Source organism: Streptomyces sp. NPDC005808 (assembly GCF_042871385.1).
Taxonomy (GTDB): domain Bacteria; phylum Actinomycetota; class Actinomycetes; order Streptomycetales; family Streptomycetaceae; genus Streptomyces.
Genome location: NZ_JBIAIK010000005.1, coordinates 283584 through 338250 on the forward strand (window position 1 = coordinate 283584; position 54667 = coordinate 338250).

The following is a 54667-nucleotide window of genomic DNA, read 5'->3' on the forward strand; positions in this document are numbered from 1 at the left end:
GCAGTGCGAGCAGGTTCACTCCCGCGCCGCCCGTCACCGCATCCGCATCCGTCTCCGCATCCGTATCGGTATTCCGGCCACCCCGTGCGCCCTGCAGTCCCGCGCCCGGTGCCGGTCCCGGTCCCCCATCGTTCCTGTTCACGTACGCCCGTTCCTGTTCACGTACGCCATTGTCCCCCGCGCTTGCACTTTGGCAACAGCGTTGCGAAAGTGGACGTATGACTGGCACAGGTTCTGACCCCGGCACGCTCGCCGCCCCGGCCGCCCCCGGCACCCCGGGCGGCCCCCTCCGCGTGGCCCTCGTCGGCTACGGTCTGGCGGGCTCCGTCTTCCACGCCCCCCTGATCGCGGCGACCGAGGGCCTGACCCTCGACACCGTCGTCACCTCGAACCCGGAGCGGCAGGAGCAGGCTCGCGCGGAGTTCGGCGACGGGCTCCGTCTCGCCACGACCCCCGACGAGCTGTGGGCCCGCGCCGACGAGCTGGACCTGATCGTCATCGCGTCCCCGAACAAGACCCACGTCCCGATCGCGACCGCCGCTCTCAAGGCGGGCCTCCCGGTCGTCGTCGACAAGCCCCTCGCCGGTACGGCGGCCGAGGCCCGCGAGCTGGCCGCCCTGGCCGACGAGTGTGGCCTCCTGCTCTCCGTCTTCCAGAACCGCCGCTGGGACAACGACTTCCTGACCCTCCGAAAGCTCATCGCCGAGGGCGAGTTGGGCGACGTATGGCGCTTCGAGTCCCGTTTCGAGCGCTGGCGCCCGCAGCCCAAGGGCGGCTGGCGCGAGTCCGGCGACCCGGCAGAGATCGGAGGTCTCCTCTACGACCTCGGCAGCCATGTCGTCGACCAGGCGCTGGTCCTCTTCGGCCCCGCGACCTCGGTGTACGCGGAGTCGGACATCCGCCGCGCGGGCGCCGAGGCGGACGACGACACGTTCATCGCGATCACCCACGAGAGCGGCGTCCGCTCCCACCTCTACGTGTCCGCGACCACCGCCCAACTCGGCCCGCGTTTCCGGGTGCTGGGCTCGCAGGCCGGTTACGTGAAGTACGGGCTCGACCCGCAGGAGGCGGCCCTGCGTGACGGCAGGCGTCCCACGGACACCGACAAGGAGTGGGGCATCGAGCCCGAGTCCCTTTGGGGCCGGGTGGGTGCGGGCGAATCCCCATCTACGGGCGGCGGCCGGCCCGAACCGACGCTGCCGGGCGCGTACCCCGCGTACTACGCGGCCGTCGCCGCCGCCCTCCGCGACGGTGGCCCGAACCCGGTCACCGCGCACGAGGCCGCGGCCGCCCTCGATGTGCTGGAGGCGGCCCGCCGGTCCGCCCGCGAGGGAGTGGTGGTGTCACTGTGAGCACCTCCACGAACCCGCCCACGAACCCGCCCGCCACCCCGCCCGCGACCCCGCCCGCGATTCCCGAACTGGAGGAGCAGGAGCGCCGGTTGACGCTCCCGCGCTTCACACACGACGACGCGTGGGCGCTTGGCACCCTGCTCGTGGAACTGGCCCGGGAGCAGGCCGCCCCCGTCGCCATCGACATCCGCCGCGGCGGCCAGCAGCTCTTCCACGCGGCCCTGCCCGGCTCGACCCCGGACAACGACGCCTGGATCGACCGCAAGCGCCGCGTCGTCGAACGCTACGGCTGCTCCTCCTACCTCGTCGGCTCCCGCTTCCGCGCCAAGGGAACGACGTTCGAGGAGTCCTCGCGCCTCGACCCCGATGCCTACGCCGCCCACGGCGGCGCGTTCCCGATCGCTATCGAGGGCGCGGGAGTTGTCGGCACGGTGGTGGTGTCGGGGCTGCCGCAGGTGGAGGACCACGCGATGGTGGTGGCGGCGCTGGAGCGCTTCATCGCAAGCTAGGCAGACGCACCGGCAGGGGTGCGGGGAGCTGCGCGACCAGCCACGGTCGGCCGTCAGCCGTCAGCCGTCGGCCGACCACAAACGGCTGACGGTCGGCCGCACATGTCGGTCGCATCTGGCCAACGGCCGTAAAACGTCCCGCAGTTCCCCGCCAAACCCAGCGGATCGCCTACGCGTCCTTGAGTTCCTGCCGCTGTCGGCCGAGCCCCTCGATCTCCACCTCCACCACGTCCCCGGCCCGCAGGTAGGGCTTGGGCTCGGGCGCGCCGAGGGCAACTCCCGCCGGCGTACCGGTGTTGATGACATCGCCCGGGTACAGCGTCATGAACTGGCTTACGTAGCGCACCACTTCGGCGACCGAGAAAATCTGCTCGGCCGTCGTCCCGTTCTGCTTGAGCTCGCCGTTGACCCAGAGCTTCAGCGCCAGGTTCTGCGGGTCGGGCACCTCGTCGGCGGTCACCAGCCAGGGCCCCAGCGGGTTGAACGTCTCGCAGTTCTTGCCCTTGTCCCAGGTCCCGCCGCGCTCGAGCTGGAACTCGCGCTCGGAGACGTCGTGCGCCACCGCGTACCCGCCGACGTGCGCGAGCGCCTCCTCGTGGGATCCGAGATAGCGGGCGGTACGGCCGATGACGACCGCGAGTTCGACCTCCCAGTCGGTCTTGACGGACTTGCGCGGCACGAGCACGGTGTCGTTCGGGCCGATCACCGTGTCCGCCGCCTTGAAGAAGACGACCGGCTCGGCGGGCGGTTCGGCACCCGTCTCGCGGGCGTGGTCGTGGTAGTTCAGCCCGATGCACACGACCTTGCCGATACCGGCGAGCGGCGGCCCGACCCGGAGCCCGTCCCCGTCCAGCGCGGGCAGCTCACCGGCCTCCGCGGCGGACCGGATCCGGCCGAGCGCGGCGGCGTCGGCGAGCAGCGCCCCGTCGATGTCCGGGACGACACCGGACAGGTCACGCAGGGTTCCCTCGGCGTCCAGCAGCGCGGGCCGCTCCGACCCCGCCGTACCGACTCGCAGCAGCTTCATGATCACTATCTCCCTAGATCTCGGGCAGTCGTCTGACGGGTGCAGCCATCGGATGACTGGTCGATCGTCCAAGCTCGGCGTCCAGTCCGCAAGTCCCTGATCACGGACTGGACCGACCTCATGTGTTCAGCTGCTCGTCAGGGGCGTGTTCACGGGGTAAAGCAGCGCCCGCTCCACCGCACTCCACGTCGTACTGGTCACCATGTACAGCGCGGCCGCCAACGGCATCACCGCGACGGAGACGAGCGTGACGAAGGACATGAACGGCATGACCTTGGTGATCGTCGCGAGCCCGGGCACCGGCTGGCTGCCGTCGCCGACCGACGCGACGACCATCGAGGCGTTGGCCGCCGTCATCCGCTTCGTACGCCGGTAGTTGAAGGTCGCCACGGCTGCGACGAGGGCGAAGAGGGCGACGTAGACGAGCCCCGGCGCCCCGAGAACCCCGCCGTCACCCAGCGCGTCCGCCCAGCGGTCGCCAAGAGGCGCGGCGAAGAGCTTGTGCGCCAGCAGGCCGTTGGCCTCGCCGCCGATCGTCGAGCTGGAGAACAGGTGGTAGAGCAGGAAGAAGGCCGGCAGCTGGCACAGGCTGGGCAACAGCCCGGACATCGGCGACACCTTCTCCGCCGCGTGCAGTTCCAGCACCGCCTGCTGCAGCTTCTGGGGATTCTTCGCGTGCTTCTTCCGCAGCTCCGCGATCCGCGGCTGGAGCCTGGTCCGCGCCCGCTGCCCACGGGCCGCCGCACGGGACAGGGGATGCACGAGAAGTCGTACGAGCGCGGTGAACAGGATGATCGCGGCGGCCGCCGCGGAGGCATGGAACAACGGCTGGAGCAGCTCGGCCAGCTGCTCGACCAGCCCGCCGAAAGCGGACAGGAATGTGGACAGGGACAGGGACATGGGTGAGCCCTCCGGGGGTCTCGTCGTGCCGGGAGTACGCGGGTACGGCCGTACACAGGGGTACGGGGACACGTACGGGATGTCGGCATGACGACCACGCGCGGGAGTGCACGGATGTGAGCGTGCACGGGTGTGGGGGTGCACGGGCGGTGCACCGTCCATGGGCATGGCCTGATGGACTGATGTGGCTCAGGAGATCCCTACGCGGCGGCCGTCAGGAGGGCACGCCCCGGCGCCCGGGGACGCGAACGCCCCGCAGCGTCGGGATCACGTTGGGGCAGGAACGCCGTACGGTGCTCGCGGTCGCGGATGGCCGTCCGTACGTTCGTACGCGGTACGGCGGGCGCGCAACGCGAGCCGATGAGCGCGCAGACGGCGAGCGCGGAGCCGGCCGCGGCGGTCGCGGTGAACGCGACGGCGACGGCGGCAGCGAGACTGCCGGTGTCGAGCAGGGCGACCTCGACGAGCAGCAGGAGCAGCACGGCGGCGGGACGCATGGCGCCTTGGCTCCAGGCCCGGATCATGGGCTGCTCCTCCCTTCGTGGTGGTTCACGGTCGATCACGGTCGACCACGGCCGATCCCGCTGTACGGATCATATGAGTTATACGGGATTCGTCAGCACCGGCTCAAGCATGTCTCTGGGCCGGCGCAGCGGGGTCCCGTACGAGGCGGTGATGTGACCGTGCGGTGTGAGCCCGCGCGCAGCCGATGAGGGCAATGTGCGGGTGTGTGATCCTCTGCCCCTCTGACGCCTGTGGCCTGCGGATCCCTCTCGTTCGCGGGCCGACGGCAGTACGGTGTCCACCATGCGCCCCGACACGCCTGCCGAGAACGCCGACCACACCGGTGAAGCAGCCCGCCTGGAACGTACCGCCGGCCTCTACCCCGAGGACGCCGAACACCTGCTCGTGCAGGCCGCGGCCCACCTCGAACTGGCCGGCGACCGCCCCGCCGCCACCGCGCTCTACGACCGCCTTCTGGCATCCGCGGCTTCCCTGGAGAACCCCCACCTGGTACGTGCGTTGAAGGCCTCCAACCTCTGGGAGTACGGCCACGAGGCGGAGGCCCGCGCGATCATCGACGGAGTCCGCGCCGCGTCCCCCCGCGACCCGGCCCCCTGGGTGATCGTGGCGGAGTCCCTCGAAGCCCACGACGAACTGGAATCGGCCCAGGAAACGTTCACGCAGGCGGCCACCCTCCTGCTGACCGACGTGGCCGAACCCCCGTACGCCGCCCATCCCGTCCTCTTCGGCCGCCACCGCGTCCGCCGCATGCTGGGCGCGTCCCACGACAACTGGGACACCCTCGCCGACACCCTGCACTCGTCCCCCATCTCCCTGGACGAACTCCACGACCCCAAGCGCGTCTGGTCCCTGGGCTCGGACAACCCGGCCGAACTCCAGGCAGAAATCTCCCGCCTCCGCGCCGAGTTGGGCACCTACCGGGCGGCCCTCTCCCGCCCGTTCCCGGTAGCGGTCCTGCACTGGCCCACAGAGGAACTGACCGAACTCCTCGACGCCTATCCCTCCCTCGAGTCGGAGTACCCGTCCCACGAGGAACACCTCGCGACGATAGAGGCGTCGTTGCGGGAGCTCGCCGCGTCCGGCACCCCGAACCTGGGGATCGTGACGGGGACGGTTCCTTCGTACGAGGCGTTCGCGGCGTCGGAGGCCTCTTCGCCGGCCGATGCGACGCTGCTGCCGCAGTATGCGACGACGCTGGCGGCGAGGGGACTGGCTGTGGCTTGGCCGCCGCAGCGGGGGGATGGGTGCTGGTGTGGGTCGGGGAACTTGTACGGCGAGTGTCACGGGGCGGAGTAACTAGCCCACCCCGACCCTGCGCTCCAAACAGCTGCGACCCCAGCATTACTGGCTGGGGTCAGACTCCCCTTGCCACTTTCTCGCGGTGACAGCGGACGTAGTCCAAGTGCGCCTTGTTCTGCTTATAGGCTCCCGGATCCGTAAGTCCACGTTGCTTGTCAGCGCTCCCTGTTACAACTGGTCATAGCTGCAAGAGCGATCAAGGGGGAACGGCGTGGCGCAACCAGGGGATCTGTCTCAGCCTGTCGCGGGTGTGTACGAGGAGCTCATCACCCAGCGCTTGCAGGCGCAGATGGACCAGCTGAGCACGGCTGGCTGGAAGGCCATTGACGCCGATGTCAGCGAGGAGTCATCGCCTCATGTGATCGCTCGACATCTCAGCCAGGCCATAGGACGAAGACTTAGCCAGCTTCCACACGACAAACGCGTCGCTGTCGCCAACCAGGTGATCGCGACGCTCGCTGCCGATGCTTCCTCCCCTTCCGAACTCAGCACCAGTGATGCCATCGAGTTCATCGCCGAAGGCCCCCGCCAACTCCTGGCTCTGGCCGAGCAGGAAGCACCTGGCGTCTATGCGGTACGGCCGCTCACACCGCTCTCCGAGACTGCTCTGATCACCAACTCGCCAGAGGACCCCAGCCTCGGCAGTGAACTGCGAGCTGAGCTGGCCACTGCAGACCGGATTGACCTGCTGTGCGCTTTCGTGAAGTGGTACGGCCTGCGTGTACTGGAGGACTCACTACGTGCCGCCAAGGAACGCGGCGTTCCCATCCGAGTCATCACCACCACCTACATCGGTGCCACCGATCGACACGCCCTTGACCGCCTGGTCCGCGACTTCGGCGCCGAGGTGAGGGTCAACTACGAGCTTCGGTCGACGCGTCTGCACGCAAAGGCATGGCTGTTCCGACGCAACAGTGGATTCGACACCGCGTATGTCGGTAGCTCAAACCTCTCCAAAGCGGCGCTCCTCGACGGCCTGGAGTGGAATGTACGCCTATCGTCGGTGGCCACTCCCGCGGTACTTAACAAGTTCGAGGCAACCTTCGATGCGTACTGGAATGACAGCGCCTTCGAGACGTACGACCCCGATCACGATGGCGAGCGCCTCGATCAAGCGCTGGCTCAAGCGGGCGGCACCGGCACGAACGCAGACCTCAAGATCAGCCTCTCCGGCCTTGAGGTACGACCGTTTCCTCACCAGCGCGACATGCTCGAACGCCTCCGCGTAGAACGCGACATCCGCGGTATAAACCACAACCTCCTGGTCGCGGCAACGGGCACGGGCAAGACAGTCATGGCGGCCCTCGACTACCGCTCTCTGCACAGGACACTGGGCGGGGAGGCTCCGAGACTGCTGTTCGTCGCCCACCGCAAGGAAATCCTCAAGCAGTCCCTGCGTATGTACCGAGAGGTCCTCGATGACGCGTCCTTCGGAGAACTACTCCACAGCGGCGAAGACCCTCAGCACTGGCAGCATGTGTTCGCCAGCGTCCAATCGTTGAACGTCCAGCGGCTGGAGCGCCTCGCCCCCGATCACTTCGACATCATCGTCATCGACGAGTTCCACCATGCCACGGCGAGCACATACCGGCGGGTCATCAACCACTTCAAGCCGAGGCAACTACTGGGCCTTACCGCCACCCCAGAGCGGATGGACGGCCTCAATGTGCAGGACGAGTTCTTTGACGGACGCATCGCAGCCGAACTGCGACTGTGGGAAGCCCTTGAGAACGACCTGCTGTGCCCCTTCCACTACTTCGGTATCCCAGATGGCACGGATCTCACCAACATCAGCTGGCAGAAGGGCGCGTACACCGATCGGGATCTCGGCAATCTCTACACCGGCAATCATGCGCGCGCACGTATCGTGGTGAAGCAGATCCGAGATAAGGTCTCCAGCCCTGGAGCCATGCGCGCACTCGGGTTCTGCGTGACGAAGGCCCACGCGCACTTCATGGCCAGTTTCTTCCGCGAGGCCGGCTTCCAGGCTGTCGCACTCGACAGCGACTCGCCCGCCGGAGTGCGGGCGCAGGCTCTGTCTGACCTGCGCTACGGGAAGCTCCAAGTGATCTTCTCCGTCGATCTGTTCAACGAGGGTCTCGACATCCCCGACGTGGACACCCTGCTGCTCCTGCGCCCCACCAACAGCGCCACGATCTTTCTCCAGCAGTTGGGCCGCGGCCTCCGCCGCACCGAGACGAAGCCGGTCCTGACCGTCCTCGACTTCATCGGCCAGCACCGAGCTGAGTTCCGCTTCGAGGAGCAGTTCCGAGCTCTGACCAACCTCTCCCGAAACCGGCTCGTCGATCACATCGAACACGACTTCCCGCAGCTTCCCTCCGGTTGCCAGATCATCCTTGAGGGCAAGGCCAAAGACCTCATCCTGGACAACATCCGCACCCAACTGGGCGCCACCGTCAAGACGCTGGTGAAGGAGGTGAAGGACTACGGAACGCCCCGCCTATCGGACTACCTTCACGAAAGCCGCCGAGAGATCAAGGAGCTCTACAAGGGCGACAACTCATGGACGACAATTCTCCGCAAGGCAGGCTTGGTTGACGAACCGGTACCTTCGCGCGAAGCGGAGCTGCTCAAGCGAGTCCACGCTTTTCTCCATGTCGATGACCCAGACCGGGTCCGTGCGTACCTTCGCCTGCTCGCGGACGATGCTCCCGCGTACGAATCGCTGACACCGACCGAGCAGACGTACGCCCACATGCTCTTCTTCAACCTCTGGGACAACGCCGGAGGCTTCACGAGCTTCCAGCAGGGTCTTGAATCGCTGCGTGCCCAGCGGGCATTCCGCGACGAACTGCGGCAGGCCCTGACCTACGTCATCGAGCGGTCCGACCACTTCCCGGTTGCCCTGTCGGGCCCACACAGCCGCATCCCCCTGAAAGTCCACAGTTCATACAACCGCTCAGAGATCCTGGCCGCTCTCGGGGTAGCCCGCTTCGGTGGCCAGATGCCACGGACCTTTGCCCAGGGACTCCAATGGGTCGAGGAGATCAAGACCGATGCCCTTTTGATCACCTTGGAGAAGAACGAGAAGGACTTCTCCCCCACCATCCGCTACAAGGATTACGCCCTGAGCCCGACTCTCTTCCACTGGGAGTCCCAGAACGCGACCGCCTCGAATTCCCGCACAGGAATGCGCTACCAGCACCACGAGCGGGAAGGCAGCCACGTCCTCCTGTTCATGCGCCGCTACAAGTACACCGACATCGGCAAGTCTCAGCCATGGATGCTCCTAGGCCCGGCAACGTACACGGGGCACACCGGCAGCAAGCCGATGGCCATCACATGGCGCCTTGAGCATGAACTCCCAGCCGATGTGTGGACGTACTCGGCCATCACTGGCGGGTGAGGCTCAGTCCTCATCGGCTGCCGGCTCCAGCTCCGCTTCAAAGTGCATCTGGGCGCGGTCCAGCGCCTCGTCGACATCATGACCGTGCGCCTGAAGCCAGTGGAGGAGATCAGCAATGAGGTCGATCGCGGCAACCTCCGCTACGGCGAAGCTCAGCACGCTTGACGTTGCGTTGCAGGGCACTTTCCCCGAGGCATAGTGGCCGTAGACACCGATTAGCATCCCCGCCCTTGCCACATGGGCACCTTCGCTATGACCATCGGGCGAATTAAGGCCGGTGGCCAGCTCGCACCACGTGACCTTGTGGTCCGCACGGAGATCGACGCCCCAGCGGACCGCCGTGGCGTCGACGAGAGCCATGCCTCGGCCCCCTTCCGCGTCAACTCCCGCCTGGACGAGAGTCGGCAGAGCCCGCGTATCGGGGTCGCGGACTTCGATGCGCAGGTGGGTGCCGTTCATGGAGACAGCAAGTGTGGTCGGGGTTCCGGTTCCCACGTGCGTGATGACGTTGGAGACCAGCTCAGTGACGCAGAGTTGGGCCGCCTCACTGACCTTGTGCAGGCCCCAGAGCTCCAGCTGAAGCCGCATCATCCGGCGCAGGCCTGCCACCTCACACGGTTCCGCCAAGAACGGAACATCCCACGGCTTCCTCGGAACGCAACGCATGCAATCCATCCCTCAACCCCTCTCCTCGCGCATCAAGTCGCTTTCTGCAACCCTCAACACACTGAGAGTTGCACCGGAACTCTCAAAATGGAACTCTCATCTCGTCATGCCGAGGGTGATCAGGAGTGCGACCACGAACCGCGCGCCCCGGCGCACGCCGTCTTGCCGTCACCCTCGGGCAGGCAGCACGATCTGAGAGATCAACACGAAGGGCCTCAGCCATGGCAGTTGGACCCACCACTCGCAGGCGTCAGCTTGGCGCCGATCTACGCCGCCTCCGCGAGCGCAAGGGTTTAACCCTGGAGGACGCGGGCGCACGGGTCGGCATCTCAAAAGCGACGCTCAGCCGCTACGAGACCAAGGAGGGAGCGGTCAAGTGGCCCGCTGTTGACGCACTTTGCCGGGAGTACGGAACGTCAGACGAGGAGCGACTCGCCCTCGTCGAGCTCGCGAAGGGCGCCAAGATCCAAGGCTGGTGGCGCTCTCTCGCCGACCCCGTCCCCGAGTCCATGAACCTGATGCTCACGCTTGAAGACGAAGTGGTGCGCGAAGACCACTACGCCTGCATGTACATCCCAGGCCTCCTCCAGACCCGCGCCTACGCCGAGGCCGTCCACCGAGCCTCAGAAATGCAGTGTCTGGAGAGGGAGGTGCAGCACATGGTCGACATCCGCATGAAGCGACAGGAACTCCTTCAGCGTGATGAACCGCCGCATATCTGGTGCGTGATCGACGAAGCAGCGATCCGTCGCTTCGTCGGTGGACGCAAGGTCATGCAGGAGCAGTTGCAGCACCTCTTGACCCTGGCGGAGCTGCCTCATATCACTGTCCAGGTGCTCGGATTCTCAACAGGAGCTCACGCAGCAGCAGTTGGCAGCTTCGCTGTCTTGCGCGGACCCACCCCTGAGCTGGACGTGGTCTACGTAGACATCCTCGGTGGTGGACTCTTCATGGAGAAGCCACCGGAGTTGGAGCGCTACAGGTTGGCGTTCCAGTACCTCAGCGCTCAAGCACTCGACCTCGAATCCTCCGCAGCCCTCATCCACCGCATAAGCAAGGAGTCCTAATGCCCACACCGCTGACGCCTCTCTGGTTCAAGTCTTCACACAGCGGCGGTAGCGGTACGGAATGCGTCGAGTGCGCGCACACGAGCGGCAGCGCTCTTGTGCGCGATTCCAAGGACGCAGGAGGTCCTGTCGTCACCGTCGGGCGCAGCGCCTGGCAGAGCTTCATACGCCACCTCAGCCAACGCCCATGAGGACGCCAACGGTTGGCTACTTTGGGCCACCTCTACGCGCGTGTGGCCAACTCTCCCCGTACCCTTCGATGGCCCGAATCTGCCGATCTGCAACGGCGAACCTCAGGCCCAACTCCACTGTTTTGCCGGCATCCTCCCCGTCAGCGCGGGCTCACCTCGATCAACTCCGCTGCGGCGACAAGCGGTCACGTCACATCGCTCCCTAGCCCCACCTATTGCCACTTGGCCAAACATCCCGCGCGATCGCCGCCAACAGGGTTTGCCGGTCCTCGATGCCCTGGACGCGCCAGCGCGAAAGCGACTCATCCCAAAGAGCTTCAACGCCCGTGTGCGAAGAGACCAGTAGCGCGGAGCCTGCATACCAGGAAGCCTTTTCCGGGTACGACAAGTTAGACAAGGCCTGATTCCTCTTACCTGCCAGAAGCGTCAAGTTACCCAACCTACTCACCCACGAGTCGTGATCCTCAATTCGCAATTCATCCTTGGGCTTCTGCGGATAAATATTCTCTACGTGCACCTTGCCGTCACCCAGCATCACTTCCTCGTGAACGTCTCCACGGATGCGCAAGGCGTGCTCGATCTTACCCAACAGATATCGAGCCTGGGATGGCTTGGGAATAGAAGCTTCGCGGAAGTCGGAAACAAAGGTCTCGTCATCGGGAATCCATCCCACAATTTTCCGAACTGCGGCGTCAGGCGAGGCACCTCCGGAGATCTCCTTGGCCAGGCCGAAGATGTTTTCTTCGAGTAAGGTAGATTCCCGCCTACCAACCACAGTCCAGCGGACATAATAACTAATAGCGGCATCCACAAGGGTTTGTAGATTCACGTAACCAGAGTTCTCGGAAGCTGAAAGAAGTAGGGGATAGAGGGCGTCAGCCCCCATGGTTTTTATCTCACCGAGCGCAGTATCAAACTCAAGATTTCCAGTACTACCCGTAATGATCTCAGCATACCTTCCGGCGGCAGCTTCAAGTTCTGCAGAAAAGGCCCCAACTCCGTACACTTGGGGGCGTCTATCGAAATGACCACTCAGATCCTTGCGAATAGTGGTGTACAGGCTGTGAGACTTCACATCCCCGTGCTTCGAGACCCAAAAGTGACGGAGGAACTTCTCAATTTCCTCTCGCCTCTCAAATCCGTCAAGAAGAGATCGCCATGCGTCGTTTACGCGGACCTTCTCGTAATCGCTCGTACTCTTCTCCATCAGGAAATTTCGAACAAGGTCCACGGTAGATAGATCTTTCCCTCGAGAGTTAATCGTCTCAAATACCTCGTTGGCATCACTCGATGTTGGGGTTTGAATTTCCACAAAAACTAGACCATTAATAAGGCATTCCCGTAGAGAATCGAGCCAATCGAGCCTAGATTCATCATCGGAGTACTTCTGAATTCCAGCCGTGATCTTCGAATGGAAGTTTGCGTAGGCATCCTGAATCAACTTATGCGAAGGGCGGTTCGCCCCTTCCACCCTGGGGCACTCACCAGTAATTTCACTCCAGTCCTGAATGTGGTCACGGAAAAAGTCCCGATCGAAGAGCGAAAGTACCAAAAAATATTCCATAGGTTCCTTACGGCCTGACTTGCGCGCAATATAGTCCCTTTGAATGTTGTTTGCTGTCGACATCCCCTCTGGGGACTTCATCTGCCAAAGAATGTCACGGATTACAGCGATGAGGATCGTAGAGGTGGTCAGTCGCTGCTGTCCGTCCAGCAGAGACCGGCCCTGGATCGAATCAGCAGTTATGGTGACGACAGGGCCGATAAAATACTCCGCGGAAGACTCCTTGCCACTATCACGACCTGTCTTAAACTTCTGAATATCCGCCCAGTAGACATCCACTTCCTTCTTGGTCCACGAGTATTGCCGCTGACTATCGTCGGGAACAGTCACTATAGGGTTGTTCGCGCCAATAAGCTGACCGAGGGTCTGCCGCGCTGCCTGCTTAATGATTGCCATGTCAAGTCTCCAGTCAACCGACGATGAATTCGTAGACTAGCGCGCATCCGCGCCGCCAGGCCAGACAACAGGAACATCAGCAGGGGAAAATTTCTCCTTTGGGCTGTTATTCCGATTCGTCAACATGCCCCCCCTTAGTGCAAGTGGTAGATTCGCCTGCACGCACACCTCGAACATCAGCACCGTAGCCAGGGGGACGGATGAGCTTCTCGAACGAGAACACCGCAGCGCACCATCTGCACACAATTCTCCGTCAGGTTCGTGATTCCGGAGGGAACACCTATTCAGCGGGGTGGGCTCATGCACTTGCCGCGGAGTGGAGTAGTCCAGAATTCGCACGACGACACACTGAAGTGGTCACTCTTCTTCAGCTGACGCTTCGGCATTTGAATGCACTTCCTGAACGCTCTCGCCTGAGATCCGAACGCTACATCAATGACTGGTGGGTTGCAGTTATGCAGCCTGTCGCCAACTGGTCTGACACCAACCGTCCCTCCCAAAGCATCATAAGTCAAGAAATTCTTGACCATCTGGAATCAACGGCAGAACTCATCTCCGGAAATCTTGTAGGCTCCGACGCGGCACCACGCAGCGGAGATCTAGACGAGATTGCGAACCAATGTAAGGAGTGGGTCGAACTCTTGCGTTCAATGAGCGAGACAGAGATTAGTGGCCCTGTGAGGGATGCGTTGATCTCACAAATTGAACACCTGATTTGGCTCATCGATCATGTCGAGTTGTTCGGTGGCGCCAGAGTAGCGGGAGAGGCCAGTAGTGTCATTGGATCACTCACGCAGGCATCAGCTACCCTCACGAGCGTTCAGCCCGAGACGGCAAGCCGTTGGAGGGCGGGTGTTCTCGCGCTACTGGCCGCCTGCGTCTTCTTTAACCAGGCAGCACCCATCATTCAAGAATCTATAGACACGGGAACCGACGTAATCAAGGGAATATCCGCCGTTGTGGACAACGCTCGGGGCAATGAATAGAGCAGTGCTAGATTCACTTCCCAATATCACTTTGAGTGGTATCCGGAAAAGGACTGGTGGCGCGTTCAGGGCGATGAATTGGACGATGTGCGGCAGCCAACAGTCGGGCCCGCTTCCCGATCCCCTACTGGTAGACGGCCTGTCGTTCCTACGGAGTCCGGCCCCGGCCTTGAACGCTGCGGACTCGAACCTGTCTCACTGGGCCCCGATACGCTGCCCATATGATTCGCGCAGTCGTGTTCGACGTCGGTGAGTGTCTGGTGGACGAGACCCGTGAGTACGGGGCCTGGGCTGACTGGCTGGGCGTGCCACGGCATACGTTTCATGCGATGTTCGGGGCCGTGATCGCCCAGGGCCGCGACTACCGCGAGACGTTCCAGGTGTTCCGGCCAGGCTTCGATCTCTATGAGGAGCGGGAGAAGCGGGCCACCGCCGGGCAGCCTGAGACCTTCGGGGAGAGTGACCTGTACGAGGACGTACGGCCGGCTCTCGCTCAACTTCGCGCCGATGGACTGTGGCTCGGCATCGCGGGCAACCAGACCGTCCGGGCTGGTCGCATTCTCCGCTCACTGTTCTCCGACGACGTCGATCTGATCGGGACGTCGGACGACTGGGGTGCCAGCAAGCCCGATCCGGAGTTCTTCAAACGCGTGGCCGCTGTGGTGCCCTTCGACAGCGACGAGATCCTCTACGTCGGGGATCGGTGCGACAACGACATCCGCCCCGCTGTTGAGGCGGGGATGCGCACAGCGCTCGTACGGCGTGGTCCCTGGGCCACGATCCAGTGGAACAGTTCCGAGGCTCGGGAGCTGCCGACATTTCGGGTCGGCAGTCTCCTCGAACTGTCCGGTCTCATCCTCAACTTCAACGGCTCAGCGCGCTGACCGTCGTCGACCATCCGTAGAGCCGGTCGTCGAGGTCTCGGACACAACGCTCGTGCTGGTGCGGCGCGAGTGCCCGCCGCACCTCGCGTACGCGATCCATGCCTGTGGCGTACCAGGTCAGCGCCAGTTGATCGAGGGCTTGTCCTGCGTAGGCACACGCCTGCTCCGGATTCCCCGAAGCAGCCTCGACAGCGGCCAGGTCTCCGAACACGACGCTTCGCTGCTTGTCCTCGCTCGTCGGCATTTCATCGAGGACACCGAGCAAGGTGTCGCGTGCTTGAGGAAGGTGTCCGGCGATCAGCTGCGTGTTGCCCTTGAACGCTGCCAGCCGGGCCGGAGAGAACCAGTCCATCCATTCCGGCGAGGGGTGCTCGTTCCCTGCGGCAAGGACATCCTCGGCATGCCCGATCAGGTGCAAGGCAGTGCGAGTGTCGCCACACCGCGTCTCGCACTCCGCTTCCACCGCGTCGAGCCAGGCCAGAAACTCCGCGGAAGCGAGCCCACGACGAGCGTATGTACGTGCCGCGATCATTCGCTCCAGCGCCGCGTCGCGGTCGCCCGCCCAGCCCGGAATGAAGGCCATGTGCGCGATGATCGCCGAGCCGAGCAGCGGATCATCCGCTTCGCCTGCGGCTTGGAGAGCCAGCAGGAGTGCGTCGCTGGCACTGCCGGGTTCCCGGCGGTCGAAGAAGTCGATCCGGCCTGCGAGGAGATACGACTCGGCGAGCGCTGTCGCGACCGTATGACGGGTGGAACCGGATGTCTCCGGAAGCAACGCGCAGCCGAGTGCCGCGTGGGCAAGGACGGCCGGGTGCAGTTTGGCTGGGGCGACCGACCAGTAGAGCCGACGATGCGAACGCGTCACAGCCGCGAAGTCCGAGCCGACAGTGGCTGGTTGTGTCGTGGTGGAAGCTGCCAGCCCGGGGACGGCCGCGAGGCCGACAGCAGTCACGCCACCTGTTACGAGGGCGCGCCGCGTGTGGTCGGGCTGAGCGCCGTCGGGCTCCCACGGCGGGGTGAACCCGAGTGACTCCATGCTCTGGCCCAGCAAGTGCACCAACACCCTCTGGCAATCCGGCTGAGGCCAGGGGGGACTGTCCGACTCCCAGCGCCGGACCTGGCGTACGCCAATCGACAGACCGCGAATGCCGATCTGCTTGGCGGCTCGGGACAAGGCATCGGCCAAGTCCTGTTGCGAGTTGAAGCCGGCGGCCACACGAGCGGCCTTCAGACGGATGTTGCCAGTGGGACGGGGCATGAGCACCTCCTCATGGAGATTGCGCTGTCCGTCTCAGAGTAAGTCCCTTGTACGACGTCATGTCACTCTCGTGCCCCAACTAGGTCCCATGGGAGTCCCCTTGAGGTCCTCCTGAAGTCCTAGAGTTGAACGTCTACTGCGTTCAGGCTAGCTCCAAGTCCTACGAGTCGAGTACTGATGACGAGGGGTGGCCGTAATGAACGATGCGCAGCAGGCAACGGAGCGAGCGATTGCCGAGTGGCTCACCTGGGAGCACCCCGTGCCAGCGCAGGTGTGGACAGAATGGACAACGCATGGAGTTGCGTTGCTGCCTCTCGGAAAGCCGTTCGCCGCGGTGCGGATGCCCATGGACATCGTCCATGCCGCCCTCGGTACCGAACAATCAGCTCAAGTAGCCTCGCTTCTTGCGCAGTTACTCTGTGGCCCCGTCGTCTATGACCGCCGAGTCGTGGGCGTGACGTACTACGCCTTGATCCAGTGGAATGCCGATCTCGTGTGGGCACACGACGAGGTCGCGCCCTGCCTTGGACAGGGCATCTACCTGGGAGTGCCGCGCATCGACCGCCGTAGGCCTCCAGGAACGTATTGGGTGGTGGCACCGAAGTACGCGGGGAATCTGTGTGCTCCACAGAGCGTGGCCTCCTTGATTGAGACCGGCCGGCAGCGGCTCATCCAGTCAGCCGAGTTGTCGCTGAGCGAGGCACCTGCGGCTCCGTAGGCACGGCGATCCTGGTCCTCAGCATTGGCGAGATAGACGACAACGCGATTCAGCCGATGCCGTCGGGAAGCGGCGGCGGGAAACTCCGGGCCCTGGCGCCTGTCCGGCCGGTCTGCCGGACAGGCCCAGGACCCGACGACGGCTCAGCGCTTGAGCGTGAACGTGAAGTCGCCGGTGAGCTTGCCGTTCAGGCGGACTGCCGAGACGAGTTTTCCTTCCGTGATCAGTCTTTCGACCTCGGCCCGCGAAAGAGCGCAGCCTTCAGCGATCAGCCGCACCGGTCGGACTGGGATCCGCGCCGCAAAGCGGACCGATACGTCGATCACCTCGCGGTCCAAGTGATCGGATCCGCTGGTGTCGAGGCGCCAGGCGTTGTCCCAGTCGAGGGCGATGCGATTGCGGCGTTGCACGACCGGATCCTGGAGCAACTCAACTGCCAGGCCAAGGTCGTTGCCGTGCAGCCGGTCCAGCAGCTCAGGCCTTACGGAGCGCACGTTCACCCGCTCCAGGACCGTGAGTTTCGCCGTCTCCCCGCAAGAGGTGCAGAGCGCGAGGAGCCAGGCGTCGAGGAGCTTGTGGTTGGCGTTGATGCGAAATTTGCCGCTTGTCCGGAAGCGCTCTGACGCGCACGCATGGCAACGGCGGCGAACGAGCGGCGGGCAGGTGGGCATGACCACCCAGTTTTCGAGCACAGAAGTACACCGGTTTCAGTGAGAAGTCCGCAGCAAAAAGGAGCGCGGCGCATATGCGCGACGCGCGACAGATCAGCTCTCGGGAGGTCTCACAGGGTGTACAACGGCGCGTCCTTGACTGGGCGACATGGTTCGGCAGCACGGTAACGGCGCACGGCGGGGCTGTTCTACCGGTTTTCGAGTGCCTCACCGGCAGGTTCTGTCCGGCGGCCCATGGGCGCCACCGGCCATGCCTTGGTGGTCGCCGCCTCGGCGAAGTGCCTCAGCAGCGGCGCCGGGACCGAGGGGATACAGCTGTTCCAGGCCACGTGCGACGGCTCCGCGGCTCAGCAATGGCAGGTCGGATCGGATGGGAGCCTCCGGTCATCGGGGAAATGCATGACAGCGGCCGGAGGCGCGACCGATGACCGGACCGAGATCCAGCTGACCAGCTGCACCGGGGGCGCCAGTCAGCAATTCCGTCTCTCCGGTACGAAACTGCTGGGCGACCAGTCACAGAAATGTGTCGACATTTTCGGGGGCGAGAGCGGAACAAGGGCGGTCCTCTGGGAATGCAACGGCAGGGACAACCAGACCTGGACGATCGGATGACCCGACAGGCTGCGCGGCCGGGTCGGCGGGAGCGCAAGGCGATCGAGTTCCGTTGAGATACGGCTTCCGAGTACTGCGCGAAGGTGTCGTCCGGAGCGTCGGCTCCAACTGCGGCGCCGGCAACGACTCCTTGACCGGAGGCACCGAGCCCACCGACAACCACATGTACGGCGACGACGGTAACGATGTCATCCACGGCCCGAAGGCTCGGTCTGTCCAAAGCGGACTTCATCTACGGCGGCCGCGGCAACGACGCCCTCTATGGCGAGGCGGGCAACGACACGATCTACGGCAACAGCGGCAACGCACACTGCTCGGCGGCCAGGGCATGGACACGCTCTCGGGTGGCCCCTGCACCAGCAAGGCCTACCAGGGCTGAGAGGCCCGCCCGGGCGGGCACCGGGTCTCTCGCGCAGCCCTGCCGGGACACGCCGCCCTGCCGCGACACGAGGCAGGGCCTCCTGAACAGCTCGGGTCACGACCGAACCGAGCTGCCGGAAGCCCTGCTGGCGCCGTTGTCGATCAGCCGGCGCCGTTCGCTTCCACGACGTGCCGTCCTGCAGTCTCCACGACGTGCCGTCCTTCAGTCAGGTCGCATCGAGGGCGAATCCCGCTCCGCCGCCTCCGCGACGCGCTTGATGTTCGCCAGCCGCGTGTCCCAGTCGGCCGCCAGCCCGGCCATCCACCGCGCTGTCGCGTTGAGCGCGTCCGGCCGCACCGCGTACCGCACTTCGCGTCCGACCCGGCCGCCGGAAACCAGCCCGGCGGCGTCCAGGACGGCGAGGTGCTTGACCACCGCCTGCCGCGAGACGGGAAGCCGTTCGGCGAGCGTCGTCGCGGTGGCCTCGCCGCCCTGTGCGGCGAGCACGTCAAGCAGTTGACGCCGTGTCGGGTCGGCCAGTGCGCCGAGGACGCTGTCGACGGCCTCGGCGGGGCCGGGACGTTCTTCCGTCACGTGGAGGGCTGTTCGGCGCGCGTCTTGAGTGCGTCGAGCTCCAGGGGCCAGCCTTCGCTGTGGTCCTTGTGGTTCTGACTGCGCAGTTCCTCGGACCCGGCCAGCGCCGCGAACCCGCTCTCGACGACGTGGAGCCGCGTCTGGTCGCCCTCCTGGGTCAACGTGAACTCCACGAGGGTGCTGTTGCTCTCGCTCAGCTCCTCGCCGGGGAACGCGCTGGTCCAGCGGTACGACAGGTACGTCGGCGGCTCGACCTTCTCCACGCGCACCGGGAAGTCGCCGTGCTCGGCGTTCTTCGCCACCATCGACTCGCCCTCCTTGGCCACGGTGCCGGGCAGGCTCGCCTTGTCGGCCACCCAGAAACCGGGCTGGGCCACCAGCGACCAGACCCGCTCCAGGGGTGCCGCGATCAGGGTTTCGCGTTCGATCCGGTCCTCGCTCATGAGGGGCTCCTTCATCGTCGGCAATGAGTGCAACTCCAGGGTTGCACATTGGTCAGGCCAGGCGCAACCCGAGAGTTGCACTTCTTCCGCAGGGCCTACGCCCGACCCCTGCTCGCCGGACAACACAACCGCTCACCTGCCACCCAGCCGCTGGTCAACCGCTGCTCAGCTGCCGCTCAGTGTGGAAGCTCCACCTCCACGTGAGGGCTCAGCGCCCGCAGGAAGTCCGCCGCGTCGAACATCGCGCCGGCCGAGGCCACGCCCGTCGTCCGCGTCTCCCCGTTCAGGATCCGCTCCACCGCCTCCACCACCAGCGGCGCGGTGACCGCGTAGATGTCCTGCCCGCGAGCCGTGGCCCGGCGCTCGACACCGCCCGCGCTGACGACGACATCAACGACGAACGTCTGGTCGGACCGCCCCAGTTCGTCGATCGCCTCCGGCGCCGGCGTCTCCGCCCCGGCCAGGTCCCGCGCGGCCTCGACGGCCATGTAGGTGGTGACCGCAGGCACATTCAGGTGGCTGGGAATGGTCACGACATCGGCCATCGTGAACTCCGCGATCACCGCGCGCGAGCCCAGCGGCTCCGGGAAGTCCCAGTCACTCTCCACCACCTCGTCGTGGTGGTACTGAAGCTCGCCGTCCACGAAGCGCACCCGGCGGCCCGCGCGCCGCTCATGGGACACCCGTCCGGCGGCCCTGGTGCCCGCCGTGGGACGCCAACTGCTCAGCCCGTACGCGACGTGCGCCTCGTCCGCCGCGGTCCACTCGCCCATCGCCGCGGTCACCAGCAGGTCGCCGAGTCCGCCATAAAAGGCCATGGCCGGAACCACGACGGTTTCGGTCTTTCCGGCTTCCTCCACATAGTCAGCGAACATCGCCGCGTTCGCCTCGATTTCCGCCGCGACATCGACGTACGGAATCCCCACGCGCAAGGCCGCCTCGACGAGCGGGCCGCCGGTGATCGCGAACGGCCCGGCGCAGTTGATGACGGCCGCCGCCCCGGAGAGAGCCCGGTCAAGAGCAGCCGGGTCGTCCACGGTGGCCGGCCGCACGACAAGATCCGGCCACTCGGCGGCCAGCGCCTCCAGCTGCGCCGCGTTACGGCCGGAGATGACGGTGGTGAAGCCGCGCTTTCTCAGCTCGGCGACGATGAAGCGGCCGGTGTGACCGGTCGCCCCGTAAACAACCACAACAGCTGTCGCGCCCATGATTCCCCCATCTCGATGTCCCCGATGAGGGCAACTCTCCCTGCGATCAGGGGCCGACCGTGATGGTCCGGAACGACAATATGCGTACACTTTCGGACGTGCCTACTGTCGCGCTGCTCGCCGCCGGACATCTGCTGCACTTCGAACTGGGGGTGGCCTACGAGGTCTTCGGCAATCCTCCGAGTGAAGCCACCAAGGGCTGGTACGACGTACTGCTCTGCGGGCCGGGACCGGTGCGGGTCGGCCCGTTCACGGTCGAGCCCGACCACGGCCTGGACCGGGCGGTCGGCGCCGACACCGTGATCGTGCCCGCGTGCGCCGACATCGACGAACCGCTGCCGCCGGAGCTGGTCGAAGCCGTACACGCGGCCCACGCGACGGGCGCCCGGGTCGCCTCCCTCTGCACCGGGGCGTTCGTGCTCGGCGCGGCGGGCCTGCTGGACGGCCGGCGGGCCACCACCCACTGGGCGCACACCGACGAGCTGAGAGCACGTCATCCGCTGGCCGAGGTCGACCCGGACGTGCTCTACACGGACAACGGCAGTGTGCTCACGGCCGCGGGCAAGGCCGCCGCCGTGGACCTGTGCCTCCACCTGATCCACCTGGACCACGGCGCCGCCATCGCCAACTCCGTCGCCCGACGGCTCGTCATGCCACCCCACCGGCCGGGCGGCCAGGCCCAGTTCGTGTCCACCCCGATCCAGGCCACCGGCGACCACAAGCTCGCTCAGCTGTTCGCCTGGGTCCAGCAGCGCCTTGACCAGCCGCTGACGGTGACCGACCTGGCCCGGCGGGCGAACACGAGCCCTCGCAACCTCGGACGGCAGTTCCAATCGGTGATCGGCCAGTCCCCGATCCAGTGGCTGCTGGCCCAACGGGTGCGCCGTGCCCAGGAGTTGCTGGAGGCCACGGACGAGAGTATCGAGGCGGTCGCCCTTGCCACCGGGATGGGCACCGCGACGACACTCCGGCGCCAGTTCAAGCGGACCGTGGGGGTACCGCCGGACAGCTACCGGCGGGCGTTCCGCAGCGCGCGGCCCGCCTGACGGGCCTCGCCGGCCAGGCCGCCCGCAGGCCCGAAAGCGCGAGATCCGTTCCAAGGGTGCCGCGCGGCGGCCCCAGATGACCAGGAGCGAGGTCACCCACGGTCGGGAGGGAGGGATCGGCTCGCGGATTCTTCGCGCAGCCACTCGCCGAGCGCGGCGTAATCGGCGTCGGTGAGACCCTGACTCGGGTGGACCCGGTGGAGCAGGGCTTTGCCTCGGTGGTGCGCCGCCACCCAGGTCCGGTCGGTGTCGGTGATCTCGTCGTCGACCCAGATGAACGGGCGACCGGCTGCCCAGTTGACGAGGGGGCGGGTTTTCCAGTGCAGTCCGTTGCGCTCGTCCTGCTCGTCCTGCTCGTCGGTGTCCGATGGCTCCGGCCAGATCACTACGCGCAGCTCGGGCAGGCCGAGCCGGGGTGCGATGGATTCGTTCGCGTCGGTCATCCATGTCGTGGCCCAGACCAGTTCGCACGGTAATGCCGCCAAGCAGGGGCCGTGCTCGGGATTGACCCTGGTCAGGAGTGGATTCGAGTCGGCCCGGTGTGACTCGGGCCCCCGCTGACAGGTCGGGTGCCCATGGGGGTACTGCGGAGGCGGCGCCCCGAAGGGGATGAGCGGTCCGTCGACATCGAGGAAGAGCAACGGGCGCTGTTCGGAACCGGTCACCGCTGGACGACAGCGCACGCTCGGGGCCCCGTCGAGCCCGACGCCGACACCGATGCCGGCACGGAGGCCGAACCCGCCCCCGAGGCATCCCCCTGAAACGCCCGCCGATACGCGTACGGGCTCGTCCCCACCACCCTCTTGAACCGCTCCCGGAAGGCCGTCGGGGAGCCGAATCCCGCCTGGGACGCGATGCGTTCGACCGGGTAGGTGGTCGTCTCCAGGAGGTACTGGGCGCGCCGTACCCGGGCCCGGTGCAGCCACTGCAGAGGCGTGGTTCCTGTCTGTTCGCGGAAGCGGCGGTTGAGCGTACGGGTGCTCGTGCCGGCGCGGGCGGCGATGTCCTCCAGGGTCAGTTCGCGCTCGGCGTTCTCCTCCAGCCAGTCGAGGAGAGGCTCCAGGGTTGCGCCGGCCGGTACCGGTGGCTGGGTGTGGATGATGAACTGGGCCTGGCCGCCCTCCCGTTCGAGGGGGACGACGGACATCCGGGCCGCGTGTGCGGCGACGGCCGAACCGTGGTCCTTGCGGATCATGTGCAGGCACATGTCGATCGCGGCGGCGGCGCCGGCTGAGGTGAGGAACTGGCCGTTGTCGACGTAGAGGACGTTCGGGTCGACGGTCACGGCGGGGTACATCTCCGCCAGGTCCCGGGCCGCGATCCAGTGCGTCGTCGCGCGCAGCCCGTCCAGCAGGCCGGTGGCGGCGAAGACGAAGGCGCCCACGCAGATCGAGGCGATCCGGGTGCCGTTCGCAGCTGCCGCGCGTACCGCCTCCGCGACGCCCGGCGGGAGCGGGACGGTCGGGTCGGCGACCCCCGGCAGGATGATCGTGTCCGCCTCGGCCAGCGCATCGAGGCCGTACGGGGCACGCACCGCGAACGGACCCGCGCTCACCTCCTCCGTCACCGAGCAGACCCGGATCCGGTACGCCTCCCGCCCGTCGGGCAGCCGCGCCCAGCCGAAGGTGTCGATCGGGGCGGAGAGGTCGAACGGGATGACCTGGTCGAGCGCGAGTACGGCAACGGTGTGCATGGCAAGAGAGTAGGGGTGCAACGAGTTCTGGTCAGGCGACGGGGTCTGGTCAGCAGCGGTGCGAGTCACACGCATCCGGCAGCACTGGGAACCACGAGCTCATGCGCACACGGCATCCCTCCGAACGGCTCTGAATCCCTCCGAACGGCTGAATCCTCCGAACGGCTGAATCCCTCCGAACGACGCTGGCGAGAATCCGTTGGGTACTGGCAGAACCGCCACTTCTGAAGATCCCCGCGGCCCCCTACCGTCACCCCGTGACCAAGTTTCTCCTCGCCGTCCACGTCATCGCCGCGATCGTCGCCATCGGGCCCGTGACGGTCGCCGCCAGCATGTTCCCGCCGACCGCGCGCAAGGCGCTCGCCGAGCCGGGGGACGCGCAGACCCTCGCGACCACGCGCCTGCTGCATCGCATCTGCCGGGTGTACGCCACCGTCGGCGTCGCCGTTCCCGTCTTCGGGTTCGCCACGGCGAGCAACATGGGCGTCCTCGGCGACACCTGGCTGATCGTCTCGATCGTGCTGACGGCCCTCGCCGCGGTCGTCCTCGCCGCGCTGGTGCTGCCGAGGCAGGCGTCGATCATGGAGGGCATCTGGGATGCCGGCGGCCGTGCGGTCACGGTGACCCCGCGGGCGACCGCACGGCTCGCCATGTTCACCGGGATCTTCAACCTGCTGTGGGCCACCGTCACGGTCCTGATGATCATTCGGCCGGGATCCACGACGGGGGCTTAGACCAGGCCTGGAGGCCTGGATGCCTGGGTGCCTGGGTGCCTGGACACTCCGTCGTTACGCCCCCCGGTGCCCCAGCACGTTCACGACCCGCCCGTTCGGGTCCCGTACGAAGAAGCGCCGTACGCCCCACTCCTCGTCCCGCAACTCCCGTACGATCTCCGCGCCCGAGGCGACCACCTGCGCGTACACCGCGTCGACGCCCTCGACCTCCATGCTCAGGTCGGGGACGACGGGGGCGGTCCGCTCCTCGGTGCAGAAGGTGATCTGGGCGGTGGGGGTGGAAGGGGAGGCGAGTGTCATGGCCCAGCCCAGGTGCATGACCTGCTCCAAACCGAGCAGGCCGTAGAAGTCACTGCTGGCCCTCATCGCCTCCTCGGAGTCGACCTGGAAGTCGGGCACGATTCTGCGGACGGTCATCGGAGCGATTCCTCACGTGAGGTGGGCGTACAGCAGTCCGTCCGTCGAGTCTTCCTCGACCGGCCGGAACCGGCGAGCCACCGCCGCCGCGACGAGTACCGCGGCACCGATCAGGAACGTGCAGAACCCCCATGTCAGGGGCCACGAGTGCGCCAGGCCGTCCGGCCGGCCCGGGTTCGTACGCAGCGAGATGTGCATCAGCGCCACGGGGGGCGCCGCCACCAGCAGCAGGGGCCAGCCCAGGTAGTCCCGGTGGCCGAAGTAGGCCGCCAGCGCCAGTAGGACCAGGGCCAGGGCGACGATCCCGATGACCCCGATGACCCCGCCGACCGTCACCGGGGTCGTCTCGTCGACGGAACCGGGCGCCTGGGCGCGGTTGTTCAGGTCCCACGGGACACAGACGAGGTACGCCGCGCCGGAGAGGGCGGCGCCGAGCACGCGGGTCAGCCAGCGTTCCGGCCAAGGGCGCGTTCGCAGAGGGCTCAACAGCTTCTCGGTCATGCGTACGAGGTTTGCGCGGCGTGCGGGGGCCCGACAGAGTACGGGTACTCAGTCGGGCAGCCCACCTACTCAAACGGGGCGCCCCCTCACGTCGCCGGTGCCGACGACGGCGACCCCCCATCCTTCTCCACCACCGACAGCGGCGTGGCGATGTCCTCCAGCGAACGGCCCTCCGCCTTCACCGCGAAGAACACCGCGACCAGACCCGCCGCGCACATCAGACCCGCACCGATCTGGAAGGCGAGCACCGTGTCGTCGACGACGCCGGACTCCGTGAGGTCGGCGAAGACCAGCGGGCCGCTGATACCGCCGGCGGCCGTGCCGAGCGCGTAGAAGAAGGCGATGGCCATGGCACGGGTCTCCATCGGGAAGACCTCGGAGACCGTCAGATAGGCGCTGGAGGCGCCCGCCGACGCGAAGAACAGCACGACGCACCAGCAGGCCGTCATCGTCACGGCGCTCAGCGATCCCCGGTCGAAGAGCCAGGCCGTACCGAACAGCAGGATGCCGGAGAGGAGATACGTCGTGGAGATCATGACGCGCCGCCCGACCGTGTCGAACAGCTTGCCCAGCAGCAGCGGGCCCAGGAAGTTGCCGGCCGCGATGACGGCGAAGTAGTAACCGGTGCTGCCGGTCGGCACGTCGAAGAACGTGGTGAGGATGGCGCCGAAGCCGAAGGTGATCGCGTTGTAGAGGAACGCCTGCCCGATGAAGAGCGCGAGGCCGAGCGTTGCCCGCTTCGGGTAGCGGCCGAAGACGGTCTTGGCGATCAGGCCGAAGCCGATGCTCTTGCGCTGCTGGATGGTGATCTCACGGTCGGGCTGCGGCAGCGGTTCGCCCTTCTCCTGCTCGATCTCGCGTTCCACGGAGGAGACCAGGGCCTCGGCCTCCTCGCCGCGGCCGTGGATGAACTGCCAGCGCGGACTCTCCGGCACATGCCGTCTGACCAGCAGGATCACCAGGCCCAGTACGACGCCGAGCGCGAAGGTCAGCCGCCAGCCGACGTCCTTGGGGAAGATGGACGTGTTCAGCATCAGGACGGACAGCAGCGCTCCGCCGACCGCGCCCAGCCAGTAGCTGCCGTTGATGATCAGGTCGACCCGGCCGCGGTACTTGGACGGGATCAGCTCGTCGATCGCCGAGTTGATGGCGGCGTACTCGCCGCCGATGCCGAAGCCGGTGAAGAAGCGGAAGACGAAGAACCACCAGGGCGAGAAGGAAAGCGCGGTGAGAGCCGTCGCCGCGAGATAGACCGCCAGGGTGATCATGAAGAGTTTCTTGCGGCCGTAGCGGTCGGTCAGCCAGCCGAAGAACAGCGCCCCCGCACAGGCACCCGCCACATAGAGCGCCGCCGCGATACCGGTGACCTGTGCGGAGGAGATCGCCAGCCCGCTGCCCTCCTCGGAGAGGCGGCCGGCGATGTTACCGACAGTGGTGACCTCCAGGCCGTCCAGGATCCATACGGTTCCCAGGCCGATCACGATCATCCAGTGCCAGCGGGACCACGGCAGCCGGTCCAGACGCGCGGGTACCGCCGTGGTGACCGTTCCCGTGGAGGCGGGCACAGCGCCCGGCGTCGCTGATGCTGTCATGGCTCCCTCTCCGTCGAGTGACCCTGGGTGATCACTCGACAATCAGCGAGTGATCCATGGGTGGCCCAACCAGAGTGCCCTCATCTGCGCGTCTCACGCCCGTCGAACAGAGCGGCGCGCAACCCCCCGAGCGGCCGGGCGCACCACCACCCGAGGCCGAACCTCACGCCCCCAACGCCCGCGAAACCGTATAGATCAGCAGCCCCGCCAGCGACCCCACCACCGTGCCGTTGATCCGGATGAACTGCAGGTCGCGCCCGATGTTGGCCTCGATCTTCCTGGTCGTGTGCTCGGCGTCCCAGCTTGCGACCGTGTCGGTGATCAGGGAGGTGATCTCGCGCCGGTACGTCGTCACGACGTACACCGCCGCGCCCTCGACCCAGCCGTCGACCTTGGCCTGCACCTTGGGCTCCACCGCCATCCGGGCACCCAGCGACAGCAACGACGCCCTCACCCGCAGCCGCAGTTCGCTCCGCTCGTCCTCCGCGGCGGACACGATCATGGACCGTACGGCCGTCCAGGCGGACGCGATCAGGTCCTGGACCTCACCGCGGCCGAGGACCTCGCCCTTGAGGCGTTCCACGCGCGCCCGGGTGTCGGTGTCGGACTGGAGGTCGGAGGCGAAGTCGGTGAGGAAACGGTCCAGGGCGCCGCGGGCCGGGTGCGAGGGGGCGTCGCGCATCTCGGTGACGAACCGGAGCAACTCCTTGTAGACGCGCTCGCCGACCCTCTTGTCGACGAAACGCGGGGTCCAGCCGGGGGCGCCGCCCTGCACCGCGTCCATGACCTGGGCGTCGTGCAGGACGAGCCAGTCGTGAGCGCGCGCGACGACCAGATCCACGACGCGCTTGTGGCCGCCGTCCGCGACGATCTTCTCCAGCATTTTCCCTACGCCGGGCGCGATCTCGGCGGAGTCGGCGCGCCGCGTGATCGCCTCGCCGACCACCGCCTGCACGTCGGAGTCGCGCAGCACGGTCAGCGCCCCCCGGAGCGCGGCGGCCAGCTCCGCCGTCACCCGGTCGGCGTGCTCCGGTTCGGCGAGCCAGGCACCGAGACGGCTGCCGATGCCGACGGCGCGCAGCCGGCCCCGTACGACCTCCTCCGAGAGGAAGTTCTCGCCGACGAACTCGCCGAGCGAGACGCCGAGCTGGTCCTTCTTGGTGGGGATGATCGCCGTGTGCGGGATGGGCAGGCCCAGCGGGTGGCGGAAGAGAGCCGTCACCGCGAACCAGTCGGCGAGCGCGCCGACCATGCCCGCCTCGGCAGCCGCGGCGACGTATCCGGCCCACGGGCCCGCTCCCTCGTTCGACGCCCACTTGGCGAGGACGTACACGACCGCCACGAAGAGCAGCAGGCCGACCGCCGTCGCCTTCATCCGGCGTACGCCTCGCTGTTTCTCCTCGTCGGCAGGGCTGAAAGAGGTCATCGCACGGCGCGCGTCGTCAGCCTTGGGCGCCTCCTCCCGGTTCGTCGCGTCCGTCTCGGGCGCCCCCTCCCGGTTCGTCGCGTCCGTCTCGGCCGCCCCCTCCCGGTTCGTCGCGGGGACCGGCAGGGCATGCTGCCCATCGGCATCCGCGCCCGCTTCTTCCGGATTCGTACGTTCCATTCACTCCACCCGTTCGCGTCCCCCGCACACATTGTCCCTTCCTGACCGACTCCCGGAACAGAACAAGAGTTCCCGGCGCCTGTCCGAGGGACAAAGTTGCGGCTGAAGTTTCACGAGTGCGACGGTTGGGCCCCACCCATGACGCATCATTGGGTGATCACACCGGAGCCTCGGGCTCCCGTCGCCCGAGGGGAAACGCACCGCATGACCAAGCCACGCGGTTATGCCCTGTTGGCCGGAATCATCGCTGTGGTCCTGGTCGTCTCCGCCGCGATATTCGTCGGCGTCGCCGGCGACGAGGGCGGCGGACAGAGCAACCTCGCCGGTGCTCGGTCCCCGCGGGGCACCGCCGCCCCCGTCTCCACCGACACCTGGGTCGGCGCCTGGGCGGCCTCCCCCGCCGGAGCCGAGCCGGGCACCGACGTCAACGGCATGGCCGGCCGTTCGGTCCGCAACGTCGTCCACACGAGTACGGGCGGCAGAAGTGCCCGGATCACACTCTCCAACCTCTACGGACGACAGCCTCTCGCCATCACGCACGCCACGATCGCCGTGGCGGAGACCGCGAACAGCGCCGCCGCCGAACCGGGCACCATGGCCCGCCTCACCTTCGGCGGCAACACCTCGGTGGTCATCCCGCCGGGGCAGCAGGTACTCAGCGACGCGGTGAACGTGCGGGTCCCTGGCGACTCGGACCTACTCGTCACCACGTTCTCGCCGACGCGGTCGGGCCCGGTCACCTTCCACCCGCACGCGCGCCAGATCTCCTACGTCGCCGCCGGCGACCTCTCGGACGAGGTGAGCGGAGTCTCCTACACCGAGGAGACGCGGTACTGGCGTTATCTGACCGCCGTCGACGTCCTCAGTGGCGAGTCCGTGGGCACCATCGTCGCCCTCGGCGACTCCCTCACCGACGGCGGCACCGCCACCGTGGGCGCCAACCACCGCTACCCCGACTACCTTTCGGACCGGCTCCGCGCCGCCGCCGGCACCGACGGAGCGCCCCGCTACAGCGTCGTCAACGAGGGCATGGGCGGCAACCAGCTCCTCACCTCCCGGCCCGGCAGCCCTGCCGAGAACCCGAGCGCCCTGTCCCGCTTCGGCCGCGACGTACTCGGCCGTCCGAACGTCAAGGCCGTCGTCATCGACCTCGGCATCAACGACCTCCTGCGCAACCCGAGCAGGGTCCAGGCAAAGACGATCACCGACGGACTGCGCACGCTGGTCCGGCAGGCGCACGCCCACGGGATCATCGTCATCGGGGCGACACTGATGCCGTTCAAGGGGGCCGGCGGCTACACCGACCAGCGTGAGGCCGTACGTCAGGCCATCAACGCGGAGATCCGGACGGGAAAGGTGTTCGACGCGGTGGTCGACTTCGATGAGGCGCTGCAGGATCCGTACGATCCACGCAGGCTGCGCCCCGACTACGACTCCGGCGATCATCTGCATCCCAGTGACCAGGGGAACGAGCGGATGGCGGAGGTCTTCGACCTGGGAGCGCTGTCGCAGTCGGTGACGGCCACGATGTAGGGGCCGGCCGCCTGTCGCGCGAGCCGGTGACACGGAGCGGCGGAGCACCCGAGCGGGAGCCGAACCCGGAGCGGGTACAGGTACAGAAGCCGAAGCCGAAGCTGTACGTCAATGCCCCCCGTGCCGACGCCGATGGCGCTCATCCCGGCGCGCCTGATGCCGCTCCCGGCGCTCCTCCTGCCGCTCCCGGCGCTCCTCGTTCCGTTCGCGGATCAGGTCGCGGGCCTCGTCCAGCGCGTCCAGCGCGTCGAACGCGTCGCCGAGACCGTCGCGGTCGTCGCGGTCGTCGCGGTCACCGCGGTCGCCGCCTGAACCCTGGAGCTCCTTGCGGGCCTCGCGCCGCTCCAGCTTCTCCTGGCGGCGCGCCTCCTTCAGCCGCTGGCGCTCTGCGCGGGTCAGCTTCCGCTCCACGCCCACACCGCCCCAGAAGGCGAAGCCCGTGACGATCACCCGCGGGGCGCCGGGCTCCCCCGGGACACCCTCCTCACGGTGGTCGAAGCCGCCCATGATGCCGATACCGCGCACGACGACCTCGACACCGGGCGGTACGACGATATTCATACCGCCCATGATCGCGACACAGTTGACGACCACCTCGCGGTCCGCGAAGTACGCCTCACGCAGGTCGATCTCACCGCCGCCCCAGAACGCGAAGGAGTTGAAGCGCCTGGGCATCGTCCAGCGCCCCTTGCGCTGGAAGCCCGCCATGATCGCGACACCCCACGAGGACGAACCCTCGCCGCCGACGATCCGGTCCGCCCAGGCCCCCGACCCACTCCCGGCGGGCTGCTTGACCATGTTCACCACAGGCGGCGTCACGCCCGGGTCCGGCAGATCACGGGTGATCGGCGCCAGCTCCCCGTACGTTCGCGCCTTGTACGTGGCCTCCAGCCGCTCCTCGAACTCCTCCATGTCGAGGCGGCCCTCCGCGAGGGCGTCCCTCAGCACGTCGGTGACTCTCTCCCGGTCGGCGTCCGAAGCCCGCAGTTCGGGACTGGGAAGTCCCGGGTCCCGCGGCGCCGGCCGCCCGTCGTCGCGTCCCTCGGAAGGCACAGGCTCGCTCATGCAACGAAGCCTACGAGACCGCCTTCTCCGCGTACATGCGGCCGATGACCGCCTCGATGTCCGGCTCCCGCACCGAGAGGTCCACCAGCGGGTACTCCGCCGCGATCCGCGCCACGAGCGGAGCCGCCGACTGAGCAGCGGGGAACGCGAGCCACTGCCGCGGCCCCTCCACCCTCACCACCCGCGCCGAGGCGACCTCGATCGGCGGAAGCTCCCGCTCCAGGTCCACCACCAGCGTCCGCTCGCTCTCCCCCACCTCGTGCAGCCCGGACAACGCACCGTCGTACATCAGCCGCCCGTGGTCGATGACCATCACCCGCTTGCACAACTGCTCGATGTCGGTGAGGTCATGGGTGGTGAGCAGGACGGTCGTACCGCGCTCGGCGTTCAGATCCCGCAGGAACTCCCGCACCCGCGCCTTGCTGATCACGTCGAGCCCGATCGTCGGCTCGTCGAGATACAGCACCTCCGGATCGTGCAGCAGGGCCGCCGCGATGTCACCGCGCATCCGCTGCCCCAGGGAGAGTTGCCGCACCGGCACGTCCAACAGGGCGCCCAGCTCCAGGAGTTCGACACACCGGTCGAGGTTCGCGCGGTAACGGACGTCCGGGATCCGGTACATGCGGTGCATCAGCCGGTAGGAGTCGATCAGCGGGAGGTCCCACCACAGGGTCGTACGCTGCCCGAAGACGACGCCGATGCGCTGCGCGAGCCGGGTCCGCTCACGCGACGGGTCGATGCCCGCGACCCGCAGCCGGCCGCCGCTCGGGGTGAGGATGCCGGTCAGCATCTTGATGGTGGTCGACTTGCCGGCGCCGTTCGGGCCGATGTAGCCGACCATCTGCCCGCGCGGCACGGTGAAGGAGATCGAGTCGACCGCCCGCACCTGCCGCCGCTCACTGCGCAGGAACCCGGTCTTCTTGCGCACGTCGAAGACCTTCTCGACCCCTTCGAGCTCAATGAAGTCACTGTCCACGTCGGCTAGCTCCCCGTGCTCCGGTACGAACGAAGTCCCGCCCGCCAGGCAAGTCCCGCCAGCGCACAGCAGACCGCGGCCACCAGCGGCGAGACGAAGGCGACCCACGTCGGCAGGTCGAGCGGATAGGGCCGCCCCAGCACATACAGCCCGGGCAGCCAGTTGACGAAGGCCAGCGGGAACACGAAGGTCACCCCGCGCACCAGGTCCTTGGCGAAGACGGTCGGCGGGTACTGCAGGAGCGTACTGCCGCCGTACGTAAAGGAGTTCTGCGCCTGGGACGCGTCCTGCGCCACGAACTGGAAGGCCGCGCCCGCCACGAACACGGCTCCGAAGATCGCGCCGCCGCTGAGCAGTGTCAGCGGGATCAGGAGCACCTTGAGCGGCGTCCAGGAGATGTCGAGTGCGACGAGGGCGTACCCGAGGACCAGCAGGCCCTGGGTGACCCGGCCGATCCGGCGCACCGCGAAACGGTCGGCGGCGACCTGGGCGAGGACGGGCACGGGCCGCACGAGGAGCGTGTCGAGCGTGCCGTCGCGCACCCGCTGTCCCAGCCGGTCCATCGTGCCGAACCCCAGGTCCGCCAGCCCGAAGGCGGTGCCACCGAGCCCGTACAGCAGGGCGACCTCGGCAAGCGAGTAACCGCCGAGCCGGTCGACCTGCGAGAACATCAGCAGGATGGTCAGGAAGTCGAGGCCGGTCATCACGAAGTTGCCGAACAAGGTCATCGCGAACGAGGCGCGGTAGGCCATCGTGGAGCGGATCCACATCGCGGCGATCATGCGGTAGGCGCGCAACCCGTCCCGCACACGGGCATACGCCCCCTGCCTGGGCGTGGGCCACGAGGTGTCCGCCACCCGCTCGTCGACCTGGCTAGCCACCCTGCACCACCACCCTCCGCGTCGCCGCCGACTGCACGAGCCGCCCGGCCGCGAGCAGCACGGCGGCCCAACCGATCTGGAATGCGTACGTACCCAGCGGATCGGCCGTACCGAGCAGCACGTCCGCGGGCGCCTGGATCAGGGACGACCAGGGCAGGGCGCGTACGACCTCGCCGAGCGCGCCCGGGAAGACGTTCAGCGGCAGCACCATGCCCGAGCAGAAGATCGCCAGGATCCAGGCCATCTGCGCCACGCCCGCCCCGTCCATGAGCCAGAACGCCGACAGCGCCACCAGATAGCGGATCGCGAAGCTGACAAGCACCCCGAGGGCGACCGCGACCATGAACGCGATCCACGTCAACAGGTCCCCGGGCAGCGCGAGTTCGAAGAACAGCGCGCCGAACACCAGCGGGACCGCGCCGCGCACCGGCAGATGGAACAGCGCCCGGCCCATGTCCTGCGCCAGCCACCACAGTTGCAGGTCGACAGGCCGGTACAGGTCGATCGCGATGTCCCCCGTACGGATGCGCTCGATCAGCTCGTCCTCGAAACCGCCGCCCATCACCGACACCACCGTGAGCAGCCCCTGCCCCAGCCACACATAGGTGAGCGCCTGCGCCTGGTCGTAGCCACCGAGGTGCGGTTTCTCGTCCCAGAGCGCGATGAAGGTGTACGCGAGGATCAGCCCGAAGACGGTGTTGGTGAACAGGCCCGCCGCGGTGGCCACCCGATAGGTGGCGTACCGACGGAAACCGCCGACCGCGACGGCGACGTACAGCCGCGCTGTGCCCACAAAGAGGCCCTCCCTCAACGCGTCAAGGCCGAAGCGCACGACCCTAGCCGCCGGGTGACACGCCCCGCCAGGCATTTTCCGGGCGCGACGCGTGCCGGGGTGAGGGAACGGAACGCATGGTGCGACAGTCTTCAAGAGGGGGCGCAACAGGCGTACGAGGGCGTACGGGAACGTACGACGCGAAACGGGAGTCCGGCGAACAGATGAGCGACGAGCCACAGCCGCAGCAGAACAGCCAGGGCTGGGCGCCCAGGGAACCGCACCCGGGGCCGGACCGACGACAGGAACCTGGTCGGGGTCCGGGCTCTGACCCCGTGCCGGAGCCGACGCCCGACGGGACGCAGAAGAAGCAGAAGAAGCAGAAGCGCAAGCGCACCGGCTGGCGCCGGATCATCCCGACCTGGCGCATGGTGCTCGGCACCTTCCTCACCGTGGTCCTGCTTCTGATCGGCCTCTTCGCGCTCGGCTACTACCTGGTCAAGATCCCGCCCGCGAACGCCGCCGCGACCAAGCAGAGCAACGTCTACCTCTACGCCGACGGCAGCCAGCTCGCCCGCGACGGCGAGGTCAACCGCGAGAACGTGACGATCGCGCAGATCTCCCGGGACGCCCAGCACGCGGTGCTCGCTGCCGAGGACCGGGACTTCTACTCGGAGTCGGCCGTCGACCCCAAGGCGATGATCCGCGCCGCCTGGAACACGGCCACCGGCAAGGGCAAGCAGTCCGGCTCGACGATCACCCAGCAGTACGTGAAGAACTACTACCTGGGCCAGGAGCAGACGGTCACCCGGAAGGTGAAGGAGTTCTTCATCTCCATCAAGCTCGACCGCGAGAAGAGCAAGGACGACATCCTCGAGGGCTACCTCAACACCAGCTACTTCGGCCGCAACGCATACGGCATCCAGGCCGCCGCCCAGGCGTACTACGGCGTCGACGCCATCGACCTGACGGTGGGTCAAGGCGCTTACCTGGCAGCGCTGTTGAACGCGCCGAGCGAGTACGACGTGATCGCGCACCCCGAGAACAAGTCGGCGGCCGTGGCCCGCTGGAACTACGTACTCGACGGCATGGTCAAGAAGAACTGGCTCAGCGCCTCGGACCGCGCCGCGGTCAAGTTCCCCACCCCCAAGGAGGCCAAGGGCTCGGCGGGCATGTCCGGCCAGCGCGGCTATCTCGTCCAGGCCGTCAGGGACTACCTCGTCACCAACAAGATCATCGACGAGGACACCCTCTCCACCGGCGGCTACCGCATCACCACCACCATCCAGAAGCCGAAGCAGGACGCCTTCGTCGAGGCCGTCAACGACCAGGTGATGGACAAGCTCGACAAGGAGAACCGCAAGGTCGACACCTATGTCCGCGCGGGCGGCGTCGCCATCGACCCCTCCACCGGCAAGGTCGTCGCGATGTACGGCGGCATCGACTACACCAAGCAGTACGTCAACAACGCCACCCGCCGCGACTACCAGGTCGGCTCCACCTTCAAGCCCTTCGTCTTCACCTCGGCCGTCCAGAACGACTCACAGACCCAGGACGGCCAGACCATCACCCCCAACACGGTCTACGACGGCACCGACCGGCGCCCGGTGGAGGGCTGGGACGGCGGCACGTACGCGCCCGAGAACGAGGACGGCGTCTCCTACGGCGACATCACCGTCCGCACCGCCACCGACAAGTCGGTGAACGCGGTGTACGCGCAGATGGCGGTGGACGTCGGCCCCGCCGAGGTCAAACAGACGGCGATCGACCTCGGACTCCCCGCCAACACCCCCGACCTGACCGCCACCCCCTCCATCGCGCTCGGCCCGGCCACCGCCAGCGTCCTCGACATGACCGAGGCGTACGCCACCCTCGCCAACCACGGCAAGCACGGCACGTACACCCTGGTCGACAAGATCACCAAGGACGGCGCGCAGGACGTACAGCTGCCGAAGCAGGACCCCCAGCAGGTGGTGACCCGCGAGGCCGCCGACACGACCACGTCCATGCTCCAGAGCGTCGTCGACGGCGGCACCGGCACAGCGGCCCAGGGCGCCGACCGGCCCGCCGCCGGCAAGACCGGCACCGCCGAGGAGGACCAGGCCGCCTGGTTCGCCGGCTACACCCCCGACCTCGCCACCGTCGTCTCCGTCATGGGCCAGGACCCCGACACCGGCGCCCACAAATCCCTGTACGGCGCCCTCGGCCAAGCCCGCATCAACGGAGGCGGCCCCCCGGCGCAGATCTGGGCCCAGTTCACGAAGGCCGCACTGGACGGCACCGAGCCGACCGACTTCGACCTCGAACTCCAGCCGGGCGCCGAGGAACCGCAGCCCCCGACCGACGAGCCCTCCGTCGAGCCCCCCGTCATCGGCGGCCAGGACAACGGCGGCACGACGGGCGGCACGCAGTCCCCGCCGGTCCAGCCCCCGGGCCAGACGAACGGCCCGACCCAGGGCCAGACGGACGGCGGCACCACCACGACGGGCGGCACCACGACCGACGGCGGCACCACGACTGACGGCGGGACCACCACCACCGGCACCACCACGGACGGCGGCACCACCACCACCGGCACCACCACGGACGGCGGCACCACCACCGAGGGCGCAACGACCGACGGAGGGACGGACACCGGCGGGACGGACGTGGGAACGATCGCGGGGGCGGGACCGCCGAACCAGCCCTCGACCCGAAAACCCTGACCGGCCTCAGTGACCGGACCTCAGCGACCGGAGGTCACCTTCAGCTCCACCCCGGCACCTTGGGGCACCCTGTGGCCTGCAAAATCACCACCCGTCCAACTCCGTTGCCACCATTGGGATTTACTTGATCCGAGCCCCGGAGAACACGACGTGCACAGACATCCACAGGAGTGCCCATGACTGATGAACCAGAGAACTCCGAGAACTCCGAGAGCCCCGAGAGCCCCGAGAGCCCCGAGAACTCCGAGAACTCGGGTCAGGGGGCGCTGTCCAAGATCGACACCTCCGTACCGCAGTCGGCCCGGATCTGGAACTACTGGCTGGGAGGGAAGGACAACTACGAGGTCGACCGCATAGCCGGCGACGCGTTCCGCGAGATCTTCCCGGGAATCGAGACCGGAGCCCGCGCCGCCCGCTACTTCCTCGCCCGCGCCGTCCGCCATCTGGCCGGAGAGGAGGGGATCCGACAGTTCCTGGACATAGGCACCGGGCTGCCCAACGTGGACAACACACACCAGATCGCCCAGCGAGTGGCCCCCGAATGCCGGATCGTCTACGTCGACAACGACCCGCTGGTGCTGGCACACGCCCGTGCGCTGCTCGTCAGCACCCCCGAAGGCGTCACCAACTACGTCGACGCCGATCTGCGCGACCCGGCCACCATCGTGCGAGAAGCCGCGAAGACGCTGGACTTCGACCAGCCCGTCGCCCTCATGCTGATGGGCATCCTGGGCCACATCGAGGACCATGACGAGGCCCGCTCGATCGTGCGGGAACTGGTGGACGCCCTGCCCTCCGGCAGCTACCTCGTGCAGTACGACAGCACCGACACCAGCGACGCCTACGTCAACGCGATCCAGCAGTACAACGAGGGCGGCTCGATCCCGTACATCCTCCGCAGCCCCGAGCAGCTCGCACGCTACTTCGACGGTCTGGAACTGCTCGAACCCGGCGTGGCATCGTGCTCACGATGGCGCCCCGACACCGAAGCCCTGGGCCTCCCGGCGGAGGTGCATCAGTACGGCGGCGTCGCCCTCAAGCGCTGAGACCCGCCGACTGCCGACACGTCCCCCGCCGGCCCGCTCGGCGTCCGCCGTTGATGCGGCGGACGCCGAGCGCGTGCCATGTTCCGGGCGTCCTGACCGGCTCCGGTCAGATCTCCTGGAGGATGCGACGCAGGATCGTTCGCGTCGCGTCCGGCGATTCAGCCTCGACCACCACGCGGTTCATGACATCCCAGTAGTACTCGATCTCAGCCGGCTTGTCGGGATAGAGGGCACTCGCGAGCTGTTCGAGATAGACCATGTCGGGCAACTGGTCTCCCGGCAGGCGCACGATGGTCACCGGACCACGGACCGCGGCATGGCCACCGGCGAGGAACGACATGATCTGGACGGTGACCCGCGGGAGTTGGCAGATCTCCATCAGATGCAGGAGCTGGGCGCGCATGGTGGCGATGCCGCCCACCGGGCGACGGAGCGCCGCCTCATCGATCACAGCCCACAGCTGGGGCCCCCGCTGCCGGTGCAGGACCTGCTGGCGCTTCATCCGTAGCGTGACCCGCCGCTCGATCTCCTCAACGGAAGCGCTCGGGTGGGTGAGCCGGACGGCGGCGCGAGCATAGTCGGACGTCTGCAGGAGACCCGGAACCACTTGGGGCTCGAAGCAGCGTATGAGGCTCGCTGCCTGTTCAGCCCCCAGGTAGGCCTGCATCCAGGCGGGCACCACGTCGCTGTACGGCTGCCACCAGCCCGCCGTGTTGGACTGTTCGGCCAGAGCCAGCAGAGTGGCACGTTCGGCCTCGCCCGTGACTCCGTAGAGAGTGAGCAGATCGGCCACGTCCCGCATCTTGAACCCGTGACGACCCCACTCCAGCCGGCTGATCTTCGACTGGGACGCGCGGATCGCCTCGCCCGCGGTCTCACGGGAGATGTTCCGCTCCTCCCGCAACCGGCGCAGCCGTGCGCCCAGCACCATGCGCGGCACCGTGGGCCCCGCCGACCGGGCGTCCAGGACGCCGCTGACGGGCGGGGTACGCACGACCTCTGTGGCGCCCATGGGCCTTCTCCCTGGCGGTGAAATCAGCTCTGAACGCATCCGAACACTGCGGCTCGTCATACTAGTTGACTGAGTACACCAGAGCGGACGCTGATATTCCACGAGGCGAACCACCCTTCCCCATCCCCGGCGAGGGAGAAGGGGGTCTCCCCGAAGCGCCACGCTCCGCGAGACATCCGGCCGCCCGCTCGCCCGTCCAACGGCTCGCCCGTCCACGACGCCCGCACCGTGATCACCGGCTCGACACCCGCGTCGTAGCCCAGCCGCGTGGAACCGTGACGGCCGCCCGGCAGAGGTGGTAATCCGACGGCGTACGCCCTACAAGTACAAGCCGGTCGAGTCCTCGGAACCCTCGAAACGGTCCGCGGCCACCGCATGCAGATCCCGCTCGCGCATCAGCACGTACGCGGTCCCGCGCACCTCGACCTCGGCGCGGTCCTCGGGGTCGTACAGGACACGATCGCCCGGCTCCACCGTCCGTACGTTCTGCCCGACCGCGACGACATCCGCCCACGCCAGGCGCCGGCCGACGGCCGCCGTCGCGGGGATCAGGATGCCGCCGCCGGAACGCCGCTCGCCCTCGGCGGCGTCCTGCCGCACCAGCACACGGTCGTGCAGCATGCGGATGGGCAACTTGTCGTCAGGGTGGGTGCTCTTGTCCCGGTTGGCGCTCACTCCCCGAACCTACCTGCCCTCGACCCGTCCGTACGCCGCCGGGTCAGCGCTTGCGCCGACGCGAGCCGACGGCGATCAGCCCGACGATCCCGACCACGACAAGGGCCACCGGCACGATGCGTTCGAGCCTCGGCGCGCCCTCCTCGCTGACGAACTGCCCCTTCACATCACTGACGACCCGGTTGACGCCGACGTACGCGCGCCCCAGCGTGTGATCGATATTGGAGGCGACCTTCGCCTTCGCGTCCCCGACGATGGTCTTCGGGTGCACGCGCACACCGATCTCGTCGAGCGTCTCCGCGAGGGTTTCGCGGCGGCGCTCGATGTCCGCCTCGATCTGCGCCGGAGTCCTGGTATCCGACGTGTCCGACGTGTCCGGCACCGCGCTGCCTCCCGTGGTGGTGTTCTGGCCCTTTGCTCCCGACAGTCTGTCAGCTCGGGCGGCGCCGCACCCCTCGGCACCCCCATTACGCTCGTTCTGTAGTCCGTCACCCATATCCACCCACCCCCCGGCCACGTGAGGTACCCGATGAGCGAGCGACTCCAGCCCGGCGACACCGCCCCCGCCTTCACCCTGCCCGACGCCGACGGCAACGAGGTCTCCCTCGCCGACCACAAGGGCCGCAAGGTCATCGTCTACTTCTACCCGGCCGCCCTGACCCCCGGCTGCACCAAGCAGGCCTGTGACTTCACCGACAACCTCGACGTCCTGGCAACCGCCGGCTACGACGTCATCGGCGTCTCCCCCGACAAGCCCGAAAAGCTCGCCAAGTTCCGCGAGAAGGAGAACCTGAAGGTGACCCTCGTCGGCGACCCGGACACCAAGGTCATCGAGTCGTACGGCGCCTACGGCGAGAAGAAGAACTACGGCAAGACCTACGTCGGCGTCATCCGCTCCACGGTCGTCGTAGACGAGGAGGGCAAGATCGAACACGCCTTCTACAACGTCAAGGCCACGGGCCACGTAGCGAAGATCATCAAGGACCTGGGGATCTGAGGTCACTGTCGCTTCAGGAACGGCCCGTACCGGAGCGATCCGATTACGGGCCGTTTTACGTTTCGGGCGTGACTGTCCGATAAACGGTTCGTTACTCCGTACGAGGTCACGAACGTGTGGCCGGAACGGAGGGGAATCATGCCGGTCAGCCCGTACACCAGGGAGCGCCTGGAGGAGGCGGCGAGCTCGTCGCGGACGTTGTCGGAGGCGTTGGGGAAGTTGGGGGTGGATCCGAAGAGCTGGAAGCGGCGGTACATCTCCGATCGGATGAAGAAGCTGGGGGTCAACGTCTCGCACTTCGAGCGCGAGGGCGCCAAGTGGACGAGGGAGATCCTTGAGCCGGTGGTCGCAGCGTCGACCAGCGTCAACGAGGTTCTACGGCGGCTCGGGCTCGACGTCGTCGGCGGACACCATACGAACATCTCCCGCCGCATCAAGGCCTACTGCATCGACACTTCGCACTTCACACCAGTGGTCCGCACGGAGCGGCAGCGGTGTAACCAGCGGCGCCGAACTGCCGAAGAGATCCTCACCGAGGACACGTCGGCCCACGCCAGGCGGGTCCCAAGCAGCCGTCTGAAGCGGGCGATTGGCGAACTGGGCGTAGAGGAGCGCTGCGCTCTGTGCGGGATCGAAGGGGTGTGGCTCGGGGAGCCGCTCCCCTTGGAGGTCGACCACGTCGACGGCAACTGGCGGAACAATCGCGTCGAAAACCTGAGGCTCCTTTGCCCCAACTGCCACTCGACGACAGACAGCTACCGAGGGCGCGGCAAGGGGCGCGCCTCGTGACCAGTGGCGTGCAGTACACACGCGAGCGCCTGACCGAGGCAGCAGCTCGGTGTTCCGACCTCGACGAGGTCATTGCCTTCTTCGGCACCCGGCCATACGGCTACCTCCGCAAGTACCTCGCCCAGCGATTCGCCCACTTCGGCATCGACATCTCGCACTTCGGCCCTTGTGGCAGGTCCACACGACCCACACACGACGAGCTACGGGCTGCCGTCGCCGAGTCCGCCTCCTTTGCCGAGGTACTGCGCAACCTGGGCCGCACGGACAACGCTGCGCAGCGACAGAAGCTGCGCAAGTGGATCGCCGACGATCACCTCACGACGGCACACTTCCTGGGACAGGCACACCAACGAGGAAGGCGGGCCCCTAACGCCAAGCGCCCCGAGGATGTTCTGGTGCAGCACAGCGGCAAGCACCGGACGACGACAATGCGCCTCCGTCGAGCGCTCAACGAGGTCGGCGTAGTCGAAGAGTGCACCATGTGCGGCACTGGCCCGAAATGGCTCGGCAAGTCCATGACCCTCGAGGTCGACCACATCAACGGCGATTGGAGCGACGACCGGCGCGAGAACCTGCGGTTGCTGTGCCCCAACTGTCACGCGATCACCAGTACCTGGTGCAGGGGAGGTAGTCGGAGCCGGGAAACGGCGTGACACAAACCCCCGCGCACCTGCAGCCGCCTGCCCGGTACCATGACGAACGGCTAGCGGCGGTGGTGCAACTGGCGACACAGCAGACTTAGGATCTGTGGCCCGTGAAACGGCTTGAGGGTTCGAATCCCTTCCGCCGCACTGGAAACGGCCTGCGAATCGAAGGATTCGCAGGCCGTTCCCGTGTCCGCCCTCAGCCCAGCAACTCCCGAACCACCGGCACCAACCCCCGGAACGCCTTCCCCCGATGGCTGATCGCGTTCTTCTCCTCGGCCGAGAGTTCCGCGCAGGTCCGCGTCTCTCCCTCCGGCTGCAGGATCGGGTCGTAGCCGAAGCCGTTCGCGCCGGCGGGAGCGTGCCGCAGCACCCCCCGCAGCTGCCCCTCGACCACCCGTTCCGTGCCGTCCGGCAGGGCGAGCGCCGCCGCGCACGCGAAGTGGGCACCCCGGTGTTCGTCCGGGATGTCGCCGAGCTGGGCCAGGAGCAGGGCCAGGTTCGCGGCGTCGTCGCCGTGCCGGCCCGCCCAGCGGGCGGAGAAGATGCCGGGGGCGCCGCCGAGGACGTCGACGCAGAGGCCGGAGTCGTCGGCGACGGCGGGGAGGCCGGTGGCCTGGGCGAGGGCGTGGGCCTTCAGCAGGGCGTTCTCGGCGAAGGTGACGCCGGTTTCCTTGACGTCGGGGATGTCGGGGTAGGCGTCCGCGCCGACGAGGTCGTGGGTGAGACCTGCGTCGGCGAGGATCGCCTTCAGCTCGGTGACTTTTCCGGCGTTGCGGGTGGCGAGGATCAGGCGGGTCATGGCGTCCAGTATCCCGGGTCTCCCGGGCGTTCAGAGATCGCTGGGATCCCGGGACTCCCCCGCGCCCCCCGATATCCCGGCCGACCCCGCCACCCCTCCCCTACGGAGTTACGACGTGCAGACCTTCGTCAGTTCGCCGGCCGCGTCCGTGACGGGGCTGACGTCCGGGGTCTCGTCGCCGTTCTGGACGGCCGTGCGGACGTTGTCCACGGCCGTGTTCAGGTCGTCGACCGCCTTGTTGACGTCGGCGTTGTCGGTCTTGTCGCTGATCTCGTCGAGGTTCTTGTCGATCGCGTCGAGGGATTCCTCGGTCTGCGTGGGGTCGTTCGCCGCGTTCTCGACGGCTTGTTGGAGGTCGGTGACGCTGTCGGCGATGGCGTCGGCGGTCTGGACGCAGTCCAGTGCCTTGTTGACGGCGTCGCAGCCGGTGGTGAGTCCGGCGGTCAGCGCCACCGCTGCCACGGTGGCGGCGATGGCGGTGGTACGGCTCCCGCGTCGGCGTCGTCGGCTCGCGGCCATGGTTGTGTTCCTCCCCTGGGCAGGCCGTGGTGGCCCCCCGTTGCTGTGCCGGTCGTACCGCGGTGGCCGGGCGTACCGCGGTGTGCCGTACGCCCGTACCCCTTGTGACGCGAGGTCGGGTGGCGCGGTTGCCCGGTCCGACCGCACCTGTTGGTGCGCCCTTTACTTTTCCAGGACCGTATCAAGTGCCTTGCGTTGGAAGGCGGCCAGCTCGGTGCAGCCGGAAACGGCCAGGTCTAGAAGGGAGTTGAGCTCGTCGCGGTCGAAGGGCTCGGCCTCGGCGGTGCCTTGGACCTCGACGAAGCGGCCGTCGCCGGTGCAGACGACGTTCATGTCGGTGTCGGCCCGCACGTCTTCCTCGTAGCAGAGGTCGAGGAGCGGGATGCCGCCGACGATGCCGACGGAGACCGCGGACACGGTGCCGGTGAGGGGCTGGCGGCCGGCCTTGATGAGCTTCTTGCCCTGGGCCCAGGTGACGGCGTCGGCGAGGGCGACGTATGCGCCGGTGATGGCGGCGGTGCGGGTGCCTCCGTCGGCCTGGAGGACGTCGCAGTCGAGGACGATGGTGTTCTCGCCGAGGGCCTTGTAGTCGATGACGGCGCGCAGGGAGCGGCCGATGAGGCGGGAGATCTCGTGGGTGCGGCCGCCGATCCTGCCGCGGACGGACTCGCGGTCGCCGCGGGTGTTGGTGGCCCGCGGGAGCATCGAGTACTCGGCGGTGACCCAGCCTTCTCCGCTGCCCTTGCGCCAGCGTGGGACGCCTTCGGTGACGGAGGCGGTGCAGAAGACCTTGGTGTCGCCGAAGGAGACGAGGACGGAGCCCTCGGCGTGCTTGCTCCAGCCACGCTGGATGGTGATGGGGCGCAGCTGTTCGGGGGTGCGGCCGTCGATACGAGACATGGCGATGAGCCTAGCCGTATACGGGTGAGGGGCTGCCGCCGGTTACGGAAGCAGCCCCTCAGGTGTGAGCCGCGCGGGCTCAGTAAGCGTGGTGGTTCACATCATGTCTTCGATGTCCGCCGCGATCGGGTCGGCGTCGGTGCCGATGACGACCTGGATGGCGGTGCCCATCTTGACGACGCCGTGGGCGCCGGCGGCCTTCAGGGCGGCTTCGTCGACCTTGCTCGGGTCGATGACCTCGGTGCGGAGGCGGGTGATGCAGCCTTCGACCTCTTCGATGTTCTCGATGCCGCCGAGCCCGGCGACGATCTTCTCAGCCTTGGTGGCCATGTCCTACTCCCTGATCCGAACCGCTTTGTCGCAGTAACCCACAGTTGGCCCATCTTCGCGAGCGGTCATGTCATGGGTGCCGAATCATGGCGTTCACGACAGCGCGACCGTTCAGGGACTGGTCTACACCAGTCGGCGAACGGGCGCCAAGCCCGGTTCCGTCCGGAGGACGCCGATGAGTGCCAGCAGTGCCGCCGCACCCGCGCGCACGCCTTGGAGCAATCTGTTCCAGGGTCTGCAGAAGATGGGCCGGAGTCTTCAGCTTCCCATTGCCGTACTGCCGGCGGCGGGCATTCTCAACCGGCTGGGCCAGCCGGACGTGTTCGGTGACGAGGGTCTCGGTTGGACGAACGTCTCCAAGGTGATGGCGGGCGCCGGTGGCGCGCTGCTCGACGGCTCGCTGGGGCTGCCGTTGCTGTTCTGTGTGGGCGTGGCCATCGGGATGGCGAAGAAGTCGGACGGGTCGACCGCGTTGGCTGCGGTCGCGGGGTTTCTCGTCTACTACAACGTGTTGCGGCAGTTCCCGATCGACTGCGCGAGCGGGGCGCAGAAGGTGGCGGCCGGCTGCCAGGCGTCGGACGGCACGGTGACCGCTTTCTCGTACCAGAATCCGGGGGTCTTCGGCGGCATCGTCATCGGGTTGCTGTCGGCGTACTTCTGGCAGCGTTTCCACCGTACGAAGCTGGTGGACTGGCTCGGCTTCTTCAACGGGCGTCGGCTTGTGCCGATCATCATGTCGTTCGTGGCGATCGCTTTCGCGGCGCTGTGTCTGTGGGTGTGGCCGCCGATCGGTGACGGTCTGGAGAACTTCAGCGACTGGCTGGTCGGGCTCGGCGCGTGGGGTGCCGGTCTGTTCGGTATCGCGAACCGTGCGCTGCTGGTGATCGGTCTGCACCAGTTCCTGAACGTGCCCATCTGGTTCCAGTTCGGCACGTACACCAAGCCGGACGGGACGGTGGTGCACGGTGACATCAACATGTTCCTGGCGGGCGATCCGAACGCGGGGCAGTTCACGTCGGGCTTCTTCCCCATCATGATGTTCGCGCTGCCGGCGGCCTGTCTGGCCATGACGCACTGTGCAAAGCCGCATCGCCGCAAGGAGGTTGGCGGTCTGATGCTGTCGGTCGCGCTGACCTCGTTCGTCACGGGCATCACCGAACCGATCGAGTACTCCTTCTTGTTCATCGCGCCGCTGCTGTACGTGGTGCACGCGCTGCTCACCGGTGTCTCGATGGCGGTGACGTGGGGGCTTGGGGTGCATGACGGTTTCAGTTTCTCGGCGGGTCTGATCGACTACGTCATCAACTGGAACCTGGCGACCAGGCCTTGGGCGATCATCCCGATCGGGTTGTGCTTCGCCGTCGTGTACTACGTGATCTTCCGTTTCGCGATCACCAAGTTCGACCTGAAGACTCCGGGACGGGAGCCGGACGAGGAGCGCGAGGACACCACCAAGGCATGATCCTTTACCACACCTGCGCGTAGATCTTCCCTGCTCAAGGGCCTCCGGACCTCCTGGTCCGGGGGCCCTTCGTCATGAATACGAACGCTTACGACCGGTTCTTCCGCTATGGCCCAGGCCACAAAATTGGCGGGTTCCTTATCCCACCTTCACCGTGCTAAAACAGGTCTACACCAGCAAGTGGTGTAGACCACGTGAAGCTGCCTATCACCCGTTTCACCCCCGTTTCCCCCCTTCTCGTCCCCCCGGCAGCTCCGGTACATGGAGGAACTATGAGCACCGCCAGCACAACGGCGGCACCCGCGAAGAAGCGGGGATCCGGTCTGATCCAGGGCCTTCAAAAAGTCGGCCGCAGTCTCCAGCTTCCGATCGCCGTGCTGCCGGCGGCGGGCATCCTGCTTCGGTTCGGGCAGGACGACATCCACGACAAACTCCATTTCCCTGACAAGTTGACTGCGGTCTTCGCCACCGCCGGTGGCGCGATCTTCGACAACCTGCCGCTGCTCTTCTGTATCGGTGTGGCGATCGGCTTCGCCAAGAAGGCCGACGGCTCCACGGCCCTCGCCGCCCTCGTCGGCTTCCTGGTCTACAGCAATGTGCTGAAGGCCTTCCCGGTCACCGAGGTCAAGATCCAGGCCGGCGAGGACATAGCAGCGACGTACAACAACCCCGGTGTCCTCGGCGGCATCCTCATGGGTCTGCTGTCGGCCGTGCTGTGGCAGAGGTTCCACCGCACCAGGCTGGTCGACTGGCTCGGCTTCTTCAACGGCCGCCGCCTCGTCCCGATCATCATGGCCTTCGTGGGCACCGCGATGGGTGTCGTCTTCGGTCTGGTCTGGGAGCCGGTCGGCGAGGTCATCTCCAACTTCGGCGAGTGGATGACCGGCCTGGGCTCGCTGGGTGCGGGCCTGTTCGGTCTGATCAACCGCGCGCTGATCCCGGTCGGCATGCACCAGTTCGTGAACTCCGTCGCCTGGTTCCAGATCGGCGACTTCACCAACCCCGCCACCGGCGAGGTCGTGCACGGCGACCTGACCCGCTTCTTCGCGGGTGACCCGACCGCCGGCCAGTTCATGTCCGGCTTCTTCCCGATCATGATGTTCGGCCTGCCTGCCGCCGCGCTGGCGATCGCCCACACCGCCCGTCCGGAGCGCCGCAAGGCCGTCCTCGGCATGATGATCTCGCTCGCCCTGACCTCGTTCGTCACCGGCATCACCGAGCCGATCGAGTTCTCCTTCATGTTCATCGCGCCCGTCCTGTACGGGATCCACGCGGTGCTCACCGCCATCTCGATGGCGGTCACCTGGGCGCTCGGCGTGCACGACGGCTTCACCTTCTCCGCGGGCTTCATCGACTACGCGCTGAACTGGAACCTGGCCACCAAGCCGTGGCTGATCATCCCGATCGGCCTGGTCTTCGCGGTGATCTACTACGTCGTCTTCCGCTTCGCGATCGTCAAGTTCAACCTCCCCACCCCGGGCCGCGAGCCCGAGGAGGAGGTCGAGGACCTCACCAAGGCGTGAGCCTCGCTCGTAGGGAATAAGCCCGTACGGCATGACGAGGGCCCCGGAACCGATTCGGTTCCGGGGCCTTCGCGTACGCAGGATCGCTCAGATCTCGTACGACATCCTGGGCGCCGCCAGCTCCACCGGCCCGCCGTACACCGCGCGGGCGTCCGCCAGGTTGATCCGGGGGTCCGTCCACGGCGGGATGTGGGTGAGGACGAGCTTGCGGGCGCCGGCGCGGGTGGCGGTTTCGCCTGCCTCGCGGCCGTTGAGGTGGAGGTCGGGGATGTTCTCCTTGCCGTGCGTGAACGCGGCCTCGCAGAGGAACAGGTCGCTGTCGCGGGCGAGTTCGTCGAGGGACTCGCTCACGCCCGTGTCCCCGGAGTAGGTCAGGGCGCGTCCGCCGTGCTCCACGCGGATGCCGTACGCCTCCACGGGGTGGCGCACCCGGTCCGTGTGCAGGGTGAACGGGCCGACCTCGAAGGTGCCCGGCTTGACCGTGTGGAAGTCGAACACCTCGCTCATCGACGAGGCCGTGGGCGTGTCCGCGTAGGCGGTGGTCAGGCGGTGCTCCGTGCCCTCGGGTCCGTAGACGGGGATGGGGCCGGCGCGGCCGCCGTCGTGGCGGTAGTAGCGCGCGACGAAGTACGCGCACATGTCGATGCAGTGGTCGGCGTGCAGATGGCTGAGGAAGATCGCGTCGAGGTCGTAAAGACCGCAGTGGCGCTGCAGCTCGCCAAGGGCACCGTTGCCCATGTCGAGAAGCAGCCGGAAGCCGTCGGCCTCTACGAGGTAGCTCGAACAGGCCGATTCCGCGGACGGGAACGACCCCGAGCAGCCGACGACGGTGAGCTTCATATGAGCTGGAACCTCCGCGCTGACAGGAAGTGCAGGGAGCGGACGCGGTGAGCGGATCCTCAGCGCGGGCACTCGGAGCAGATACGGGAAACGGGGGTCGTGCGGTCCGTCGAGCGTAAGGCGCAAAAGGGCCGGTCGCTCCTCCGCCAGGGGCCGTTGTGGGCGAACTCACCTGTGTTGTCACCGGTTCGGATGGACCGGGAGCGGGGGCCGGGAGCGGGGGCCGGGCGGGCGGGCCCGGGCCGGGCAGGGGGCGGCTGACGGTACGCACCGGTACCTTCGTTGCTATGGACACGTCCTGGTGGCTCGCGCTGGCGGCCGTGGTGCTGCTCGCGGTGGTCGCGACGCTCGTGGACGGCTGGGGACGAGGGCGTCGGCCGTCCCGTCGCACGCGGCCGCCCGGGCGGCCGACCGGGCCCCGGCGGGGCCGGGTGCCGCGGCCTCGGGCGGCGGAGATCTGGTGGGCGGACGTTCCCTACGAGGACGGGCCGGGGGGCAAGGACCGGCCGTGTCTCGTGCTGGGCGTGCGGGGCAAGGTGGTCACCGTCGCGAAGATCACCAGCAAGTACCACGACGAGCGGGCCGGGGTGATTCCGCTGCCGCCCGGCGCGGTGGGCGATGCCCGGGGGCGGGCGAGCTTCCTGGAGACGGATGAGCTGCGCGAGGTCCCGGTGTGGAACTTCCGGCGGCGGGTCGGGGTGGTGGATCCGGTGCTGTGGGATCAGGTGAGGTATCTGGCGGGCTGAGGCTGCGGGGGTTTCGCCCCCTCCGCCCCTGCCCGTCCCTTGTTCCTGGGGGCTACCGCCCCCAGACCCCCCAATCGCGCTGAACGCGCTCGTCCTCAAACGCCGGACGGGCTGAAATACCTACGCCCACAGCTGCCCCTGCAACGTCTCGATCGCTTCCTCGGTGGTCGCGGCCGTGTAGACCCCCGTCGACAGGTACTTCCAGCCCCCGTCGGCGACGACGAACACGATGTCGGCGGTCTCGCCCGCGGCGAGGGCCTTCCTGCCGACCCCGATCGCGGCGTGCAGCGCGGCCCCTGTGGAGACGCCCGCGAAGATGCCCTCCTGCTGGAGCAGTTCCCGGGTGCGGGTGACCGCGTCGGCGGAGCCCACCGAGAAGCGGGTGGTGAGGACGGAGGCGTCGTACAGCTCGGGTACGAAACCCTCGTCGAGGTTGCGCAGCCCGTACACGAGGTCGTCGTAGCGCGGCTCGGCGGCGACGATCTTCACGTCCGGCTTGTGCTCGCGCAGGAAGCGGCCGACGCCCATGAGGGTGCCCGTGGTGCCGAGGCCCGCCACGAAGTGGGTGACGGAGGGGAGGTCGGCGAGGATCTCCGGGCCGGTGGTGGCGTAGTGGGCGCCGGCGTTGTCGGGGTTGCCGTACTGGTAGAGCATCACCCAGTCCGGGTGCTCGGCGGCGAGTTCCTTGGCGACGCGTACGGCGGTGTTGGAGCCGCCGGCGGCGGGCGAGGGGATGATCTCCGCGCCCCACATGGCGAGCAGCTCGCGCCGTTCCTGCGAGGTGTTCTCGGGCATGACGCAGACCATGCGGTAGCCCTTGAGCTTCGCGGCCATGGCGAGCGAGATGCCCGTGTTGCCGGACGTCGGCTCCAGGATCGTGCAGCCGGGCGTCAAGCGGCCGTCCTTCTCCGCCTGTTCGACCATGTGCAGTGCCGGACGGTCCTTGACCGAGCCGGTCGGATTGCGGTCCTCCAGCTTGGCCCAGATACGCACGTCCGGGGACGGCGAGAGCCGCGGCAGGCGCACCAGAGGGGTGTTGCCCACCGCGGCGAGCGGGGAGTCGTAACGCATCAGTGATCAGAGCCCGATCAGACCATGCCGCCGGCGACGGCCGGCAGGATCGTCACGTTGTCGCCGTCGGTCAGCTTGGTGTTGATGCCTTCGAGGAAGCGGACGTCCTCGTCGTTCAGGTAGACGTTGACGAAGCGGCGCAGTTCGCCGCCGTCCACGATGCGGGCCTGGATGCCCGTGTGCCGGGTGTCGAGGTCGGCGAACAGCTCGGCGAGGGTGTCCCCGCCGCCCTCGACGGCCTTCTGGCCGTCGGTGTAGGTGCGGAGGATGGTGGGGATGCGGACCTCGATGGCCATGGTTGCGGGCTCCTGTCGGGAGGAAAGTCAGGTCGGTGGGCGCGCGGCAGCGCGGTGGATCAGGGTGTACGCCGGTTTGCGGAGCCGCGGCTCACGGCCGTACGGCGGCGGCAGGGGTCAGCGCGTACAGATGGCGCTCTGCAGCCGGCACAGGTCGACGTGCAGCCGCGCCACGAGCAGCATGCCCGGCGTCTTGTCGCTCACGTCGTGGGAAACCATGGGGTCATCGTATCGATTCCCGGTCCGGGTCCCGGAATGTGATCTCAGATGCTGGATGAATTCTGATCGACATGCGGGACCGGGTGCGCTGTACGGGACTCAGTACGCCTCCACCACCTTGATCTCCTCCTCCGTCACCACGCCTTCGACGATCCGGTAGGAGCGGAACTGGAAGGGCCCGGCGTCGTCCGAGTCGGCCGTGGAGATCAGTACGTAGTGCGCGCCCGGTTCGTTGGCGTACGCGATGTCGGTGCGGGAGGGGTATGCCTCGGTCGCCGTGTGCGAGTGGTAGATGACGACGGGCTCCTCGTCGCGGTCGTCCAGCTCGCGGTACAGCTTGAGGAGGTCGCCGGAGTCGAACTCGTAGAACGTGGGTGAGCGGGCCGCGTTGAGCATCGGGACGAACCGCTCGGGGCGGTCGGTGCCCTCCGGGCCGGCGACGACGCCGCATGCCTCGTCGGGGTGGTCCTGGCGCGCGTGCTCGACGATCTGGTCGAACAGCGCCTGGGTGATGGTCAGCATCTGGCCAGGATAAGCAGAAGGCCGCCCCGTACCGAAGCGTGGTACGGGGCGGCCCACATGGTGAACGGGCGGGGTCAGCCGGTCTTCTCGAGGTCCGGCTCGCGGCGCTCGGCGACCTGCGGGTTCCGCACCTTGAGGATGGCCCAGCCGATGCCCAGGGCGGCGGCCCAGATTGCCATCACGTACAGGCAGACGCGGGAGTCGGCGTCGTACGCGATCAGGCAGGTGACGAAGAGCAGGAAGACGACCGCGACCCAGCTGAACTTCGCGCCGCCAGGGGCCGGGAAGGCGGAGGCGGGCAGGCGCCCGGCGTCGACCGCGCGGCGGTACCGGATGTGGCTGATCAGGATCATCAGCCAGGTCCAGATGCCGGCCGCGGTGGCCACCGAGACGACGTAGCCGAAGGCCTTCTCCGGGACGACGTAGTTCAGGACCACGCCGATGCCCATGAAGAGCACGGAGACGGTGATGCCGAACGCCGGGGCCTTGGTCGAGGAGAGCTTGCTGAAGATCTTCGGGGCTTCGCCGTTGTCGGCCAGGGTGCGCAGCATGCGGCCGGTGGAGTACATGCCCGAGTTGCAGGAGGAGAGGGCGGCGGTGAGGACCACGAAGTTGACGATTCCCGCACCCGCCGGGATGCCGATCTGCGCGAAGGCCTCCACGAAGGGGCTGATCCCCGGGGCGAACTCCGTCCACTTCACGACACAGAGGATGACGGTGAGGGCGCCGACATAGAAGAGCGCGATGCGCCAGGGCAGGGTGTTGATCGCCTTGGGCAGGGTCTTCTCGGGGTTCTCGGACTCGCCCGCGGTGACGCCGACCAGCTCGACCGCCAGGTAGGCGAACATGACGCCCTGCAGGGTCATCAGGGAGGAGCCGATGCCCTTGGGGAAGAAGCCGTCGAACGCCCAGAGGTTGGAGACGGCGGCCGTGTCACCGGCGGCGCTGAAGCCGAAGGTGAGGACGCCGAGGCCGATCACGATCATGCCGATGAGCGCGGTGACCTTGACCATCGAGAACCAGAACTCGATCTCGCCGAAGAGCTTCACCGAGATCAGGTTGGCCACGAAGAGGACGATCAGGAAGACCAGGGCTGTCACCCATCGCGGTACCGACGGGAACCAGTAGTGGACGTAGATCGCGGCGGCGGTGAGTTCCGCCATGCCGGTGACGACCCACATCAGCCAGTACGTCCAGCCGGTGAAGAAGCCGAAGAACGGGCCGAGGAACTCGCGGGAGTACTCCGCGAAGGAGCCCGACACCGGGCGGTAGAGCAGCAGTTCGCCGAGCGCCCGCATGATGAAGAAGATGATCACGCCGGCGAGGGCGTACATGAGGATGAGGCTGGGGCCGGCCTTGGCGATGTTCGCCCCGGCGCCCAGGAAGAGGCCGACGCCGATGGCGCCGCCGATCGCGATCATCTGGACCTGGCGGCTGCCGAGCCCGCGCTCGTACCCCTCTTCGGGGGCGTCGCCGCCCACGGCCTCACTGCCGGCACGCGGCTCGTCGGTCTGGTCGACCTGCGACGAGGTCATGTGTGGTGCGCCTTTCTCCATGCCGGTCCGGGCCAGTGGACTGGCCTCGGATCGGGTTCCGATCCCCCCGGATACGTGGAGCTGTGCCTGGCCGGCGATCCGCCGGCTCGGTGGCGCACCCGACCGGACCTGGGTGGTGTCCTGTCGGGCGGTCGTGAAGATTTATCACGGCCGCAATGTCGATCGACGGGGGGTCGTGTTGCGCACGCCACAGAAAGACCCGGACAAACGACGAACCGCGCCCCATAGGGCGCGGTCATGGTGACGTGATCGTTATTCGGATTTGAGCGTCTCCTGAGCGAACTCGGACACCGTCGTGGATCAGGGCATCAGGGCTTCGACGAGCGTCTCCTGGAGGCCGCCCAGCCACAGGTACGCCATCACCATCGGCTTGCGCGGGTCCTCGTCCGGCAGTCGGTAGAGGAGGTCGGTGTCCTCCTCGTCGACGACGTCGAGCCGGGAGCCGATCGCCAGGCGCAGGTCGTTGAGGGCGCGCAGCCACTGCTCGGCCTCGTCGGCGGACAGCTTGACGACCGCCCCGCCGTCGCCGGACGACACCGCGTCCAGCGAGCGGATCACCGTGAGCGCGTTCTCACGCTTGCCCGCGCGCAGGTCGTTCTCGGTGAAGCGGCGGAACTCCGAGGAGTAGGCGCGCTGTTCCTCGGCCTGCTCGGGTGAGTGGGCCTCGACGTCGGGGCCGCTGTACGCGTCGGGGAAGAGGCGTTGCAGCACGGGGTCGGAGGGCGGCTCGCTGGGGCCCTCCGCGAACAGTTCGGCGAGCGGGTCGTCGGGGGCGTTCTCGGCGGGCCCGGGACCGATGAGCTCCAGGAGCTGGACGGCGAGGGAGCGGATGATGGAGATCTCGACCTCGTCGAGCGCGACGGCCGCGCCGCCGCCGGGAATCGGTTCGAAGTGTCCTGGCATCAGGTTGTGTCGCTACTTCCGGTCCTGCTCGCGGTTTCCAGGGCTCGGGCTATTTCCGGTCCTGCTGAAGGGTGGCCCACAGACCGTAGCCGTGCATGGCCTGTACGTCGCGCTCCATCTCCTCGCGGGTTCCGCTGGAGACGACCGCCCGGCCCTTGTGGTGGACGTCCATCATGAGCTTGGTGGCCTTGTCCTTGGTGTAGCCGAAGTACGTCTGGAAGACATACGTCACGTAGCTCATGAGGTTGACCGGGTCGTTGTGGACGATCGTCAGCCAGGGAACATCCGGCTCGGGTACGGCGAAGACCTCCTCCGCCGACTCGGTCTTCTCGGTCTCTAGGGGTGCGGGAGCCGTCACACGGCCCATGCTGCCACCAGAGGGGGGTCCTCGCACAAACGGACCACGCAACGCCGGTTTCCCGCAATCCCGAAACGCCGGTGTCCCACAACCCGAACCCACAAATCGTCAGAGTGACGAGATGGGGGTACTATCCGGTCCTATGCAGCATCCCCCGGGGGACAACCCCCGGACCCCCGGCCGAGGCTGGGGCATTCGGAGCGACATCGCGAGGAGAACACAGTGAACCCAGCGGACCTTGGGCTGCCGGTGGACGTTCCCTCTACGGCGCTCTTCACCGACCAGTACGAGCTGACGATGCTGCAGGCCGCCCTGGCGGCGGGGACGGCCGAGCGGCGCTCGGTCTTCGAGGTCTTCACCCGGAGGCTGCCCGAGGGGCGGCGCTATGGGGTGGTGGCCGGAACCGGGCGCGTTCTGGACGCCGTCGAGAACTTCCGTTTCGACGCGGACGTCCTCGGTTTTCTGCGCGAGCACAACATCGTGGACGAGCCGACCCTGGACTGGCTCGCCTCCTACCGCTTCGGCGGCGACATCTGGGGCTACCCGGAGGGCGAGGTGTACTTCCCGGGCTCACCGGTCCTGCGGGTGGAGGGCTCGTTCGCCGAGTGCGTGCTCCTGGAGACCGTGATCCTGTCCATCCTCAACCACGACTCGGCGATCGCCGCGGCCGCCTCCCGGATGGCCTCGGCCGCGGGCGGGCGCCCGCTGATCGAGATGGGCGCCCGGCGCACCCACGAGCTGGCCGCCGTGGCCGCCGCGCGGGCCGCGTACGTCGGGGGCTTCACGACCACCTCCGATCTGGCCGCCGGTTTCCGCTACGGCATCCCGACCGTGGGGACGTCCGCGCACGCCTTCACCCTGCTCCACGACCACGAGCGGGACGCCTTCCAGGCCCAGGTGAACTCGCTCGGCCGGGGCACCACGCTGCTCGTGGACACGTACGACGTCGCGGAGGCGGTCCGGATGGCCGTCGAGGTCGCCGGGCCCGAGCTCGGCGCCGTCCGCATCGACTCGGGCGACCTCCTCCTGGTCGCGCACCGGGTGCGCCAGCAGCTGGACGAGCTGGGCGCGACCGGCACGCGGATCATCGTGACCTCCGACCTGGACGAGTACGCGATCGCCTCGCTGGCCGCGGCGCCCGTGGACGCGTACGGCGTCGGCACCCAGCTGGTGACCGGATCCGGCCATCCGACCTGCTCCATGGTGTACAAGCTGGTCGCCCGCGCCGAGTCGGCGGACCCGCGGGATCCGCTGGAGGCGGTGGCCAAGAAGTCCTTGGGCGGCAAGACCTCCATCGGCGGGCGCAAGTGGGCCGCGCGGCGCCTGGACGAGCACGGG

58 protein-coding genes, 1 tRNA gene and 1 pseudogene (2 of these 60 only partly in view) are annotated in these 54667 nt (G+C 67.4%); 24 read left to right on the top strand and 36 right to left on the bottom strand.

Annotated elements, in window-relative coordinates:
• Positions 1-142 carry the start of an ROK family protein gene (locus ACFYPC_RS14115; RefSeq protein ID WP_388674825.1) on the bottom strand. It extends 1085 nt beyond the left edge of the window, so only the first 142 of its 1227 coding nucleotides appear in the window; the start codon lies at positions 140-142; its stop codon lies off the left edge, out of view.
• Positions 143-218: 76 nt separating this feature from the next.
• On the opposite strand from ACFYPC_RS14115, the gene ACFYPC_RS14120 reads away from it, so the two are divergent.
• Complete coding sequence (locus ACFYPC_RS14120; protein ID WP_388674828.1) at positions 219-1352, top strand: Gfo/Idh/MocA family oxidoreductase; 1134 nt, start codon at positions 219-221, stop codon at positions 1350-1352.
• A 59-nt stretch (positions 1353-1411) separates the two neighbouring features.
• On the top strand, positions 1412-1861 hold the full coding sequence (locus ACFYPC_RS14125; RefSeq protein ID WP_388675255.1) for a heme-degrading domain-containing protein: 450 nt from the start codon (positions 1412-1414) through the stop codon (positions 1859-1861).
• A 169-nt stretch (positions 1862-2030) separates the two neighbouring features.
• On the opposite strand, the gene ACFYPC_RS14130 is transcribed toward ACFYPC_RS14125, so the two are convergent.
• The 3 genes from ACFYPC_RS14130 to ACFYPC_RS14140 all read right to left on the bottom strand — a co-directional run bounded on the left by ACFYPC_RS14130 (position 2031) and on the right by ACFYPC_RS14140 (position 4312).
• Positions 2031-2888 carry a fumarylacetoacetate hydrolase family protein gene (locus ACFYPC_RS14130; RefSeq protein ID WP_388674831.1) on the bottom strand — a complete coding sequence of 286 codons (858 nt, stop codon included), beginning with the start codon at positions 2886-2888 and terminating at the stop codon, positions 2031-2033.
• Between the two features lie 126 nt (positions 2889-3014).
• Positions 3015-3764, bottom strand: a complete 750-nt coding sequence (locus ACFYPC_RS14135) for a YidC/Oxa1 family membrane protein insertase (protein WP_388675257.1) — start codon at positions 3762-3764, stop codon at positions 3015-3017.
• A 224-nt stretch (positions 3765-3988) separates the two neighbouring features.
• A complete protein-coding gene (locus ACFYPC_RS14140; RefSeq protein ID WP_388674833.1) occupies positions 3989-4312 on the bottom strand; it encodes a DUF6412 domain-containing protein in 324 nt (107 codons plus the stop codon).
• 283 nt (positions 4313-4595) lie between these two features.
• Between ACFYPC_RS14140 and ACFYPC_RS14145 the strand changes: the two genes are divergently transcribed.
• Complete coding sequence (locus ACFYPC_RS14145; RefSeq protein WP_388674836.1) at positions 4596-5609, top strand: SEC-C domain-containing protein; 1014 nt, start codon at positions 4596-4598, stop codon at positions 5607-5609.
• A gap of 292 nt (positions 5610-5901) precedes the next feature.
• Complete coding sequence (locus tag ACFYPC_RS14150) at positions 5902-8979, top strand: DUF3427 domain-containing protein (RefSeq protein WP_388675260.1); 3078 nt, start codon at positions 5902-5904, stop codon at positions 8977-8979.
• A 3-nt stretch (positions 8980-8982) separates the two neighbouring features.
• Here the strand turns inward: ACFYPC_RS14150 and ACFYPC_RS14155 are convergent, their stop codons facing one another.
• A complete protein-coding gene (locus tag ACFYPC_RS14155; protein WP_388674839.1) occupies positions 8983-9654 on the bottom strand; it encodes an ATP-binding protein in 672 nt (223 codons plus the stop codon).
• 212 nt (positions 9655-9866) lie between these two features.
• On the opposite strand from ACFYPC_RS14155, the gene ACFYPC_RS14160 reads away from it, so the two are divergent.
• Together ACFYPC_RS14160 and ACFYPC_RS14165 are read left to right on the top strand one after the other, a co-directional pair.
• Positions 9867-10712: a helix-turn-helix domain-containing protein gene (locus ACFYPC_RS14160; protein WP_388674842.1), complete on the top strand. Its 846-nt coding sequence runs from the start codon at positions 9867-9869 to the stop codon at positions 10710-10712.
• The gene (locus ACFYPC_RS14165) at positions 10712-10903 is read left to right on the top strand and encodes a DUF397 domain-containing protein (protein WP_388674845.1); all 192 of its coding nucleotides are present in this window, start codon (positions 10712-10714) and stop codon (positions 10901-10903) included. The genes ACFYPC_RS14160 and ACFYPC_RS14165 overlap by 1 nt, the downstream gene beginning before the upstream one ends.
• Before the next feature lie 202 nt (positions 10904-11105).
• On the opposite strand, the gene ACFYPC_RS14170 is transcribed toward ACFYPC_RS14165, so the two are convergent.
• The gene (locus ACFYPC_RS14170; protein WP_388674847.1) at positions 11106-12863 is read right to left on the bottom strand and encodes a DUF262 domain-containing protein; all 1758 of its coding nucleotides are present in this window, start codon (positions 12861-12863) and stop codon (positions 11106-11108) included.
• A gap of 200 nt (positions 12864-13063) precedes the next feature.
• On the opposite strand from ACFYPC_RS14170, the gene ACFYPC_RS14175 reads away from it, so the two are divergent.
• A complete protein-coding gene (locus tag ACFYPC_RS14175; protein ID WP_388674850.1) occupies positions 13064-13849 on the top strand; it encodes a hypothetical protein in 786 nt (261 codons plus the stop codon).
• 221 nt (positions 13850-14070) lie between these two features.
• Positions 14071-14733, top strand: a complete 663-nt coding sequence (locus ACFYPC_RS14180) for an HAD family hydrolase (protein ID WP_388674852.1) — start codon at positions 14071-14073, stop codon at positions 14731-14733.
• Here ACFYPC_RS14180 and ACFYPC_RS14185 read toward each other — a convergent pair.
• Positions 14714-15991: a transcriptional regulator gene (locus ACFYPC_RS14185; RefSeq protein ID WP_388674855.1), complete on the bottom strand. Its 1278-nt coding sequence runs from the start codon at positions 15989-15991 to the stop codon at positions 14714-14716. The two genes, ACFYPC_RS14180 and ACFYPC_RS14185, sit on opposite strands and share 20 nt — an antisense overlap.
• Before the next feature lie 196 nt (positions 15992-16187).
• On the opposite strand from ACFYPC_RS14185, the gene ACFYPC_RS14190 reads away from it, so the two are divergent.
• Entirely contained in the window at positions 16188-16709 is a 522-nt protein-coding gene (locus ACFYPC_RS14190) for a hypothetical protein (RefSeq protein WP_388674858.1), read from the top strand.
• Between the two features lie 143 nt (positions 16710-16852).
• Here ACFYPC_RS14190 and ACFYPC_RS14195 read toward each other — a convergent pair whose 3' ends face one another.
• Positions 16853-17401, bottom strand: coding sequence for a DUF1062 domain-containing protein (locus ACFYPC_RS14195; RefSeq protein ID WP_388674861.1), 549 nt, complete (start codon positions 17399-17401; stop codon positions 16853-16855).
• Positions 17402-17614: 213 nt separating this feature from the next.
• Here ACFYPC_RS14195 and ACFYPC_RS14200 point away from each other — a divergent pair, with 213 nt between their 5' ends.
• Both ACFYPC_RS14200 and ACFYPC_RS14205 read left to right on the top strand, forming a co-directional pair.
• Positions 17615-17992: a ricin-type beta-trefoil lectin domain protein gene (locus ACFYPC_RS14200; RefSeq protein WP_388674863.1), complete on the top strand. Its 378-nt coding sequence runs from the start codon at positions 17615-17617 to the stop codon at positions 17990-17992.
• Positions 17993-18177: 185 nt separating this feature from the next.
• Positions 18178-18252 (top strand): annotated as a pseudogene (locus ACFYPC_RS14205) (hypothetical protein); the annotation flags it as partial.
• Between the two features lie 323 nt (positions 18253-18575).
• Here the strand turns inward: ACFYPC_RS14205 and ACFYPC_RS14210 are convergent.
• The 3 genes from ACFYPC_RS14210 to ACFYPC_RS14220 form a co-directional block, all read right to left on the bottom strand.
• Positions 18576-18947, bottom strand: a complete 372-nt coding sequence (locus ACFYPC_RS14210) for an ArsR/SmtB family transcription factor (protein ID WP_388674865.1) — start codon at positions 18945-18947, stop codon at positions 18576-18578.
• Complete coding sequence (locus ACFYPC_RS14215) at positions 18944-19390, bottom strand: SRPBCC domain-containing protein (RefSeq protein ID WP_388674868.1); 447 nt, start codon at positions 19388-19390, stop codon at positions 18944-18946. Before ACFYPC_RS14215 ends, ACFYPC_RS14210 begins: the two co-directional genes overlap by 4 nt.
• Before the next feature lie 176 nt (positions 19391-19566).
• Positions 19567-20598: a saccharopine dehydrogenase NADP-binding domain-containing protein gene (locus ACFYPC_RS14220; RefSeq protein WP_388674871.1), complete on the bottom strand. Its 1032-nt coding sequence runs from the start codon at positions 20596-20598 to the stop codon at positions 19567-19569.
• 98 nt (positions 20599-20696) lie between these two features.
• On the opposite strand from ACFYPC_RS14220, the gene ACFYPC_RS14225 reads away from it, so the two are divergent.
• Positions 20697-21644 carry a helix-turn-helix domain-containing protein gene (locus ACFYPC_RS14225; RefSeq protein ID WP_388674874.1) on the top strand — a complete coding sequence of 316 codons (948 nt, stop codon included), beginning with the start codon at positions 20697-20699 and terminating at the stop codon, positions 21642-21644.
• Between the two features lie 92 nt (positions 21645-21736).
• Here the strand turns inward: ACFYPC_RS14225 and ACFYPC_RS14230 are convergent, their stop codons facing one another.
• Both ACFYPC_RS14230 and ACFYPC_RS14235 read right to left on the bottom strand, forming a co-directional pair.
• On the bottom strand, positions 21737-22309 hold the full coding sequence (locus ACFYPC_RS14230; RefSeq protein ID WP_388674876.1) for an HAD domain-containing protein: 573 nt from the start codon (positions 22307-22309) through the stop codon (positions 21737-21739).
• Positions 22306-23337 carry a GlxA family transcriptional regulator gene (locus ACFYPC_RS14235; RefSeq protein ID WP_388674878.1) on the bottom strand — a complete coding sequence of 344 codons (1032 nt, stop codon included), beginning with the start codon at positions 23335-23337 and terminating at the stop codon, positions 22306-22308. Before ACFYPC_RS14235 ends, ACFYPC_RS14230 begins: the two co-directional genes overlap by 4 nt.
• Positions 23338-23594: 257 nt before the next feature.
• Here ACFYPC_RS14235 and ACFYPC_RS14240 point away from each other — a divergent pair, with 257 nt between their 5' ends.
• Positions 23595-24071, top strand: a complete 477-nt coding sequence (locus ACFYPC_RS14240; RefSeq protein ID WP_388674880.1) for a DUF2269 family protein — start codon at positions 23595-23597, stop codon at positions 24069-24071.
• Positions 24072-24125: 54 nt separating this feature from the next.
• Here ACFYPC_RS14240 and ACFYPC_RS14245 read toward each other — a convergent pair whose 3' ends face one another.
• The 4 genes from ACFYPC_RS14245 to ACFYPC_RS14260 all read right to left on the bottom strand — a co-directional run bounded on the left by ACFYPC_RS14245 (position 24126) and on the right by ACFYPC_RS14260 (position 28187).
• Positions 24126-24488 (bottom strand): VOC family protein, encoded by a 363-nt coding sequence (locus ACFYPC_RS14245; RefSeq protein WP_388674883.1) that lies wholly within the window; start codon positions 24486-24488, stop codon positions 24126-24128.
• 12 nt (positions 24489-24500) lie between these two features.
• Entirely contained in the window at positions 24501-24989 is a 489-nt protein-coding gene (locus tag ACFYPC_RS14250; protein WP_388674886.1) for a hypothetical protein, read from the bottom strand.
• 86 nt (positions 24990-25075) lie between these two features.
• The gene (locus ACFYPC_RS14255; RefSeq protein ID WP_388674889.1) at positions 25076-26581 is read right to left on the bottom strand and encodes an MFS transporter; all 1506 of its coding nucleotides are present in this window, start codon (positions 26579-26581) and stop codon (positions 25076-25078) included.
• 163 nt (positions 26582-26744) lie between these two features.
• Complete coding sequence (locus ACFYPC_RS14260; RefSeq protein ID WP_388674892.1) at positions 26745-28187, bottom strand: DUF445 domain-containing protein; 1443 nt, start codon at positions 28185-28187, stop codon at positions 26745-26747.
• Between the two features lie 204 nt (positions 28188-28391).
• Between ACFYPC_RS14260 and ACFYPC_RS14265 the strand changes: the two genes are divergently transcribed.
• Entirely contained in the window at positions 28392-29720 is a 1329-nt protein-coding gene (locus ACFYPC_RS14265; RefSeq protein WP_388674894.1) for an SGNH/GDSL hydrolase family protein, read from the top strand.
• Positions 29721-29828: 108 nt separating this feature from the next.
• Here ACFYPC_RS14265 and ACFYPC_RS14270 read toward each other — a convergent pair whose 3' ends face one another.
• The 4 genes from ACFYPC_RS14270 to ACFYPC_RS14285 are packed head-to-tail and all read right to left on the bottom strand — an operon-like array spanning position 29829 to position 33435.
• Positions 29829-30785: a DUF1707 domain-containing protein gene (locus ACFYPC_RS14270; protein WP_388674896.1), complete on the bottom strand. Its 957-nt coding sequence runs from the start codon at positions 30783-30785 to the stop codon at positions 29829-29831.
• 10 nt (positions 30786-30795) lie between these two features.
• Positions 30796-31761 carry an ATP-binding cassette domain-containing protein gene (locus ACFYPC_RS14275; protein WP_388674898.1) on the bottom strand — a complete coding sequence of 322 codons (966 nt, stop codon included), beginning with the start codon at positions 31759-31761 and terminating at the stop codon, positions 30796-30798.
• Positions 31762-31766: 5 nt separating this feature from the next.
• Positions 31767-32618 (bottom strand): ABC transporter permease, encoded by an 852-nt coding sequence (locus ACFYPC_RS14280; RefSeq protein WP_388675263.1) that lies wholly within the window; start codon positions 32616-32618, stop codon positions 31767-31769.
• 16 nt (positions 32619-32634) lie between these two features.
• Entirely contained in the window at positions 32635-33435 is an 801-nt protein-coding gene (locus ACFYPC_RS14285) for an ABC transporter permease (protein ID WP_388674900.1), read from the bottom strand.
• A gap of 203 nt (positions 33436-33638) precedes the next feature.
• On the opposite strand from ACFYPC_RS14285, the gene ACFYPC_RS14290 reads away from it, so the two are divergent.
• Complete coding sequence (locus ACFYPC_RS14290; protein ID WP_388674903.1) at positions 33639-36119, top strand: transglycosylase domain-containing protein; 2481 nt, start codon at positions 33639-33641, stop codon at positions 36117-36119.
• Positions 36120-36295: 176 nt separating this feature from the next.
• Complete coding sequence (locus ACFYPC_RS14295; RefSeq protein ID WP_388674906.1) at positions 36296-37165, top strand: SAM-dependent methyltransferase; 870 nt, start codon at positions 36296-36298, stop codon at positions 37163-37165.
• 106 nt (positions 37166-37271) lie between these two features.
• Here the strand turns inward: ACFYPC_RS14295 and ACFYPC_RS14300 are convergent, their stop codons facing one another.
• The 3 genes from ACFYPC_RS14300 to ACFYPC_RS14310 form a co-directional block, all read right to left on the bottom strand.
• Positions 37272-38177 carry a helix-turn-helix domain-containing protein gene (locus ACFYPC_RS14300; protein WP_388674908.1) on the bottom strand — a complete coding sequence of 302 codons (906 nt, stop codon included), beginning with the start codon at positions 38175-38177 and terminating at the stop codon, positions 37272-37274.
• Between the two features lie 318 nt (positions 38178-38495).
• Positions 38496-38798: a co-chaperone GroES gene (locus ACFYPC_RS14305; RefSeq protein WP_326790934.1), complete on the bottom strand. Its 303-nt coding sequence runs from the start codon at positions 38796-38798 to the stop codon at positions 38496-38498.
• Positions 38799-38895: 97 nt separating this feature from the next.
• Complete coding sequence (locus ACFYPC_RS14310; protein ID WP_388674911.1) at positions 38896-39234, bottom strand: DUF3618 domain-containing protein; 339 nt, start codon at positions 39232-39234, stop codon at positions 38896-38898.
• A 147-nt stretch (positions 39235-39381) separates the two neighbouring features.
• On the opposite strand from ACFYPC_RS14310, the gene bcp reads away from it, so the two are divergent.
• From bcp to ACFYPC_RS14330, 4 genes are all read left to right on the top strand, one after another.
• Positions 39382-39849, top strand: a complete 468-nt coding sequence (gene bcp, locus ACFYPC_RS14315; protein WP_388674913.1) for a thioredoxin-dependent thiol peroxidase — start codon at positions 39382-39384, stop codon at positions 39847-39849.
• A 138-nt stretch (positions 39850-39987) separates the two neighbouring features.
• The gene (locus ACFYPC_RS14320) at positions 39988-40638 is read left to right on the top strand and encodes an HNH endonuclease signature motif containing protein (RefSeq protein WP_388674915.1); all 651 of its coding nucleotides are present in this window, start codon (positions 39988-39990) and stop codon (positions 40636-40638) included.
• Positions 40635-41291: an HNH endonuclease gene (locus ACFYPC_RS14325; RefSeq protein ID WP_388674917.1), complete on the top strand. Its 657-nt coding sequence runs from the start codon at positions 40635-40637 to the stop codon at positions 41289-41291. Before ACFYPC_RS14320 ends, ACFYPC_RS14325 begins: the two co-directional genes overlap by 4 nt.
• 53 nt (positions 41292-41344) lie before the next feature.
• Positions 41345-41429 (top strand) — tRNA-Leu (locus ACFYPC_RS14330).
• Positions 41430-41481: 52 nt separating this feature from the next.
• On the opposite strand, the gene rdgB is transcribed toward ACFYPC_RS14330, so the two are convergent.
• The 4 genes from rdgB to ACFYPC_RS14350 all read right to left on the bottom strand — a co-directional run bounded on the left by rdgB (position 41482) and on the right by ACFYPC_RS14350 (position 43833).
• Entirely contained in the window at positions 41482-42084 is a 603-nt protein-coding gene (gene rdgB, locus ACFYPC_RS14335) for an RdgB/HAM1 family non-canonical purine NTP pyrophosphatase (protein ID WP_388674920.1), read from the bottom strand.
• A gap of 108 nt (positions 42085-42192) precedes the next feature.
• Positions 42193-42603 (bottom strand): hypothetical protein, encoded by a 411-nt coding sequence (locus tag ACFYPC_RS14340; protein WP_388674924.1) that lies wholly within the window; start codon positions 42601-42603, stop codon positions 42193-42195.
• Positions 42604-42765: 162 nt separating this feature from the next.
• On the bottom strand, positions 42766-43503 hold the full coding sequence (gene rph, locus ACFYPC_RS14345) for a ribonuclease PH (RefSeq protein ID WP_388674926.1): 738 nt from the start codon (positions 43501-43503) through the stop codon (positions 42766-42768).
• Between the two features lie 96 nt (positions 43504-43599).
• Positions 43600-43833 carry a glucose PTS transporter subunit EIIB gene (locus ACFYPC_RS14350; protein WP_112449866.1) on the bottom strand — a complete coding sequence of 78 codons (234 nt, stop codon included), beginning with the start codon at positions 43831-43833 and terminating at the stop codon, positions 43600-43602.
• 175 nt (positions 43834-44008) lie between these two features.
• On the opposite strand from ACFYPC_RS14350, the gene ACFYPC_RS14355 reads away from it, so the two are divergent.
• Positions 44009-45295, top strand: a complete 1287-nt coding sequence (locus tag ACFYPC_RS14355; RefSeq protein ID WP_388674930.1) for a PTS transporter subunit EIIC — start codon at positions 44009-44011, stop codon at positions 45293-45295.
• Between the two features lie 272 nt (positions 45296-45567).
• Entirely contained in the window at positions 45568-46818 is a 1251-nt protein-coding gene (locus ACFYPC_RS14360; protein ID WP_388674933.1) for a PTS transporter subunit EIIC, read from the top strand.
• An 87-nt stretch (positions 46819-46905) separates the two neighbouring features.
• Here ACFYPC_RS14360 and ACFYPC_RS14365 read toward each other — a convergent pair whose 3' ends face one another.
• The gene (locus ACFYPC_RS14365; protein WP_388674935.1) at positions 46906-47658 is read right to left on the bottom strand and encodes an MBL fold metallo-hydrolase; all 753 of its coding nucleotides are present in this window, start codon (positions 47656-47658) and stop codon (positions 46906-46908) included.
• Positions 47659-47945: 287 nt separating this feature from the next.
• Between ACFYPC_RS14365 and ACFYPC_RS14370 the strand changes: the two genes are divergently transcribed.
• Positions 47946-48404: a type II toxin-antitoxin system PemK/MazF family toxin gene (locus ACFYPC_RS14370; protein WP_388674938.1), complete on the top strand. Its 459-nt coding sequence runs from the start codon at positions 47946-47948 to the stop codon at positions 48402-48404.
• Positions 48405-48524: 120 nt separating this feature from the next.
• Here the strand turns inward: ACFYPC_RS14370 and ACFYPC_RS14375 are convergent, their stop codons facing one another.
• The 7 genes from ACFYPC_RS14375 to clpS form a co-directional block, all read right to left on the bottom strand.
• Positions 48525-49475 (bottom strand): PLP-dependent cysteine synthase family protein, encoded by a 951-nt coding sequence (locus ACFYPC_RS14375; protein WP_388674940.1) that lies wholly within the window; start codon positions 49473-49475, stop codon positions 48525-48527.
• Positions 49476-49492: 17 nt separating this feature from the next.
• The gene (locus ACFYPC_RS14380; protein WP_388674942.1) at positions 49493-49771 is read right to left on the bottom strand and encodes a MoaD/ThiS family protein; all 279 of its coding nucleotides are present in this window, start codon (positions 49769-49771) and stop codon (positions 49493-49495) included.
• 117 nt (positions 49772-49888) lie between these two features.
• Positions 49889-49990: a putative leader peptide gene (locus ACFYPC_RS14385; protein ID WP_313904860.1), complete on the bottom strand. Its 102-nt coding sequence runs from the start codon at positions 49988-49990 to the stop codon at positions 49889-49891.
• A 99-nt stretch (positions 49991-50089) separates the two neighbouring features.
• A complete protein-coding gene (locus ACFYPC_RS14390; protein ID WP_388674944.1) occupies positions 50090-50512 on the bottom strand; it encodes a Mov34/MPN/PAD-1 family protein in 423 nt (140 codons plus the stop codon).
• Between the two features lie 74 nt (positions 50513-50586).
• On the bottom strand, positions 50587-52047 hold the full coding sequence (locus ACFYPC_RS14395; RefSeq protein ID WP_388674947.1) for an amino acid permease: 1461 nt from the start codon (positions 52045-52047) through the stop codon (positions 50587-50589).
• Positions 52048-52368: 321 nt separating this feature from the next.
• Positions 52369-52971, bottom strand: coding sequence for a DUF2017 domain-containing protein (locus tag ACFYPC_RS14400; RefSeq protein WP_388674950.1), 603 nt, complete (start codon positions 52969-52971; stop codon positions 52369-52371).
• 49 nt (positions 52972-53020) lie between these two features.
• Positions 53021-53338, bottom strand: a complete 318-nt coding sequence (gene clpS, locus ACFYPC_RS14405) for an ATP-dependent Clp protease adapter ClpS (protein ID WP_384375623.1) — start codon at positions 53336-53338, stop codon at positions 53021-53023.
• Between the two features lie 213 nt (positions 53339-53551).
• Between clpS and ACFYPC_RS14410 the strand changes: the two genes are divergently transcribed.
• Positions 53552-54667, top strand: the 5' portion of a protein-coding gene (locus tag ACFYPC_RS14410) for a nicotinate phosphoribosyltransferase (protein ID WP_388674953.1). Its footprint extends 213 nt past the window's final position; the window shows 1116 of its 1329 coding nt (coding positions 1-1116); it begins with the start codon at positions 53552-53554; the stop codon falls past the right edge of the window.

What these genes read in the sequence shown, in the direction of transcription:
- ACFYPC_RS14120 (WP_388674828.1), top strand. Translation starts at nt 219, where the DNA reads ATGACTGGCACAGGTTCTGACCCCGGCACGCTCGCCGCCCCGGCCGCC.
- ACFYPC_RS14130 (WP_388674831.1), bottom strand. Translation starts at nt 2,888, where the DNA reads ATGAAGCTGCTGCGAGTCGGTACGGCGGGGTCGGAGCGGCCCGCGCTG.
- ACFYPC_RS14140 (WP_388674833.1), bottom strand. Translation starts at nt 4,312, where the DNA reads ATGATCCGGGCCTGGAGCCAAGGCGCCATGCGTCCCGCCGCCGTGCTG.
- ACFYPC_RS14145 (WP_388674836.1), top strand. Translation starts at nt 4,596, where the DNA reads ATGCGCCCCGACACGCCTGCCGAGAACGCCGACCACACCGGTGAAGCA.
- ACFYPC_RS14150 (WP_388675260.1), top strand. Translation starts at nt 5,902, where the DNA reads ATGGACCAGCTGAGCACGGCTGGCTGGAAGGCCATTGACGCCGATGTC.
- ACFYPC_RS14155 (WP_388674839.1), bottom strand. Translation starts at nt 9,654, where the DNA reads ATGGATTGCATGCGTTGCGTTCCGAGGAAGCCGTGGGATGTTCCGTTC.
- ACFYPC_RS14160 (WP_388674842.1), top strand. Translation starts at nt 9,867, where the DNA reads ATGGCAGTTGGACCCACCACTCGCAGGCGTCAGCTTGGCGCCGATCTA.
- ACFYPC_RS14165 (WP_388674845.1), top strand. Translation starts at nt 10,712, where the DNA reads ATGCCCACACCGCTGACGCCTCTCTGGTTCAAGTCTTCACACAGCGGC.
- ACFYPC_RS14170 (WP_388674847.1), bottom strand. Translation starts at nt 12,863, where the DNA reads ATGGCAATCATTAAGCAGGCAGCGCGGCAGACCCTCGGTCAGCTTATT.
- ACFYPC_RS14175 (WP_388674850.1), top strand. Translation starts at nt 13,064, where the DNA reads ATGAGCTTCTCGAACGAGAACACCGCAGCGCACCATCTGCACACAATT.
- ACFYPC_RS14180 (WP_388674852.1), top strand. Translation starts at nt 14,071, where the DNA reads ATGATTCGCGCAGTCGTGTTCGACGTCGGTGAGTGTCTGGTGGACGAG.
- ACFYPC_RS14185 (WP_388674855.1), bottom strand. Translation starts at nt 15,991, where the DNA reads ATGCCCCGTCCCACTGGCAACATCCGTCTGAAGGCCGCTCGTGTGGCC.
- ACFYPC_RS14190 (WP_388674858.1), top strand. Translation starts at nt 16,188, where the DNA reads ATGAACGATGCGCAGCAGGCAACGGAGCGAGCGATTGCCGAGTGGCTC.
- ACFYPC_RS14200 (WP_388674863.1), top strand. Translation starts at nt 17,615, where the DNA reads ATGGGCGCCACCGGCCATGCCTTGGTGGTCGCCGCCTCGGCGAAGTGC.
- ACFYPC_RS14215 (WP_388674868.1), bottom strand. Translation starts at nt 19,390, where the DNA reads ATGAGCGAGGACCGGATCGAACGCGAAACCCTGATCGCGGCACCCCTG.
- ACFYPC_RS14220 (WP_388674871.1), bottom strand. Translation starts at nt 20,598, where the DNA reads ATGGGCGCGACAGCTGTTGTGGTTGTTTACGGGGCGACCGGTCACACC.
- ACFYPC_RS14235 (WP_388674878.1), bottom strand. Translation starts at nt 23,337, where the DNA reads ATGCACACCGTTGCCGTACTCGCGCTCGACCAGGTCATCCCGTTCGAC.
- ACFYPC_RS14245 (WP_388674883.1), bottom strand. Translation starts at nt 24,488, where the DNA reads ATGACCGTCCGCAGAATCGTGCCCGACTTCCAGGTCGACTCCGAGGAG.
- ACFYPC_RS14250 (WP_388674886.1), bottom strand. Translation starts at nt 24,989, where the DNA reads ATGACCGAGAAGCTGTTGAGCCCTCTGCGAACGCGCCCTTGGCCGGAA.
- ACFYPC_RS14255 (WP_388674889.1), bottom strand. Translation starts at nt 26,581, where the DNA reads ATGACAGCATCAGCGACGCCGGGCGCTGTGCCCGCCTCCACGGGAACG.
- ACFYPC_RS14260 (WP_388674892.1), bottom strand. Translation starts at nt 28,187, where the DNA reads ATGGAACGTACGAATCCGGAAGAAGCGGGCGCGGATGCCGATGGGCAG.
- ACFYPC_RS14265 (WP_388674894.1), top strand. Translation starts at nt 28,392, where the DNA reads ATGACCAAGCCACGCGGTTATGCCCTGTTGGCCGGAATCATCGCTGTG.
- ACFYPC_RS14270 (WP_388674896.1), bottom strand. Translation starts at nt 30,785, where the DNA reads ATGAGCGAGCCTGTGCCTTCCGAGGGACGCGACGACGGGCGGCCGGCG.
- ACFYPC_RS14290 (WP_388674903.1), top strand. Translation starts at nt 33,639, where the DNA reads ATGAGCGACGAGCCACAGCCGCAGCAGAACAGCCAGGGCTGGGCGCCC.
- ACFYPC_RS14295 (WP_388674906.1), top strand. Translation starts at nt 36,296, where the DNA reads ATGACTGATGAACCAGAGAACTCCGAGAACTCCGAGAGCCCCGAGAGC.
- ACFYPC_RS14300 (WP_388674908.1), bottom strand. Translation starts at nt 38,177, where the DNA reads ATGGGCGCCACAGAGGTCGTGCGTACCCCGCCCGTCAGCGGCGTCCTG.
- ACFYPC_RS14305 (WP_326790934.1), bottom strand. Translation starts at nt 38,798, where the DNA reads ATGCTGCACGACCGTGTGCTGGTGCGGCAGGACGCCGCCGAGGGCGAG.
- bcp (WP_388674913.1), top strand. Translation starts at nt 39,382, where the DNA reads ATGAGCGAGCGACTCCAGCCCGGCGACACCGCCCCCGCCTTCACCCTG.
- ACFYPC_RS14320 (WP_388674915.1), top strand. Translation starts at nt 39,988, where the DNA reads ATGCCGGTCAGCCCGTACACCAGGGAGCGCCTGGAGGAGGCGGCGAGC.
- rdgB (WP_388674920.1), bottom strand. Translation starts at nt 42,084, where the DNA reads ATGACCCGCCTGATCCTCGCCACCCGCAACGCCGGAAAAGTCACCGAG.
- ACFYPC_RS14340 (WP_388674924.1), bottom strand. Translation starts at nt 42,603, where the DNA reads ATGGCCGCGAGCCGACGACGCCGACGCGGGAGCCGTACCACCGCCATC.
- rph (WP_388674926.1), bottom strand. Translation starts at nt 43,503, where the DNA reads ATGTCTCGTATCGACGGCCGCACCCCCGAACAGCTGCGCCCCATCACC.
- ACFYPC_RS14350 (WP_112449866.1), bottom strand. Translation starts at nt 43,833, where the DNA reads ATGGCCACCAAGGCTGAGAAGATCGTCGCCGGGCTCGGCGGCATCGAG.
- ACFYPC_RS14355 (WP_388674930.1), top strand. Translation starts at nt 44,009, where the DNA reads ATGAGTGCCAGCAGTGCCGCCGCACCCGCGCGCACGCCTTGGAGCAAT.
- ACFYPC_RS14360 (WP_388674933.1), top strand. Translation starts at nt 45,568, where the DNA reads ATGAGCACCGCCAGCACAACGGCGGCACCCGCGAAGAAGCGGGGATCC.
- ACFYPC_RS14365 (WP_388674935.1), bottom strand. Translation starts at nt 47,658, where the DNA reads ATGAAGCTCACCGTCGTCGGCTGCTCGGGGTCGTTCCCGTCCGCGGAA.
- ACFYPC_RS14370 (WP_388674938.1), top strand. Translation starts at nt 47,946, where the DNA reads ATGGACACGTCCTGGTGGCTCGCGCTGGCGGCCGTGGTGCTGCTCGCG.
- ACFYPC_RS14375 (WP_388674940.1), bottom strand. Translation starts at nt 49,475, where the DNA reads ATGCGTTACGACTCCCCGCTCGCCGCGGTGGGCAACACCCCTCTGGTG.
- ACFYPC_RS14380 (WP_388674942.1), bottom strand. Translation starts at nt 49,771, where the DNA reads ATGGCCATCGAGGTCCGCATCCCCACCATCCTCCGCACCTACACCGAC.
- ACFYPC_RS14385 (WP_313904860.1), bottom strand. Translation starts at nt 49,990, where the DNA reads ATGGTTTCCCACGACGTGAGCGACAAGACGCCGGGCATGCTGCTCGTG.
- ACFYPC_RS14390 (WP_388674944.1), bottom strand. Translation starts at nt 50,512, where the DNA reads ATGCTGACCATCACCCAGGCGCTGTTCGACCAGATCGTCGAGCACGCG.
- ACFYPC_RS14395 (WP_388674947.1), bottom strand. Translation starts at nt 52,047, where the DNA reads ATGACCTCGTCGCAGGTCGACCAGACCGACGAGCCGCGTGCCGGCAGT.
- ACFYPC_RS14400 (WP_388674950.1), bottom strand. Translation starts at nt 52,971, where the DNA reads ATGCCAGGACACTTCGAACCGATTCCCGGCGGCGGCGCGGCCGTCGCG.
- clpS (WP_384375623.1), bottom strand. Translation starts at nt 53,338, where the DNA reads ATGGGCCGTGTGACGGCTCCCGCACCCCTAGAGACCGAGAAGACCGAG.